The organism is Streptomyces sp. TRM68367 (assembly GCF_014495685.1).
Taxonomy (GTDB): domain Bacteria; phylum Actinomycetota; class Actinomycetes; order Streptomycetales; family Streptomycetaceae; genus Streptomyces.
This window is the reverse complement of the sequence record NZ_JACTVI010000057.1, coordinates 1-54039: the sequence shown is the minus strand read 5'-3', so window position 1 is coordinate 54039 and position 54039 is coordinate 1. Positions and strand designations below refer to the sequence as shown.

The 54039-nt window shown below is 71.2% G+C and carries 47 protein-coding genes, 2 rRNA genes and 1 pseudogene; 14 read left to right on the top strand and 36 right to left on the bottom strand.

Features of this window, described 5'->3' with window-relative positions; translation table 11 throughout:
- The coding region (locus H8R17_RS45870) for a hypothetical protein (RefSeq protein ID WP_223125616.1) at positions 1–236 on the bottom strand (236 nt) is incomplete at its 3' end.
- Positions 237–304: 68 nt separating this feature from the next.
- Here H8R17_RS45870 and H8R17_RS29375 point away from each other — a divergent pair.
- Complete coding sequence (locus H8R17_RS29375) at positions 305–1324, top strand: phosphatase PAP2 family protein (RefSeq protein ID WP_187826251.1); 1020 nt, start codon at positions 305–307, stop codon at positions 1322–1324.
- A gap of 123 nt (positions 1325–1447) precedes the next feature.
- Here H8R17_RS29375 and H8R17_RS29370 read toward each other — a convergent pair whose 3' ends face one another.
- On the bottom strand, positions 1448–1663 hold the full coding sequence (locus H8R17_RS29370; RefSeq protein ID WP_187826250.1) for an I78 family peptidase inhibitor: 216 nt from the start codon (positions 1661–1663) through the stop codon (positions 1448–1450).
- Between the two features lie 470 nt (positions 1664–2133).
- On the opposite strand from H8R17_RS29370, the gene ctaD reads away from it, so the two are divergent.
- Entirely contained in the window at positions 2134–3822 is a 1689-nt protein-coding gene (ctaD, locus tag H8R17_RS29365) for a cytochrome c oxidase subunit I (protein WP_187826249.1), read from the top strand.
- Here ctaD and H8R17_RS29360 read toward each other — a convergent pair.
- Together H8R17_RS29360 and H8R17_RS29355 are read right to left on the bottom strand one after the other, a co-directional pair.
- Positions 3810–5108, bottom strand: coding sequence for an ABC transporter substrate-binding protein (locus H8R17_RS29360; protein ID WP_187826248.1), 1299 nt, complete (start codon positions 5106–5108; stop codon positions 3810–3812). The genes ctaD and H8R17_RS29360 overlap by 13 nt on opposite strands.
- Positions 5077–5649: a hypothetical protein gene (locus tag H8R17_RS29355; protein ID WP_187826247.1), complete on the bottom strand. Its 573-nt coding sequence runs from the start codon at positions 5647–5649 to the stop codon at positions 5077–5079. The genes H8R17_RS29360 and H8R17_RS29355 overlap by 32 nt, the downstream gene beginning before the upstream one ends.
- Before the next feature lie 135 nt (positions 5650–5784).
- Here H8R17_RS29355 and H8R17_RS29350 point away from each other — a divergent pair, with 135 nt between their 5' ends.
- The 3 genes from H8R17_RS29350 to H8R17_RS29340 are packed head-to-tail and all read left to right on the top strand — an operon-like array spanning position 5785 to position 9721.
- The gene (locus H8R17_RS29350; protein WP_187826246.1) at positions 5785–6261 is read left to right on the top strand and encodes a hypothetical protein; all 477 of its coding nucleotides are present in this window, start codon (positions 5785–5787) and stop codon (positions 6259–6261) included.
- Entirely contained in the window at positions 6261–9068 is a 2808-nt protein-coding gene (locus tag H8R17_RS29345; protein WP_187826245.1) for an ABC transporter permease subunit, read from the top strand. The genes H8R17_RS29350 and H8R17_RS29345 overlap by 1 nt, the downstream gene beginning before the upstream one ends.
- Positions 9065–9721: an ATP-binding cassette domain-containing protein gene (locus tag H8R17_RS29340; RefSeq protein WP_187826244.1), complete on the top strand. Its 657-nt coding sequence runs from the start codon at positions 9065–9067 to the stop codon at positions 9719–9721. Before H8R17_RS29345 ends, H8R17_RS29340 begins: the two co-directional genes overlap by 4 nt.
- Before the next feature lie 79 nt (positions 9722–9800).
- On the opposite strand, the gene H8R17_RS29335 is transcribed toward H8R17_RS29340, so the two are convergent.
- Positions 9801–10481 carry a transglycosylase family protein gene (locus H8R17_RS29335; protein WP_187826243.1) on the bottom strand — a complete coding sequence of 227 codons (681 nt, stop codon included), beginning with the start codon at positions 10479–10481 and terminating at the stop codon, positions 9801–9803.
- Between the two features lie 541 nt (positions 10482–11022).
- Between H8R17_RS29335 and H8R17_RS29330 the strand changes: the two genes are divergently transcribed.
- Together H8R17_RS29330 and H8R17_RS29325 are read left to right on the top strand one after the other, a co-directional pair.
- Positions 11023–11805, top strand: coding sequence for a hypothetical protein (locus tag H8R17_RS29330; RefSeq protein WP_187826242.1), 783 nt, complete (start codon positions 11023–11025; stop codon positions 11803–11805).
- Between the two features lie 165 nt (positions 11806–11970).
- The gene (locus H8R17_RS29325; RefSeq protein WP_187826241.1) at positions 11971–12357 is read left to right on the top strand and encodes a hypothetical protein; all 387 of its coding nucleotides are present in this window, start codon (positions 11971–11973) and stop codon (positions 12355–12357) included.
- A 50-nt stretch (positions 12358–12407) separates the two neighbouring features.
- Here H8R17_RS29325 and der read toward each other — a convergent pair whose 3' ends face one another.
- From der to aroH, 5 genes are all read right to left on the bottom strand, one after another.
- Positions 12408–13904, bottom strand: a complete 1497-nt coding sequence (gene der / locus H8R17_RS29320) for a ribosome biogenesis GTPase Der (RefSeq protein WP_187826240.1) — start codon at positions 13902–13904, stop codon at positions 12408–12410.
- A gap of 117 nt (positions 13905–14021) precedes the next feature.
- Positions 14022–14798 (bottom strand): lysophospholipid acyltransferase family protein, encoded by a 777-nt coding sequence (locus H8R17_RS29315; protein WP_399477428.1) that lies wholly within the window; start codon positions 14796–14798, stop codon positions 14022–14024.
- On the bottom strand, positions 14756–15436 hold the full coding sequence (gene cmk / locus H8R17_RS29310) for a (d)CMP kinase (RefSeq protein ID WP_187826239.1): 681 nt from the start codon (positions 15434–15436) through the stop codon (positions 14756–14758). Before cmk ends, H8R17_RS29315 begins: the two co-directional genes overlap by 43 nt.
- A gap of 208 nt (positions 15437–15644) precedes the next feature.
- Positions 15645–16730 (bottom strand): prephenate dehydrogenase, encoded by a 1086-nt coding sequence (locus H8R17_RS29305; RefSeq protein WP_187826238.1) that lies wholly within the window; start codon positions 16728–16730, stop codon positions 15645–15647.
- Complete coding sequence (gene aroH, locus H8R17_RS29300) at positions 16727–17095, bottom strand: chorismate mutase (protein ID WP_187826237.1); 369 nt, start codon at positions 17093–17095, stop codon at positions 16727–16729. The genes H8R17_RS29305 and aroH overlap by 4 nt, the downstream gene beginning before the upstream one ends.
- 203 nt (positions 17096–17298) lie before the next feature.
- On the opposite strand from aroH, the gene H8R17_RS29295 reads away from it, so the two are divergent.
- Positions 17299–17700 carry a Rieske (2Fe-2S) protein gene (locus H8R17_RS29295; protein WP_187826236.1) on the top strand — a complete coding sequence of 134 codons (402 nt, stop codon included), beginning with the start codon at positions 17299–17301 and terminating at the stop codon, positions 17698–17700.
- A 22-nt stretch (positions 17701–17722) separates the two neighbouring features.
- On the top strand, positions 17723–18466 hold the full coding sequence (locus tag H8R17_RS29290) for a DNA polymerase beta superfamily protein (RefSeq protein ID WP_187826235.1): 744 nt from the start codon (positions 17723–17725) through the stop codon (positions 18464–18466).
- On the opposite strand, the pseudogene H8R17_RS29285 reads toward H8R17_RS29290, so the two are convergent.
- The 12 genes and pseudogenes from H8R17_RS29285 to H8R17_RS29230 form a co-directional block, all read right to left on the bottom strand.
- Positions 18392–18858, bottom strand: a pseudogene (locus tag H8R17_RS29285) (DNA polymerase beta superfamily protein); the annotation flags it as partial. The gene H8R17_RS29290 and the pseudogene H8R17_RS29285 overlap by 75 nt on opposite strands.
- A gap of 66 nt (positions 18859–18924) precedes the next feature.
- Positions 18925–19941, bottom strand: a complete 1017-nt coding sequence (locus H8R17_RS29280; RefSeq protein ID WP_187826234.1) for an ADP-ribosylglycohydrolase family protein — start codon at positions 19939–19941, stop codon at positions 18925–18927.
- Complete coding sequence (locus tag H8R17_RS29275; RefSeq protein ID WP_187826233.1) at positions 19938–20666, bottom strand: NUDIX domain-containing protein; 729 nt, start codon at positions 20664–20666, stop codon at positions 19938–19940. The genes H8R17_RS29280 and H8R17_RS29275 overlap by 4 nt, the downstream gene beginning before the upstream one ends.
- A 238-nt stretch (positions 20667–20904) precedes the next feature.
- Entirely contained in the window at positions 20905–21969 is a 1065-nt protein-coding gene (locus H8R17_RS29270) for a pseudouridine synthase (protein WP_187826232.1), read from the bottom strand.
- Positions 21969–22655: an SMC-Scp complex subunit ScpB gene (gene scpB, locus H8R17_RS29265; protein ID WP_187826231.1), complete on the bottom strand. Its 687-nt coding sequence runs from the start codon at positions 22653–22655 to the stop codon at positions 21969–21971. Before scpB ends, H8R17_RS29270 begins: the two co-directional genes overlap by 1 nt.
- Entirely contained in the window at positions 22652–23740 is a 1089-nt protein-coding gene (locus tag H8R17_RS29260; RefSeq protein ID WP_187826230.1) for a ScpA family protein, read from the bottom strand. The genes scpB and H8R17_RS29260 overlap by 4 nt, the downstream gene beginning before the upstream one ends.
- An 18-nt stretch (positions 23741–23758) precedes the next feature.
- Positions 23759–24322, bottom strand: a complete 564-nt coding sequence (locus H8R17_RS29255; RefSeq protein WP_187826229.1) for a hypothetical protein — start codon at positions 24320–24322, stop codon at positions 23759–23761.
- Entirely contained in the window at positions 24307–25443 is a 1137-nt protein-coding gene (locus tag H8R17_RS29250; protein WP_187826228.1) for a ParA family protein, read from the bottom strand. The genes H8R17_RS29255 and H8R17_RS29250 overlap by 16 nt, the downstream gene beginning before the upstream one ends.
- 413 nt (positions 25444–25856) lie before the next feature.
- Complete coding sequence (ald, locus tag H8R17_RS29245; RefSeq protein ID WP_187826227.1) at positions 25857–26981, bottom strand: alanine dehydrogenase; 1125 nt, start codon at positions 26979–26981, stop codon at positions 25857–25859.
- Positions 26982–27114: 133 nt separating this feature from the next.
- Positions 27115–29211 carry a tetratricopeptide repeat protein gene (locus H8R17_RS29240; protein ID WP_187826226.1) on the bottom strand — a complete coding sequence of 699 codons (2097 nt, stop codon included), beginning with the start codon at positions 29209–29211 and terminating at the stop codon, positions 27115–27117.
- A 201-nt stretch (positions 29212–29412) separates the two neighbouring features.
- Entirely contained in the window at positions 29413–30039 is a 627-nt protein-coding gene (locus H8R17_RS29235; protein WP_187826225.1) for an NUDIX hydrolase, read from the bottom strand.
- A 104-nt stretch (positions 30040–30143) separates the two neighbouring features.
- The gene (locus tag H8R17_RS29230; protein WP_187826224.1) at positions 30144–31808 is read right to left on the bottom strand and encodes a CTP synthase; all 1665 of its coding nucleotides are present in this window, start codon (positions 31806–31808) and stop codon (positions 30144–30146) included.
- Between the two features lie 499 nt (positions 31809–32307).
- Here H8R17_RS29230 and H8R17_RS29225 point away from each other — a divergent pair, with 499 nt between their 5' ends.
- The gene (locus H8R17_RS29225; RefSeq protein ID WP_187826253.1) at positions 32308–34110 is read left to right on the top strand and encodes a glycoside hydrolase family 15 protein; all 1803 of its coding nucleotides are present in this window, start codon (positions 32308–32310) and stop codon (positions 34108–34110) included.
- 105 nt (positions 34111–34215) lie between these two features.
- Here the strand turns inward: H8R17_RS29225 and H8R17_RS29220 are convergent, their stop codons facing one another.
- Positions 34216–35172 carry an LLM class F420-dependent oxidoreductase gene (locus tag H8R17_RS29220; protein ID WP_187826223.1) on the bottom strand — a complete coding sequence of 319 codons (957 nt, stop codon included), beginning with the start codon at positions 35170–35172 and terminating at the stop codon, positions 34216–34218.
- Positions 35173–35275: 103 nt separating this feature from the next.
- On the opposite strand from H8R17_RS29220, the gene H8R17_RS29215 reads away from it, so the two are divergent.
- Positions 35276–36961 (top strand): PucR family transcriptional regulator, encoded by a 1686-nt coding sequence (locus H8R17_RS29215; protein ID WP_223125611.1) that lies wholly within the window; start codon positions 35276–35278, stop codon positions 36959–36961.
- Positions 36962–36967: 6 nt separating this feature from the next.
- On the opposite strand, the gene H8R17_RS29210 is transcribed toward H8R17_RS29215, so the two are convergent.
- From H8R17_RS29210 to H8R17_RS29185, 6 genes are all read right to left on the bottom strand, one after another.
- A complete protein-coding gene (locus tag H8R17_RS29210; RefSeq protein WP_187826222.1) occupies positions 36968–38110 on the bottom strand; it encodes a glycosyltransferase family 4 protein in 1143 nt (380 codons plus the stop codon).
- Positions 38111–38287: 177 nt separating this feature from the next.
- On the bottom strand, positions 38288–39088 hold the full coding sequence (locus H8R17_RS29205; RefSeq protein WP_187826221.1) for a hypothetical protein: 801 nt from the start codon (positions 39086–39088) through the stop codon (positions 38288–38290).
- A gap of 265 nt (positions 39089–39353) precedes the next feature.
- Complete coding sequence (gene recN, locus H8R17_RS29200; protein ID WP_187826220.1) at positions 39354–41123, bottom strand: DNA repair protein RecN; 1770 nt, start codon at positions 41121–41123, stop codon at positions 39354–39356.
- A gap of 163 nt (positions 41124–41286) precedes the next feature.
- Positions 41287–42192, bottom strand: a complete 906-nt coding sequence (locus H8R17_RS29195) for an NAD kinase (protein WP_187826219.1) — start codon at positions 42190–42192, stop codon at positions 41287–41289.
- Positions 42189–43004, bottom strand: coding sequence for a TlyA family RNA methyltransferase (locus H8R17_RS29190; RefSeq protein ID WP_187826218.1), 816 nt, complete (start codon positions 43002–43004; stop codon positions 42189–42191). The genes H8R17_RS29195 and H8R17_RS29190 overlap by 4 nt, the downstream gene beginning before the upstream one ends.
- Before the next feature lie 7 nt (positions 43005–43011).
- On the bottom strand, positions 43012–43356 hold the full coding sequence (locus H8R17_RS29185) for a hypothetical protein (RefSeq protein WP_187826217.1): 345 nt from the start codon (positions 43354–43356) through the stop codon (positions 43012–43014).
- 42 nt (positions 43357–43398) lie between these two features.
- Here H8R17_RS29185 and H8R17_RS29180 point away from each other — a divergent pair, with 42 nt between their 5' ends.
- Entirely contained in the window at positions 43399–43746 is a 348-nt protein-coding gene (locus tag H8R17_RS29180) for a sterol-binding protein (protein ID WP_187826216.1), read from the top strand.
- 9 nt (positions 43747–43755) lie between these two features.
- Here the strand turns inward: H8R17_RS29180 and H8R17_RS29175 are convergent, their stop codons facing one another.
- The 4 genes from H8R17_RS29175 to H8R17_RS29160 all read right to left on the bottom strand — a co-directional run bounded on the left by H8R17_RS29175 (position 43756) and on the right by H8R17_RS29160 (position 48033).
- Positions 43756–44592 (bottom strand): ABC transporter ATP-binding protein, encoded by an 837-nt coding sequence (locus H8R17_RS29175; RefSeq protein WP_187826215.1) that lies wholly within the window; start codon positions 44590–44592, stop codon positions 43756–43758.
- 34 nt (positions 44593–44626) lie between these two features.
- Positions 44627–45673, bottom strand: coding sequence for an iron chelate uptake ABC transporter family permease subunit (locus H8R17_RS29170; protein ID WP_187826214.1), 1047 nt, complete (start codon positions 45671–45673; stop codon positions 44627–44629).
- Positions 45670–46710 (bottom strand): iron ABC transporter permease, encoded by a 1041-nt coding sequence (locus tag H8R17_RS29165; RefSeq protein ID WP_187826213.1) that lies wholly within the window; start codon positions 46708–46710, stop codon positions 45670–45672. Before H8R17_RS29165 ends, H8R17_RS29170 begins: the two co-directional genes overlap by 4 nt.
- Positions 46711–47001: 291 nt before the next feature.
- Positions 47002–48033 carry an HAD hydrolase-like protein gene (locus H8R17_RS29160; protein WP_187826212.1) on the bottom strand — a complete coding sequence of 344 codons (1032 nt, stop codon included), beginning with the start codon at positions 48031–48033 and terminating at the stop codon, positions 47002–47004.
- A 72-nt stretch (positions 48034–48105) separates the two neighbouring features.
- Here H8R17_RS29160 and H8R17_RS29155 point away from each other — a divergent pair, with 72 nt between their 5' ends.
- On the top strand, positions 48106–49398 hold the full coding sequence (locus H8R17_RS29155) for a DUF1015 domain-containing protein (RefSeq protein WP_187826211.1): 1293 nt from the start codon (positions 48106–48108) through the stop codon (positions 49396–49398).
- A gap of 70 nt (positions 49399–49468) precedes the next feature.
- Here H8R17_RS29155 and H8R17_RS45865 read toward each other — a convergent pair whose 3' ends face one another.
- Positions 49469–50200, bottom strand: coding sequence for a tetratricopeptide repeat protein (locus H8R17_RS45865; protein WP_223125617.1), 732 nt, complete (start codon positions 50198–50200; stop codon positions 49469–49471).
- A gap of 252 nt (positions 50201–50452) precedes the next feature.
- On the opposite strand from H8R17_RS45865, the gene H8R17_RS45860 reads away from it, so the two are divergent.
- The gene (locus H8R17_RS45860; protein ID WP_223125628.1) at positions 50453–51235 is read left to right on the top strand and encodes a hypothetical protein; all 783 of its coding nucleotides are present in this window, start codon (positions 50453–50455) and stop codon (positions 51233–51235) included.
- 22 nt (positions 51236–51257) lie between these two features.
- Here H8R17_RS45860 and rrf read toward each other — a convergent pair.
- Together rrf and H8R17_RS29140 are read right to left on the bottom strand one after the other, a co-directional pair.
- Positions 51258–51374, bottom strand: a 5S ribosomal RNA gene (gene rrf / locus H8R17_RS29145).
- A gap of 194 nt (positions 51375–51568) precedes the next feature.
- Positions 51569–54039: ribosomal RNA gene (locus H8R17_RS29140) — 23S ribosomal RNA — on the bottom strand; the annotation flags it as partial.

Sequence of the window (54039 nt, the reverse complement as noted above, 5' to 3'; positions counted from 1 at the left end):
ACCACCACCCGAAGGACGAACCAGGACGAATCCTCAACCCCGACCGACCACCCCAGGCCGGCGCGCGCACGTGAATGATCGAGGTGAGCACCGGGATAATTCCACACCATGATCCGGTGAACGAATTCAAAAGCACGATAAAACCGCTCCCCGGAATGATCAAAGGAATTGAAGGCCGCCGTCCGGCGCGATTGCGGAATCCCCGGGAATAAACCTCCCGTTGAGAGGAACCCCACATCACATCGTCATCACAAAGCCGTTGATTCGCACGGCAACTGACCTCACTCGCTGTAACGTCGATTGGGTGCGTACCGAACGGAAGCTCACCCGTCTGGACCGGGTGTTCGCCAGGCTGGATCGTGAGCCGGAACGACCGGCCCACATCGACGTGCCGAAGATGAGCCGACACCGCATCGTGCTCTTCGCCGGCACCCTGGCTTTCTACCTGGCCATCGTGTGGGCCGTCGTCATCACCTCCTGGCTGGTCCGGCTGGACTGGCAGGTCATGTTCTTCCGGCCGTACCAGCAGTGGTCGGGGATCCACTGGTTCGTGGACTACTACGTGGTGCTCGGCCAGCGCGGCCCGACCGCCGTGATGGTCGCGGCCTGGCTGGGCTGGCGCTCCTGGCGGCAGCACACGCTGCGCCCGCTGCTCGCGCTCGGCGTCTCGCTGCTGCTGCTGAACATCACGGTCGGGGCCGCCAAGTACGGCATGGGCCGCCTGGGACCGCACTACGCGACCGAGATCGGCTCGAACGAGATGTGGCTCGGCGGCGATATATTTCCGAGCGGTCACACCGCCAACGCCGTGGTGACCTGGGGAATCCTGGCCTACCTGGCATCCACCCCGTGGGCGCGCCGCTGGTTGTCCGCGGTGTCCGCTGTGACCTCGCTCGGCGTCGGCATGGCCACCGTCTACCTCGGTACGCACTGGCTAAGCGATGTGCTCCTGGGCTGGGCCGCGGGCCTGCTGATCCTGCTGGCGCTGCCCTGGTTCGAGCCGCTCATCGCCCACGCCGAGAACCGGATCTTCGACCTGCGCGACCGGTGGCGCGCCCGTCACAGCCGTCCGGCACCGGCGTCCGTCCAGGTCACCAGACCCGTGGCGGTCAACTCGAGTCTTTCGGACCGGGACGATGTCGCCGCGCGCGAGCCGGTCTCTGCGGGCCGCTCGGCCCGGGCGCCCGGCGCGCCCGTCTACCTGGCGCCGGGCCCGCACACCACCCGCTCGGAGCGCGCGCCGGTCACTCCGGCGGGCAGCCGCCGCCCGCCGCACCCCCCGGAGCGCCAGCCGCGCGGCACGGCCTCGTCGAGCCGCCCCTGACAGTCGGCGGGGCCGGTACGCACGCCCTTCCCCCGCCGCCCTTCCCGCCCGGAAAGCGGCTTCGGCCCCGCTCTGCGCAGAGCGGGGCCGAAGCCGCTTTCCCGGCCCTCTCAGGGCCGTCACTCAGCCTTTCCAAGCCCGCGCGACGCGGCCGTCCTTCACCTCGAAGTTCAGCCGGCCGCTCATGTATTCCATCGTGATGATCGCTCCCGGCGGCAGGGAACGCACCGTCGACCAGCCCCGCTCACGCGCGAGCTGCTCGGCCCGGTCGGCCGCGAGACCGACGTACGCGTCCGGGCTGTCGTGGGGTTCCGCGGGGGGTGTCGGAATGGGTGCCATGCCGCCACGCTATGCCCTGGACCACGGTGCGTGAAGGCCGTTCAGATAAACCGGATCACCTAAACGCAGCACAGTAATACATGTCACATGTCCGTCTCGGGTCACACTTCTGTCACAGGATCACGACACGCGTTTCGGTCGCCGGGCGTCACACGGACGGGCGGTTCCGTAGGCCTTCCGTACGCCTTCCGCAGCCATTCGAACGTAATTTCCGCGTGTCACACCGGCGGCACGAAAAACGCGGCGGAAAGTGCCGGGAGAAGTGCCCCCGGACCCCATTCCATTCCGACACCGCGCCGGGCCACGGACAGCCGGTGCCGCACAGGAATTGCACGGCTGCCGCACAGAACTTCCGGTACGCCCCCGGTCGAAGCGCGCGGCGACGCGAGCATCATGGCGTGAGCTCGCGGGCACCCGTGGCGCGGGCTTCGGCGGGCCCGGTACGCGATGAGCGAAGGGGCGAGCGAACGATGGGGACGCAGACCGTTAAGGCGGCGGTACAGCCCGAGGAGACCAGCCTGGGCCGGGTGATCGTCGACTGGCTGACCACCACCGACCACAAGAAGATCGGCCACCTCTATCTGATCACGTCGTTCGCGTTCTTCCTGATCGCCGGTGCCATGGCGCTGATGATGCGCGCCGAATTGGCCCGGCCGGGACTGCAGATCGTCGACAACGAGCAGTTCAACCAGCTGTTCACGATGCACGGCACGATCATGCTGCTGCTGTTCGCGACGCCGACCTTCGCGGGCTTCGCCAACGAGCTGATGCCGCTGCAGATCGGCGCCCCGGACGTGGCGTTCCCGCGGCTGAACATGCTCTCGTACTGGCTGTTCCTGTTCGGCGGCCTGATCGTGCTCGGCTCGCTGGCGGTGCCCTCGGGACCGGCCGACTTCGGCTGGTTCGCCTACGCCCCGCTCAACAGCCTGGAGCGCTCGCCGGGTATCGGCGCCGACCTGTGGATCATGGGGCTCGCCCTGGCCGGCTTCGGCACGATCCTCGGCGCGGTCAACTTCATCACCACCATCGTCGGGATGCGCGCCCCCGGCATGACGATGTTCCGGATGCCGATCTTCACCTGGAACACGCTGTTCACGTCGATCCTGATCCTGATGGCGTTCCCGGTGCTGGCGGCGGCGCTGCTGTGCCTGGAGGCGGACCGGCGGTTCGGCTCGCACATCTTCGACGCGGCGAACGGCGGGGCGCTGCTGTGGCAGCACCTGTTCTGGTTCTTCGGGCATCCCGAGGTGTACATCATCGCGCTGCCGTTCTTCGGGATCATCAGCGAGATCATCCCGGTGTTCAGCCGCAAGCCGATCTTCGGCTATCTGACGCTGGTCGCGGCAACGATGGCGATCACCGGTCTGTCGGTGGTGGTGTGGGCACACCACATGTTCGCCACCGGCGCGGTGCTGCTGCCGTTCTTCTCCTTCATGAGTTTCCTGATCGCGGTGCCGACGGGGGTGAAGTTCTTCAACTGGACCGGCACCATGCTCAAGGGCTCGTTGTCGTTCGAGACGCCAATGCTGTGGGCGACCGGGTTCCTGGTGACGTTCCTGTTCGGCGGGCTGACCGGGGTGATCCTGGCGTCGCCGCCGCTGGACTTCCACGTCACGGACACGTACTTCGTCGTCGCGCACTTCCACTACGTGGTCTTCGGCACCGTGGTCTTCGCGATCTTCGCCGGGTTCTACTTCTGGTGGCCGAAGTTCACCGGGAAGATGCTCGACGAGCGGCTCGGCAAGATCCAGTTCTGGACGCTCTTCGTGGGCTTCCACACCACGTTCCTGGTCCAGCACTGGCTGGGCGCCGAGGGCATGCCACGCCGGTACGCCGACTATCTCGCCGCCGACGGCTTCACCGCGCTGAACACCGTCTCGACGATCGGCGCGTTCCTGCTCGGCATCTCGACGCTGCCGTTCCTCTACAACGTCTGGAAGACGGCCAGGTACGGCGAGAAGGTCGGGGTCGACGACCCGTGGGGCTACGGCCGCTCCCTGGAGTGGGCGACCTCCTGCCCGCCGCCCCGGCACAACTTCACCTCGCTGCCCCGGATCCGCTCCGAGTCGCCGGCGTTCGACCTGCACCATCCGGCGTACGCGGCGATCGACGAGCGGGAGAACCGCGCCGCCGGAGGCCGGGAGCCTCAGGGCTCGTAGGCCACCTGCGGCACGTCGAAGCAGGTGCGGTTCATGTCGCCCTGGCTGACCCACCCCTTCCCGTCCTGCCACCGGGCCACGGACAGACAGGTCCGGCTGGTCTTCGGCGGCTCCGCGAGCGGCCCGAAGTCCACGGGCAGGAGCAGGCCGCCCGCGGTGTAGCCGTCGCTGCGGTTGACGAAGGCATCCACGCACGCGCGCGTGATGCCGGTCTTCGCGCAGGACGTGGCCGCGTCCGTGAACCACCGCGCCGCCGCCCAGCCCTCCAGCTGCCACTGGGAGTGCGTCTCCAGATCCTCCGTGGCGTCGCGGAACTCGCGTACGGCCGGATGGCCGGTGTCCTCGTAGTTGCGGCTGGATCCGGTCGCCCACAGGGCGTTGCGGCAGCGCGGGGAGTCCTTGTAGTCCTCGGGGACGGTGGACGTCCAGTTCTGTACGTTCGTCACCTTGGCGGTGACGTTCGCGCCGACGTCGTCCATCGCCCGGCACAGCCGGGCGTTGCCGTGCGTGTCGACGGCGTCGAAGACCAGGTCGGCGCCCTGCTCCTTCAGATCGGCCGCGACGGCGCGGAAGTTGGGCAGCGCGAAATCGACCTGCTCGGTGATCACCCGGTAGCCCTCGGCCTTCAGGCCGCGCTCGATGAGGCGGGCGTAACCGGCGGACGCGGACTGGTTGTAGGAGACGACGGCGGCCGTGCGGGCGCCGTGCTCGCGCTTGAAGTACCGGTAGACCTCGGTGCCGCCGTACAGCTTGCCGTCCCAGCCGACGCGTCCGTTCCGCGGCGCGTTGCTGCCGTAGATGCTGTACAGGTGCGGGTAGGTGTCGTAGGCGGCCCCGATGGGCTGGCCGCCGATGTCGGGCACGCGCGCGCGGGAGACCCGGGAGGCGCCCGCGTAGTCCAGGGCGGTGGTGGCGACCAGGGCGAGGACCTTCTGCTCGTCGACCAGCTTGTGCACGCACTCGTTGTTGCCGACGCCGCTGCCGCCGTCGTCGCACAGCCGCACCTCGACTTGGCGGCCGTCGATGCCCCCGCGCGCGTTGAGGCGGTCGAAGTACGCCTTGGCGCCGTCGCGCGGGCCGGTGAAGGCGTTGCCGCCGACCGGGCTGGTGGCGCTGGTGATGATGCCCACCCGGATCGGCGTGCCCTCTTCGCGCGCGGGTGTCCTCGCCCGGTCGTCGCGCTCGAAGTCGCTCTCCGGCAGCCTGCTGCCGCAGCCCGCGCTCAGCGCGAGCAGCAATGCGGCGGCGACGGCCTCAGCAGCCCGGGATCGGCGAGGCCGTGCCATTGCCGCTCAGTTGCACCAGTGCGCACAGCGTCTTGGCGGACACCTTCCAGGTGCCGTCCTGTTCGACCGCCGTACCGGAGGCGTCCGGCAGGGCGGTGGCGCCCTTCAGGGTCAGCGAGTACGTCACGTTCGCTGCGGTCGGCGAGGTGAACTCCACCTTGGTGACGTGCGCCTGGACCTGCCCCATGCGCGGGTCACCGCTGAAGGCCTGCAGCACGGGGGCCAGCCGGTCGCCGTTCTCCAGGTAGGTGCCCTTCTCCTCGACAGGAGTCCTCGGGTCGAAGAACTTCTGCCAGTTCTGCCTGATCTCCCGTTCGGCCGCCGCCGTGTCCGCGGGCGCGGTGGCCGGTGCGTTCGTCGTCCGCTCCACGGTCGGAGTGGGGGCCGGACTCTGGCCGCCGCCGCTCTCGTCGGTGCAGGCCGCGAGGCCCGGGGCGAGGATCAGGATCAGGGCGGCGGCCAGCGCCGTACCCCGTCCCGCCGCCCTTGGGCCGTGTCCCCTGCGCGTGTTCCCCCGCCTGAGGTCGCTCCCCAGAACCATCTGGCTCACCACCGGGTGTCGGTCCGGGCCACGTGCGCCCGGTGCTTTCAGGGTCAGCTCACAGAGGGCATAGTGCAAGCGATTCGCTGACATGGACAGGCACATGCACAGACACCCGACACATGGGAGCCAGCGATGCGGACAGCGCGACTGCGGACCGTGCATCCCGTCCTCTGGGCCGGCTGGGCCGCCCTCGCCGCCGGCGCGGTGCTGTGCGTCGTCGGCTGGTACGGCGTCTCCGGCGAACGGTTCGCCGTGCGGCAGCTGCCCTATCTGGCCTCCTGCACGGCGCCCGGCGCCGCGCTGATCATCGCCGGGTCGGTGCTGCTCACACACGGGCGCGGTGCGCTGGCCGCCGCGCGCGTGGAGGAGCTGTACGGGCTGCTGGTGTCCGCCGGGACGGGCGACGCCGAGGAGTCCGGGCCGGTGGCCGCCGCGCCGGTGGCGGTCAGCTCTCAGATGCTGATGGTGCCGGGCGGCACCCTGTGGCACCGCGCGGACTGCCCGCTGGTCGCGGGGAAGGCGGAGGCGGTGCCGGTGGACTCCAAGCTGGTGGCGAGCGGCGAGCTGGGCCCGTGCCCGATCTGTGAGCCCGCCGAAGAAACCGACTGATGTCCTCGCTGACGTACGACCTCACGCTCGCCGGTCTGTCGGTGGGCAGCGCCGCAGCGTTGACCGGAATCGGCCTGATCGTGACGTACCGCGCGACCGGTGTGCTCAACTTCGCGCACGGCGCGATCGCGATGGTGTGCGCGTATGTGCTGCGGCAGTGCGTGGTCGAGTGGGACTGGCCGCTGTGGCTCGCGGCGACGGTGACGCTGCTGGTGCTGGCGCCGGGCCTCGGCGTGCTGCTGGAACGGTTCGTCTTCCGGCCCCTGTCGGTGCTGGGCAGCGACCCCGCGCAGACGCTGGTGGCGTCCATCGGGGTGTTCGTGCTGCTGGTGGGCGGGGCCGCGCTGCTGTGGGGGCAGGGGGCGCGGGAGGACGCGCCGGAGCTGGTGTCGGACGAGCCGTGGGGCCAGCTGGGCGTGGTGCTGGTGCTGGCCGCGGGGGTGACCGCGGTGATCCGGTGGACGCGGTTCGGCCGAGAACTGCGGGCCGTCGTCGACGACCGGCAGCTGGCCGTGCTCGGCGGCATCGACGCGGACCGGGTGGCCGCGGCGGGCTGGGCGTTCGGCGCGTTCACGGCGGGCCTGACGGGCGTGCTGCTGGCGCCGTACGTACGCCTGGACCCGTACGGCCTCCCCCTCCTCGTCATGGAGGTGGTGGCGGTCGCGGTCGCCGCGCGGATGCGCAGCCTGCCCGTGGCGGTGGTCGTCGCGCTGGGCGTCGGGGTCGCGCAGAGCCAGCTGACCCGGCTGCACCCGTCGGGCTGGGGCGAGCCGCTGCTCCAGGCGGTCGGCGCGAACCTGTTCGTCGTGGCCCTGCTGGTCGCGGCCCTGGCGCTGCCCCGGGTCGGCACGCGCGACGCGCTGCCGCGCTCGGCCACCGCGCGTGTGCCGACCCCGCCGGGCGCGTGGATCGTGGCCGTGGTGCTGTTCCTGCTGCCGCTCGGCTTCGCGGGCCGGGACCTGCACACGTCGGTCCAGGTGCCGGCGCTGGGAGTGGTCCTGCTGTCGCTGGTGGTGGTCACCGGCCGTGGCGGCCAGATCTCCCTCGGACAGGCGGCGTACGCGGGCCTGGGCGCCCTGTTCACGGCCCTGCTGGCGGCCGGACGCTTCCCGGGCCTGCCACAGTTGCCGGAACTGGCCGCCCTGCTGGTGGCGGTCCTCCTGGTGGCCCCGCTCGGCGTGCTCACGGGCTGGCCGGCGATCAGCCGCCAGGGCCTCGCGCTCGCGCTGGCGACGTTCGCGGTCGGCGTCGGCGTGAGCCGCTTCGTCTTCGCCCAGCCGTACGCCACGGCCGGGCTGTCCCTGGGCCGCCCGGCGAGCTTCGACGGCGACCGCGCCTACTACCTCCTGGAGCTGCTCCTGCTGGCCGGCGCCTTGCTGGCCACGCACGCGCTGCGCCGGGGCCGCACGGGGCGGGCCCTGGCCGCCATGCGGGACCACGAGTCGGGCGCCCAGGCGGCCGGCGTCCGCGTCCCGTCCCTGAAGCTCCTGGCCTTCGTCTCCGGCGCCGCGCTGGCCGCCCTCGGCGGCGGCATGCTCGGCATGGGCCTGCGCGCCTTCGACCCGGCGGCGTACGACCCGGTCCGCAGCCTGCTGTGGTTCGCCGCGGTCGTGGTCCTGGGCGCCGACAGCACCCTGGGCGCGCTCGCTGCCGCGGCCCTCCTGGTCGGCCTCGACGCGGGGACACGCGGCGGAGTGGCAGCGGCCCTGATCGGCGTCCTGGCGGTGCTGGTCGGGCGTTTCCCCGGCGGCCCGTACGAGGCACTGCGCACGGCGACGACCCGACTGCGCCTGCACCACCGGGCGGCACTCACGCCATTGGGGGCGAGGGCGCGCCGCAGGTTGCGCCCGGTGCAGCAACGGCCGGCGCACCGGCCGGCGCTGGCGGGCGTGACGGCGATGAGGCACGCGACAGCGACACGCCAAGCCAAGCAGGACGGGTTCCCGGGGCCGCCGGCGCAACGGGACGGCGCGGAGGGGCGATGGCGGACGGTCGGCGGGAAGGCACGCCCGGGGCCACCCGCACCCGACAACGAGAGCAGCACAGGTGGTGCGGGTGGGAGCACACACCCGGCCGGAGGCCCGGTTCACCACCCCGAACCCGCACCGACACTCACGGCCCGCCACCTACAGGCCCGCTACGGCGGCTTCACGGCTCTCCACGGCGTGGACCTCACCGTCCCACCCGGCACAATCACCGCCGTAGTCGGCCCCAACGGCGCCGGAAAGAGCACCCTGTTCCACTGCCTCGCCGGCACCCACCACCCCGTACGCGGCCAGATCCTCCTCGGCGGCCAGGACATCACCCACCGGCCCGCCCACACCCGCACCCGCCTGGGAATCGCCCGCACCTTCCAGCAACTGGCCGTCTTCCCCTCCCTGACCGTCGTCGAAAACGTCCGAGTCGGCGCCGAACAGGGCCGCCTGCGCGACCCGCACGCCGTGGAACGCGCCCTGCGCCTGTTCGCCCTCGACGGCCCCCTCCGCTCCCTCCCCGCCGCCGGCCTCCCCACCGGCACGCTGCGGCGTGTCGAACTGGCCCGAGCTCTCGCGGGCAGCCCCCGCGTGCTGCTCCTCGACGAACCCGCCGCCGGCCTCGACACCGCCGAGGTCGCCGCGCTGTCCCGCATCCTGAAGGCCCTCGCCGCCGACGGCACCGCCCTCCTCGTCGTCGAGCACGACCTCGACCTCGTCGCCGACCTCGCGGACGTCGTGCACGTGATGACGGCGGGCCGGATCATCGCCTCCGGCCCGCCCGACAGCGTCCTCGACACCCTCGACGCCCCCGGAACGGGGGCCGGCCCATGACGACCAGCGTGCCGACCATCTCCCTGCGCCACGCGCGCGTGCGCTACGGCCCCCTGGAGGCCCTGCACGACGTCACCCTCACCGCCCCGGGCCCCGGCCTGACCGTCCTGCTGGGCCGCAACGGCTCCGGCCGTACGACCGCCCTGCGCGCCCTGGCCGGCACGGTGCCGCTGTCCGCCGGCGCGGTGGTGTGGGACGGCACCGACGTGAGCCGGGTACCCGCGTACGAACGGGCCCGGCGCGGACTGTGCCTGGTCCCGGAGCGGCAGGCGGTGTTCGGCTCACTCACCGTCCACGAGAACCTCGAACTCACGGCACCGGCGTACGACTCCGCCCTCGATGCCTACCCGCAGCTGCGCCCCCTGCTGGACCGCCGCGCCGGCACCCTCTCCGGCGGCGAGCAGCGCATGCTCGCCCTGTCCCGGGCCCTGCTGGCACGCGCGCGCGTGGTGCTGGTCGACGAACCCGCGCAGGGCATGTCGCCCACGGTCGCGGCCCGGACGTACGAACTGCTGGGCGGCCTCGACGCGTGCGTGGTCGTAGCCGAACAGCGCCTGCCGCCCGCCCCGCACGCGCGCACCGCGATCGTGTACGAACTGCGCCGCGGCTCGGTCGTGTTCAGCGGCGAGGCGGGCGAACTCACGCCCCGGTGAGACGAGGCAGGAACGCCGAGGGGCCCCACCCGGGCCGTGGACCGGGTGGGGCCCCGTGCCCCGGGCGAAGGGGGACGGCTCAGACGGCGAGCCGCTGCCCGGGCACGATCGCGTCGGGGTCACCGCCGATGACGGCCTTGTTGGCGGCGTACAGGCGCTCCCAGCTGGTCCCGAACCGCGCGGCGATGACACTCAGGGTGTCGCCCTCGCGGACGGTGTAGTCGCCGCGGGAGGAGCCGCGGTCGGTGTGGCCCGTCGAACGCGCCGGCGCCTTCGACGGCTCCGGGGCGTCCGTCCGGCTCTCGGACGGGGCCGAGCCGGCCGCGGCTGCGGCGGGGGCGTCGCCGTACGCCCCGGCACGACCCGAGCAGGTCGGCCACGCGTTCCAGCCCTGGGCGCGCTGCACCTTCGTGGCCACGGCGATCTGCTGGCCCTTGGTCGCCCGGTCGGCGGCGGGCGCGTAGGCGGTGCCGCCGTAGGCGCGCCAGGTGGAGGCGGAGAACTGGAGTCCGCCGTAGTAACCGTTGCCGGTGTTGATGTGCCAGTTGCCGCCGCTCTCGCACTGGGCGATGCGGTCCCACACTCCGCCGTCCGCTGCCGCGGCGTTGCCGGCCGCGGCCAGCAGTCCGAGGGGGGCGAGCAGTGCCGCCCCCGCGAGGACCGCCGTCGTACGAGCCTGCGTACGCGTCTGCGTCTGCTTCTGCTTCTGCTTCTGCGCCTTACGAACGTTGTCACGAGTGGTATCGGCACATTCGGACATGAAGATCCCTCTCTAAGGACTCGGGGTCCCCCAAGGCGAAACGCCCCTCGCCGCGCATCGGCACGTGAGTCGCGCTCGCCCCGTCCGCCGGAGGTCGCGCTCCGAGCCGGCTGTGGTGCGGCCGGCGGACGTACCCGAGCGGTGCTCGTTGCACACGGCCGAGGAATCTAGGGAGCGGGTCAGGCCGGGATCAACCAACGGCCCGTCGTGCCAGGCCACTTGGTCGTTACCACAGGTATCGACGATTTTCGGACACCCACTTCATTCGTGGATTTCCTGATTTGTCGACCAGCACCGTTGTCGATCTGTGACTCACTTCACCCCTTCAACCCCCTTGAATTCCCATGCACTTGACCCTGAGTGCCCGAATCCGCCTCGCATGTGACCGTGTGCGCAGGATGGTTCGATTCCGTTCGCTGTAGGGCGTGACTCCCGCCACAGATCGTCCGTTGTCTTCTTCATGAGCCGGGGGCCCACCCCGACCACGGGCCGGGAGCCACCCGGTCTCGCCACGCACCACCGCATCCCGAGGGAGCCACCCGTGCCGCGCATGCTCGACGTCAGCGACGAGGTACGCGCCGAGATCGGCGACGAAGAAGCCGACCGCCTGCTCGCCGGAGAGACCGCCCCGGGCAGTTACGACTGCACGTCCTGCCGCACTCCGGGCGATTCCGAGCAGGAGCGCACCAGCACCGTCCTGTTCATCGGGGACGAGACCGCCGTCCTCGCCTTCGCCCACGCCAGCTGCCTGCCCTCGCAGGTCGTTCAGGTCACCGAGGAGCAGCTCCAGGGGGCCGTGAAGTCCATCACCGGCGACACCGTCGACCTCGAACCGGAGAAGGTCGTGCCCGAGCAGGCCGTGCTCGGGGTGACCAGCGGACTGGTTCTGATCGCCGGGGAGTTGCACCCGGCCCTGGTCGTGGAGCCGACCGCGCCGATCGTGCGGCCGGGCACGACCGGGGCCGGCGACGACTTCCTGCCGCTGCTCATCGAGCAGGGGTTCATGCCGCTGACCGAGCTGTCCGCGGTGCCGTCGGTGCTGCACGGCTGGTCGGTGCTGTTGGCCATGGGCCAGCTGCATGCCGTGCTGCAGCCCAGGCCGGACGGGACGCAGGCGGTTGCCTGGTGGCAGGCACATCAGCCGTTGCAGGTCACGGAGGGGTGGCGGACCGCTGCGAACAAGCATCAGCAGGTGCTGTTGTTTGCTGCGCCGGTGGGGACCATCGGGCGGCAGCCGCGGGAGGATCTGCTGCGGGAGGCGTTGGACAAGGCTGCGGCCAACGGGAAGTTGGTGGGGGCGGCGTTGCCTCTTGCTGGTACGTGAGGGCTTGTTCGCCTCACGGGCGGGGACTGCGCGTCGTGTGGCGGATGCGGGTGGTCCCTGGCTGGTCGCGCTCACGCGGCGGAGCCGCACATGTCACAGCCCCGCGCCCCTAACAGGGCGCTCTCCTGACCGCATCTCTTCAGGTGCCGGGTCGTTTGGACATACGTGCACGCATACGACGTTCCCCGCCGCCAGTCCTGTCAGCCGGTTCCGTCCCTGTGGTCGGCTCAGGATCTTTCGGCCGGCCCATCGGCCACGCCGATCTACGACGCGCTCTACGCCGAGTACGTCAAGTCCCTCCGCTCGCTGCCGGGTGACCGCAGCGGCGAGGAGGAGTTGGGGTTCACCGCCTTCGGGAACATCGCGCACAGTACGGGCTCGTACGGCGGTTCCTACGCCGGCTCGTACAGCGCCTACAGCGCGGGCGCACACAGCGCACGCCAGGGTGCGGGGCACGTGTCGCAGTGGCAGCGCGTCGGCCCCGTCGGCCAGCAGAGCACCGGGATGCTTCACGTCCCCGCACTGCCACCCGGCCCGCGGCGGGGCATCTGACACATGGGTGAGGGGCGGTCCCGGTCGGGACCGCCCCTCAGCCACGTCTGCTACTTCTTCTTCGCGCCGCGCTTCTCCCGCACCCGCACCGAGATATGGATCGGCGTCCCCTCGAAGCCGAACTCCTCGCGCAGCCGGCGCTCGATGAAGCGCCGGTACCCCGCCTCGATGAAGCCGGAGGCGAAGAAGACGAAGCGCGGGGGCTTGGTGCCGGCCTGGGTGCCGAAGAGGATGCGCGGCTGCTTGCCGCCGCGAATCGGGTGCGGGTGGGCGGCAACCAGCTCGCCGAGGAAGGCGTTCAGCCTGCCCGTCGGCACCCGGGTCTCCCAGCCGGCCAGTGCCGTCTCGATTGCCGGGACCAGCTTCTCCATGTGCCGCCCGGTGCGCGCCGAGACGTTGACCCGGGGCGCCCACGTCACCTGGCCGAGCTCGGTCTCGATCTCCCGCTCCAGGTAGTAGCGGCGCTCCTCGTCGAGGGTGTCCCACTTGTTGTACGCGATGACGAGCGCGCGGCCCGCCTCCACGGCCATGGTGATGATCCGCTGGTCCTGGACCGAGATGGATTCGGAGCCGTCGATCAGGACGACCGCCACCTCGGCCTTCTCCACCGCCGCCGCGGTGCGCAGCGAGGCGTAGTAGTCGGCACCCTGCTGGAGGTGGACGCGCTTGCGGATGCCCGCCGTGTCGACGAACTTCCAGGTCTTGCCACCGAGTTCGATCAGCTCATCGACCGGGTCGCGGGTGGTGCCCGCGACTTCGTTGACGACGACGCGCTCCTCGCCCGCCACCTTGTTCAGCAGCGAGGACTTGCCGACGTTCGGACGGCCGATCAGGGCGACGCGGCGTGGCCCGCCGATGCCGGCCCCGCCGAAGGTCTCGCGCGGCGCCTCCGGCAGTGCCTCCAGGACCTGGTCCAGCATGTCGCCGGTGCCGCGGCCGTGCAGCGCCGAGACCGGGTACGGCTCGCCGAGCCCCAGCGACCACAGGTACGCGGCGTCCGCCTCGCCGCTCGGGCCGTCCACCTTGTTTGCGCACAGCACCACGGGCTTGCCGGCCTTGCGCAGCAGTCGTACGACCGCCTCGTCGGTATCGGTCGCGCCGACCTTGGCGTCGACGACGAAGACGACCGCATCGGCGGCCTCGATGGCGTACTCGGCCTGCGCGGCCACGGAGGCGTCGATGCCGAGGACGTCCTGCTCCCAGCCGCCGGTGTCGACCACCTTGAAGCGGCGGCCCGCCCACTCGGCCTCGTACGTGACGCGGTCGCGGGTGACGCCGGGCTTGTCCTCGACGACCGCCTCGCGGCGGCCGATGATCCGGTTCACCAGGGTCGACTTGCCGACATTGGGGCGGCCGACGACGGCGAGCACGGGCAGCGGGCCGTGCCCGGCCGCCTCGATCGCGCCCTCGACGTCCTCCCGGTCGAAGCCCTCTTCCGCGGCGAGCTCCATGAACTCCGCGTACTCGGCGTCGCCGAGCGCCCCGTGATCGTGCTCGTGCGCGGCGTCGTACGCGTCCGAGCCGTCGGGCTGGATGTGGTCGTTCATGAAGATCCGTACCTCGTCGTTCATTCGTGGTGGTCGGTGGATCACCACGCCCGCGGTGATCCACTACTCAGTGTCGCCCAGCGCCCCGGCAGGCCGCCCGGCGTTTTCCGGGCGCCGTCAGACGCCCGGGTCCGGCCGGCGGCCGGTGATCCGTCTGGCCTGTTCCAGGTGCGAGGCGAGCTGCTTCTGGATGCGCTCGGTGGCCTCGTCCAGCACCTTGCGGGTACGCCGTCCGCTGCCGTCGCCCGCCTCGAAGGGGTCTCCGAAGACCACGTCGATGCGGGAGCGCAGCGGGGGCAGCCCTTTTATCAACCGTCCGCGTCGCGCTGTATTCCCCCGCCCATCCCGCCCGGTATTCCCCCGCCTGTCCCGCCCGGTATTCCCCCGCCCGTCCCGCCCAGCCGTCCCCAGCACCGCGACCGGAACGATCGGGGCGCCGCTGCGGACGGCGAAGTACGCGAGCCCGGCGCGCAGCGCGGCGAAGTCGCCCTCGCCGCGGGTGCCCTCGGGGAATATGCCGAGGACGCCGCCGGCCGACAGCACGTCGAGGGCCCGCGTGATGGCTGTCCGGTCGGTCGTGTCGCGGTCCACCTTCAGCTGGCCGATGCCGGTCAGGAACGGGTCGAGCGGGCCGACGAACGCCTCCTTCTTGACCAGGAAGTGCGTCGGCCGGGGCGCCACGCCCATGACCATCGGGCCGTCGATGTTGTGGGAGTGGTTCACGGCGAGGATCGCCGGACCGGCCGCGGGCACCCGCCAGGCACCGAGCACGCGCGGCTTCCACAGCCCGTACATCAGGCCGACGCCGATACGCCGGCCGACCTCGGCACCCCGCGCCGATGCAGCCCCGCTCACTTCCCGGCCCGCTTCTCCTCGACGAGGGTGACGACGCAATCGATGACCTGCGGCAGCGTGAGGTCGGTGGTGTCCACCTCGACCGCGTCGTCCGCCTTGGCGAGCGGCGAGGTCTTGCGGCTGGAGTCGGCCGCGTCCCGCTTGATCAGGGCCTCGCGGGTGGTGTGGATGTCGGCGCCCCTCAGCTCGCCGCTGCGGCGGGCGGCGCGCGCCTCCGGGGATGCGGTGAGGAAGACCTTCAGGTCGGCGTCGGGCAGCACGGTCGTACCGATGTCGCGGCCCTCGACGACGATGCCGCGCTCGGCGGTGGCAGCCAGCGAACGCTGCAACTCGGTGATCCGGGCCCGCACGTCCGGTACGGCGCTGACCGCGCTGACCTTGGAGGTGACTTCCTGGGTGCGGATCGGGCCGGACACGTCGACGCCGTCGACCGTGATCGTCGGGTTGAGCGGGTCGGTGCCGGAGACGATCTCCGGCTTGCCGGCCGCGGCGGCGATCGCGGCGCGGTCGCCGGTGTCGATGCCGTTGTGCACCATCCACCAGGTGATCGCCCGGTACTGGGCCCCGGTGTCCAGGTAGCTCAGGCCGAGCTGCGCCGCCACGGCCTTCGACGTGCTCGACTTACCCGTACCGGAGGGGCCGTCGATGGCGACAATCACTGGCGTGGCGCTTTCCACAGTGGGGACCTTCCTGGACCTGACTGGCGGGGGACGGGGGCGCGACCGCCCCGGACAAGGTTACTGGGTACGGATCCCTCGTCTGGCCGAGCCTGGGATGTGCCTGGCGGTGGCCTCTCGGCGCCGGTCAGGCACTCTCAGTCCGTCTGGGGGTGCCCCTCTGGGTCGGCAGCCCCCAGCGACGCCCACACCAGCACCGGGCAACCGACTACTGCCGGATCGCCCAGCCTCGCTCCCGCAACGCCGCCTTCAGCACCGCCACCGCCTTCGGCTCCACAATCAACTGCACCAGACCGGCCTGCTGCCCCGTCGCATGCTCGATGCGCACATCCTCGATGTTGACCCCGGCCGCCCCCGCGTCCGCGAAGATACGGGCCAGCTGCCCCGGCTGGTCGCTGATGAGCACCGCCACCGTCTCGTACACCCGCGGAGCGGACCCGTGCTTGCCGGGGACCCGCACCTGCCCCGCGTTGCCGCGGCGCAGCATGCCCTCGATGCCGATGGTGCCCTCGTGACGCTTGTCCTCGTCGGTGGACTGCAGCGCGCGCAGCGCCCGCACCGTCTCCTCCAGGTCGGCGGCGACATCGGTGAGCAGGTCGGCGACCGGCCCGGGGTTCGCGGAGAGGATGTCGATCCACATCCCGGGGTCGGAGGCGGCGATCCGGGTCACGTCCCGGATGCCCTGCCCGCACAGCCGTACGGCCGCCTCCTCAGCGTGCTCCAGGCGCGCGGCGACCATGCTGGAGACCAGGTGGGGCATGTGGGAGACGAGGGCCACGGCACGGTCGTGGGCGTCGGCGTCCATCACCACGGGCACCGCGCGGCAGTGCGAGACCAGTTCCAGGGCGAGGTTGAGGACCTCGGTGTCGGTGTCCCGGGTCGGGGTCAGCACCCAGGGGCGGCCCTCGAACAGGTCGGCGGTGGCGGCCAGCGGGCCGGACTTCTCGCGGCCCGACATGGGGTGCGTGCCGATGTAGGACGACAGGTCGAGGCCGCGGGCCTCCAGCTCGCGGCGCGGGCCACCCTTGACGCTGGCCACGTCGATGTAGCCGCGCGCCGCACCGCGCCGCACGGCGTCGGCGAGCACGTCGGCCACGTGCGCGGGCGGGGCGGCGACGATGGCCAGGTCGACGGGGCCGTCGGGCGCCTCGTCGGTGCCCGCGCCGAGAGCGGCGGCCGTACGCGCCTGCTCCGGGTCGTGGTCGGCGAGGTGGACGACGACGCCGCGCTGGGTGAGGGCGAGGGCGGCGGACGTGCCGATGAGCCCGGTGCCGATGACGAGTGCGGTTCTCACTGGGCGATGTCCTTGCGCAGGGCGGCCGCGGCACCGAGGTAGACGTGGACGATGTCGGAGCGGGGCCGGTCGGACTCGATGTGGGCGAGGACGCGGACGACGCGGGGCATGGCGCCCTCGATGTCCAGCTCCTGGGCGCAGATCAGGGGTACATCGACGAAGCCGATGCCGAGCTTGCGGGCGGCGGCGGCCGGGAAGTCGCTGTGCAGGTCGGGCGTGGCCGTGAACCAGATGCTGATCAGGTCGTCCGCGGTGAGCCCGTTGCGCTCCAGGATGGCGGTGAGCAGGGTCCCGACCTGCTCGTCCATGTGGCCGGCCTCGTCCCGATCGAGTTGGACGGCGCCCCGGACCGCTCGTACCGCCACGGCGATGCTCCTTTCTGACATGAGTGATCGGTTGTACGTCAGTGATCGGTTGTACGTCCGTCCAGCGTAGTCAGCCCGCGCCCGCCCGGCGCACCACGCCCGCCCGCTGAGACGACGGCTGCTGCGGCAGCAGAACGCGCGTTTTGCGGAACTTCCTCCCAGGTTGCTTCTTCTTCGGTGGCTTCAGTGCCAAGATGCATCACATGACCCAGAACGCGACCCGACGGACGGTTCTCTTCGCGACGGGCGCGGCGGCGCTCGCCGTGGGCTGCGGCGGCTCAGGCGACGGCGGCTCCCCGGCCGCGAGCCCCTCTCCGGGACAACGGCTGGCCGCCACCGGCGACGTCCCGGTCGGCGGCGGCACGGTCCTCAAGGACGAGAAGATCGTGGTGACCCAGCCCGAGCAGGGCCAGTTCAAGGCCTTCTCGGCGGTCTGCACCCACCAGGGCTGCACCGTGGCCAATGTCGCCGACGGCACGATCAACTGCACCTGCCACGGCAGCAAGTTCAAGATCGCGGACGGCTCGGTGACCCACGGCCCGGCGACGAAGCCGCTGCCCGCGGAGCAGATCACCGTGGAGGGAAATTCGATCCGCACGGCATGACCACCCGCGTACGCTCCCGGACATGCAGCCCGAGACCCTGGTACGCGATCACACGGTCTACGCCTGCGTGACGGGGTCGCGTGCCTTCGGTCTGGCGACGGAGGGCAGCGACGCCGACCGCCGCGGCGTGTTCCTCGCGCCCACGCCCCTGTACTGGCGCTTCGAGAAGCCGCCGACGCATGTGGAGGGCCCGCTGGAGGAGCAGTTCAGCTGGGAGCTGGAGCGCTTCTGCGAACTGGCCCTGAACGCGAACCCCAACATCCTGGAGTGTCTGCACTCCCCTCTCGTCGAGTACGTCGACGACACGGGCCGCGAGCTCCTCGCCCTGCGCGGCGCGTTCCTCTCCCGCGTGGCGCACCGGACGTTCGCCAGATACGCCCTCGGCCAGCGCAGGAAGCTGGACGCGGACGTCCGCAACCACGGCGCCCCGCGCTGGAAGCACGCCATGCACCTGCTGCGCCTGCTGATGAGCGCCGGTGACCTGCTGCGCACGGGCACGCTCACCGTCGACGTCGGCGACCGGCGCGAACGGCTGCTCGCGGTCAAGCGCGGCGAGGTCCCGTGGCCTGAGGTCGAGTCCTGGATGGCCCGGCTGGCGACCGAGACCGAGGAGGAGGTCGACCGCAGCCCCCTGCCCGCCGAGCCGGACCGGCGGCGCGTCGAGGACTTCCTCGTCCGCACCCGCCGTGCCTCAGCGCTCCAGCCTGCTCCGTACGACGAACTCGTGCAGGGCGTCGTGGACGGACGGGGCATCCGGCAGCGCTGACGCTCCCTGTGCCTCGTCCAGCGCGCCGTGCAGCCGCTCGATGTCCGCCTGCACGCGCGCGTGGTCGATGTCGGCGCACCCCCCTGCTCCCGCTCCGCCTTCGCCGCGATCAGCTCCGGCAGGTAGTCCGGGGCGTCGATCTCCCCGAGCAGCGTGGGCAGATGGGCCTGCACTTCGCCGCTGCGCATCAGATGGATGCCGGTGAGCAGCACCCGGAACGTGTACAGCAGCGGCTTCAGCTCGCCGGTCTGCTCGAACAGCCGCCACTGCGTGACCACGAAGCCCCGGTAGTGGTGAGCATGCTGGCTGGTGAGGACGCCGGGTGCGAGCGCGGCCAGTTCCCGGTGGGCGTCGGTGGTGTGCACGACCAGCGGAGAGAGCAGCTGCTCCAGAGGCACGGGGTCGGTCTGCTCGGCGACCACCGTGGCCAGGTCGATGTCCAGGGCGTCGGTCATCCGTCAGGCGTCCCAGAGCGCCCCGAGCGTCAGCAGGTCGCCCCGGTACTCGATGCGGTCCGCCCACTCGGTCGGCCAGACCTCGGCGCCGAGATACGCGCCCGCGAAGGCGCCGGTCAGGCAGGCGATCGAGTCGGAGTCGCCGGAGGTGCAGGCGGCGCGGCGCAGCGCGATGACCGGCTCGTCGACGAAGAGCAGGAAGCACAACAGGCCGGTCGCCAGGGCCTCTTCGGCGATCCAGCCTTCGCCGGTGGCCACGCACGGGTCGGTCTCCGCCGAGACGGTGCCCACGGCCTCCTGGAGGCGCCCCAGGATCGCCAGGCACTCGTCCCAGCCGCGCGCGATGAACTCCTCCGGCGTGGCGTCCTGAGCACGTGTCCACAGGTCACCGAGCCAGCGGTGGTGGTAGTGGCTGCGGTTCTCGTACGCGTGACTGCGCAGCAGGCCGAGAAGCCCCGTCGGCTCGGCGCCCTGCGCCAGCAGCCGTACGGCGTGCGCGGTGAGGTCGGAGGCGGCGAGCGCCGTGGGGTGCCCGTGGGTGAGCGCGGACTGCAACTGGGCGGCGCCCGCGCGCTGTTCGTCGCTCAGGCCGGGGATCAGCCCGAGGGGTGCGACGCGCATGTTGGCGCCGCATCCCTTGGAGTGGACCTGGCTGGCATCCTGCCAGGGGCCGGGGCGCTCCAGCAGGGTGCAGGCCCGGATGCAGGTGTTGCCCGGGGCGCGGTTGTTCTCCGGGGACCGGTTCCAGGCGATGAACTCCTGCCCTACGGCGTCGGCCATCCCCTCGGGCCCGAGCACGCCCCGGTCCATCGCGGTGCGCAGCCCCCGGCCGAGCGCCAGCGTCATCTGCGTGTCGTCGGTGACGATCGCGGGCGTCGGCAGCTCCATCCCCCGCCACGGCCCGCACTTGGCGAGGATCGACGGCACGTCGTTGAACTCGGTCGGGAAGCCGAGCGCGTCCCCGAGGGCGAGGCCCGTGAGTGCTCCGGTGGCGGCCTGCTTGTGGACGGTGGTGGTCATACGGGGCGTCCTTCCCGGGACGGTCGGAGCAGAGGGGGGTGCAGAGTGGTGGCGGTGCCCGCGCGGTACAGCGCGGCCGGTTTGCCGCGGCCGCCGGTCAGCCGCGCGGCGCCCGGGACCGGTTCGACGAAACCGGCCGTGGCGAGCACCTTGCGCCGGAAGTTGGGACGGTCGAGCGCGGTGCCCCACACGGTCTCGTAGACCTGCTGGAGTTCGCCGAGGGTGAACTCGGGCGGGCAGAAGGCGGTGGCGAGGCAGGTGTACTCCAGCTTGGCGCCGACGCGGTCGTGGGCGTCGGCCAGGATCCGGTCGTGGTCGAAGGCGAGGGATCCCGCGCCGTCGTACGGCACCCAGCGGGCCGCGGCCGCGTCGCTGCCGCCGTGCGCCTCGGGCGCGTGCGGCAGCAGCGCGGTGAACGCGACGGACACGACCCGCATCCGGGGGTCGCGGCCGGGCTCGCTGTAGGTGCGCAGCTGCTCCAAGTGCAGGCCCGTGACGTCCGCCAGGCCTGTCTCCTCGGCGAGTTCGCGCCGGGCAGCCGTCTCAGCGGACTCGTCCGGCTGCACGAACCCGCCGGGCAGCGCCCAGTGTCCGGCGTACGGGTCCTGCCCGCGCTCGACGAGCAGCACGTGCAGGGCGCCCGCGCGGAGGGTGAACACCGCGAGGTCGACGGTGACGGCGAAAGGTTCGTGGGCGTACTTGTCGTAGCCCTCGGGCACGGTCATGCCTCGCCGCCTCCCTCCAGAGCCCGACGACTAATAGTCGTTACGACTATAAAGAGGCCAGGGTGTGTCGCACAACCCCTTCAGCGGCCCAGGAAGGCCAGCAGCAGGGACCGGGGAGCCGTGCTGGACGCCGGTGGGAAGCCGAAAAAGCGTCGGCCGGTCCCGGATGTGTTCACCTGGGGACTCCAGGCGATCCGGAACCGGCCGCCACGCGCGCGTGGACCGTGGATCAGTGGACCTACAGGTCGACTTCCTTCATCAGCATCCCGACCTCGGTGTTCGACAACCGGCGCAGCCAGCCCGACTTCTGGTCACCCAGGGTGATCGGCCCGAACGCGGTGCGCACCAGCTTGTCGACGGGGAAGCCGGCCTCGGCGAGCATGCGGCGCACGATGTGCTTGCGGCCCTCGTGCAGGGTGACCTCGACGAGGTAGTTCTTGCCGGTCTGCTCGACGACCCGGAAGTGGTCCGCGCGCGCGTAGCCGTCGTCCAGCTGGATGCCGTCCTTCAGGCGCTTGCCCAGGTCGCGCGGGATGGGGCCGACGATGTGCGCGAGATAGGTCTTCTTCACGCCGTACTTGGGGTGGGTCAGCCGGTGCGCCAGCTCGCCGTGGTTGGTGAGCAGGATGACGCCCTCGGTCTCGGTGTCCAGGCGCCCGACGTGGAAGAGCCGGGTCTCGCGGTTGGTGACGTAGTCCCCGAGGCACTGGCGGCCCTCGGGGTCCTCCATCGTGGAGACGACACCGGCGGGCTTGTTGAGCGCGAAGAACTGGTAGCGCTGCGTGGCGACGGTCAGCCCGTCGACCTTGATCTCGTCCTTCTCCGGGTCGACCCGCTTGCCCTGCTCGACGACGATCTCGCCGTTGACCTCGACGCGGGCCTGGTCGATCAGCTCCTCGCAGGCGCGCCGGGAGCCATAGCCCGCGCGCGCGAGGACCTTCTGCAGCCGCTCGCCCTCCTGCTCGGCGCCGGGGAAGGTCTTCGGGAGCTTGACCTCCTTCTTGCCGGCGTACCGGTCGCGGTTGCGCTCCTCGGCCCGTGTCTCGTACTCACGTGAGGTCGCCGGGGCCGTACGCCCGCGCTGCTGGGGGTGCTTCGGCCCGCCCTTGGCGCCGCCGCGCGCCGCACCGCCGCGCCCGGCCTTGGGGCCGTCCTTGGTGGCGCCGGGGCCCACGTCGTAGCGGCGCTCCTCGGGGCGGGGCTTGCGGGGGCGGCCCTGCCCCTGCTTGTCGTCCCTGTTGTTGCCGGCGCCGCGGTGGTTGCCGCGCCCGCCGTGTCCGCCGTTCCTGCCGCTGCTTCGCATCAAAGTTCCGTCTGGTCGTCTTCGTCGTCGGTACCCGGGGTCACCCGGCTGCCCGGCGCATCGTCATCGGGCGCGTCCGGGTCGAACGACGGCACGCCCTCCTGGGTCTCGGCCTCGATCGCCTCCGCCTCCGGGAGGAAGGGCGCGAGCTCCGGGAGCTCGTCCAGACCGCGCAGGCCCATCCGCTCCAGGAAGTAGTTCGTCGTCCTGTACAGGATCGCACCTGTTTCGGGTTCCGTGCCCGCCTCCTCGACCAGACCCCGCTGCAGGAGGGTGCGCATGACGCCGTCGCAGTTCACTCCTCGCACGGCGGAGACCCGGCTGCGGCTGACCGGCTGGCGGTAGGCGACGACCGCGAGGGTCTCCAGCGCGGCCTGGGTGAGGCGGGCCGTCTGGCCGGCCAGGACGAGGCGCTCGACGGCGGCCGCGTACTCGGCGCGGGTGTAGAAGCGCCAGCCGCCCGCGACGAACCGCAGCTCGAAGCCGCGCCCCTGGACGGCGTACTCGTCGGCCAGCTCGCACAGCGCGTCCGAGATCTGCCGCTTCGGCCGCTCGAGGATCTTGGCGAGGTGCTCCTCGGTCGCGGGCTCGTCCACGACCATGAGGACCGCCTCCAGCGCGGGCTTGAGGTCGAGGTCGGCGACGGTGCGCAGCCCCGCGGGCAGCTCGGTGGTCTCCTCGCTCACGCCTTCTTCTCCTCCCTGGGCGGCTCGGGCGGCCGGTCGAACTCGTCGGTGACCCGCGGCGTCTCGTCGCCGTCCCCGCCGGTCCAGCGCACCAGCAGCTCGCCGAGCGCCGTCTCCTGCTCCAGGGCGACGGCCTTCTCGCGGTACAGCTCCAGCAGCGCCAGGAAGCGCGCCACGCGTGTCAGTGTGTCGTCGGTGTCCTCGACGAGCGCGCGGAAGCTGGCCTCGCCGAGCTCCCTGAGCCGCGCCACCACGATCCCGGCCTGCTCCTGCACGCTGACCAGCGGCGCGTGGATGTGGTCGACGTACACTTGCGGCTTGGGCTTGGGCTGCATCGCCTTCACGGCGAGCTTGGCGAACCCTTCCGCCCCGATGCTGATGACCACCTCGGGCAGCAGCTCGGCATGGTGGGGTTCGAGTCCCACGGTACGGGGGTAGCGCCGGGCCTCCTCGTCGAGCCGCCCGCTGAAGATGTCGGCGATCTGCTTGTACGCGCGGTACTGGAGCAGCCGCGCGAAGAGCAGGTCCCGCGCCTCCAGCAGCGCCAGGTCGGCCTCGTCCTCCACCTCGGCGGCGGGCAGCAGCCGCGCCGCCTTCAGATCCAGCAGCGTTGCGGCGACGACCAGAAACTCGGTCGTCTCGTCCAGATCCCAGTCCGGCCCCAGCGCCCTGATGTAAGCCATGAACTCATCGGTCACCTTCGACAGCGCGACCTCGGTGACGTCCAGCTTGTGCTTGGAAATCAGCTGAAGCAGCAGATCGAAGGGCCCCTCGAAGTTCGACAGCCGAACCTTGAAGACCCCGTCACCGGCTTCCTCGACCGCCTCGGGTTCTCCCGCCGGCGGCTCCTCGGCCGCTTCGGTTTGTGCAGCCGGCGGATCCTCTTCTGCGCCGCCGCGGTTGTAAGCGCCGGCGGAAGCCGACGCCTCGGCCTCAGCCACCGCATCGCTCTGCGCCGCAGGCGGAACGACCTCCGCCTCCGCAGGAGGCGGAACCGGCTCGACCGACGGAGCCCCCGGCCCTCGGCCAAGCGCACGCCGCCGACCGGCCGCACCGCCGGGAACTGGGGAACCGTTCGAGGTCATAGCCCCCGCAGGCTACCGCTACCGCCCACGCAGCCGTCGTACGAGGATGCTGGCGTCCCCGCGGGTCTCCAGGTCGGCGAGCACAACGGCAACCGCCTCGCGGACGATCCGGCCGCGGTCCACGGCCAGCCCGTGCTCCCCGCGGAGCACCAGCCGCGCGTGCTCCAGATCCATCAGCTCCTCTGCGGACACGTACACCGTGATCTTCTCGTCGTGCCGCTCACGCCCACTGGGCCGGCGCGCGGCGGCCCGCCCACGCTTGCGCGGAGCCGCGGCGGCGGCAGAACCTTCCTGCGCCCCCTGACGCCGTGCGGAGCGCTCCGCGCCGCGGCTGCGGGACTCCCCGGCCTCAGCCGGCTCCGCGTCCGCGGCGACGTGCTCCGCACCCTCGCCGTCGCCGCCCTGCGCGGGCACCGACTGCGGCGCGTCCTCCGGCGTCGCCGCCGCGTCGGCCTCCCCCGCGGGAGCCGGCACGCGCGCCTCGCCGTTGGCCTGGCGCCTGGGGCTGGACGCCTGGAGCGCCATACCCCCTGTCGTACGGAAGAGTTCGTCGGCCCCCGGCAGACTCACTCGGCGTGACACCGGGCGAGCACCTCCCTGGCGAGCTGGCGGTAGGCGGCGGCACCGACGGAGTTGGAGGCGTACGTGGTGATCGGCTCACCGGCGACCGTGGTCTCCGGGAAGCGGACCGTGCGCCCGATGACCGTGTGGTACACGTGGTCGTCGAAGGCCTCGACGACCCGCGCGAGCACCTCCCGGCTGTGCACCGTGCGCGAGTCGTACATCGTGGCGAGGATCCCGTCGAGCTCCAGCTCCGGGTTGAGCCGTTCCTGGACCTTCTCGATGGTCTCCGTCAGCAGGGCCACACCGCGCAGCGCGAAGAACTCGCACTCGAGCGGCACGATCACCTTGTGCGCGGCCGTCAGGGCGTTGACCGTGAGCAGGCCGAGCGAGGGCTGGCAGTCGATGACGATGAAGTCGTAGTCGGGCAGCAGCGGCTTCAGGGCGCGCTGCAGCGTCGACTCGCGTGCGACCTCGGAGACCAGCTGTACCTCCGCGGCCGACAGGTCGATGTTGCTGGGCAGCAGGTCCATGTTGGGAACCGCCGTCTTCAGCAGCACCTCGTCGGCCGCCATCCCCCGCTCCATGAGCAGGTTGTAGACGGTGAGGTCGAGTTCCATCGGGTTGACGCCGAGACCGACCGACAGCGCGCCCTGCGGGTCGAAGTCCACGAGCAGCACCCGGCGTCCGTACTCCGCCAGCGCGGCACCCAGGTTGATGGTCGACGTCGTCTTGCCGACGCCGCCCTTCTGGTTGCACATCGCGATGATCTTCGCGGGTCCGTGGTCGGTCAGCGGGCCCGGGATCGGGAAGTACGGCAGCGGACGCCCGGTCGGGCCGATGCGCTCCCGGCGCTGGCGGGCAGCGTCGGGCGCGAGCGTGGCCGCGTACTCGGGGTCTGGCTCGTACTCGGCGTCGGGGTCGTAGAAGTGCCCGTCGGGCAGTTCGTCGTAGTCGGCGAAATGGTTGTGGGGCGCGCCACTTCCGTCGCCGGCCATGGCGTTCACGTGATGGCCATCCATGCTTCGGTGTGCTGGGTGAGTCACCCCTGACATTTGGCGACTCTGGTGGGCTGCGAAGGTGCGCACAGCGACGGAGCCGACAGCAGCGAACCCCGCGGGGCCCTGGCCCCGTGCAGGCATTCCTGGTTGACCACCCCCGGGAGTAAATGTCGACTCATTCACAAGTCGTCTTACCTCCTTGGTGACCAGGAAACTTCTAGACAGGTCAGCGTGGCACCATGCCGACGGTTGGCGACTCTATGGCGTGTCGGGCGTCCGCAGCAACACAATCCGCCGGACCCGGCCCGATGTGTCGACAATGAAACATCCCGCTGTCAAGGGCGTACGGCCGTCGCACGGTAGGTTTCATCGGTGTGCGAATCGGTCGAAGCGTTACGTTCGAGGCGAGTTGACCGAGAGTCGCAAAGTGACCATACACACATCCGGCCGGACCCTGTCGGGCAAGGTCCGGCCGGATGTACGGCATTGACGAGGCGTGTTGACGTATCGCCTTTATCAGAAGGTGACTTAGCCGACTTGGCGGCCGGGCAGCCTCAGCCGAGCAGCGAAACCAGCTCAACGTGCTCCAGCCCGTGCGCCTCGGCGACCTCCCGGTAAACGACTTGGCCGTCATGGGTGTTGAGGCCCTTGGCCAGCGCGGGGTCGCGGCGCAGCGCCCCCACCCAGCCGAAGTCGGCGAGCTCGACGATGTACGGCAGCGTGGCGTTGGTCAGCGCGTAGGTGGAGGTGTTGGGCACCGCGCCGGGCATGTTGGCGACGCAGTAGAAGACCGATTCGTGGACCTTGAAGGCCGGCTCGGCGTGGGTCGTCGGGCGGGAGTCCTCGAAGCAGCCGCCCTGGTCGATCGCGATGTCGACAAGGACACTTCCCGGCTTCATGCGCGAGACGAGCTCGTTGGTGACCAGCTTCGGGGCCTTGGCGCCGGGGATCAGCACCGCGCCGATGACGAGGTCGGCCTCCAGGCATGCCTTCTCGAGCTCGAAGGCGTTGGAGACCACGGTCTGGATCTTCGTACCGAAGATCCGGTCGGCCTCCCGCAGCTTGTTGATGTCCTTGTCGAGCAGGGTGACGTGGAAGCCCATGCCGATGGCGATCTGCGCGGCGTTCCAGCCGGAGACGCCGCCGCCGATGACGACCGCGCGGCCGGCCGGCACGCCGGGGACACCGCCGGGCAGCACACCGCGGCCGCCGCCCGCGCGCATCAGGTGATAGGCGCCGACCTGCGGGGCGAGCCGGCCCGCGACCTCGGACATGGGCGCGAGCAGCGGCAGCGCGCGGCTGGGCAGCTCGACGGTTTCGTACGCGATCGCCGTGGTGCCCGACTCCAGGAGGGCGGAGGTGCACTCCTTGGAGGCGGCCAGGTGCAGGTAGGTGAAGAGCGTCTGGTCCTTGCGGAGGCGGTGGTACTCCTCGGCGATGGGCTCCTTGACCTTCAGCAGCAGGTCGGCGCTCGCCCACACCTCGTCGGCGGTGTCCAGGATCTGCGCACCGGCGGCGACGTACTCGCCGTCCGTGATCGAGGAGCCGACGCCGGCGCCACGCTCGATGACGACCTGGTGGCCGTGCCGCACCAGCTCGTGCACGCCGGCGGGGGTGATGGCCACCCGGAACTCGTTGTTCTTGACCTCGCGGGGGATGCCGACCTTCACGTCGATCACGGTCCTTGGCTCAGAGGATGGTGCACTACAAGACATACCCAGGCATGCGAGGGCACACCGGGATACACCGCAGGAGAACGTGCGGCAGAGCCAGTCTAATGAAGGCGTACCCGCTGTCTATCCTTTCATTGCATCAACCTTCAGCGGATGTACTGCGGATTTCGCAGGCGTTAGCTCTTTGTTCCGGCGCCGGAGCCTCCTGTTCCGCCTCGGCGCTGCCGTCGGCGCTCTCCGGGAGCTCCTCCCCCAGCAACCGCTCCGCCGCCGCCCGGTGCAGTTCGGCCGCGACCGGGTCGCCGAGGTGGTCCAGGGTGTCGGCGAGCCGCACGTGCAGCGCGGCCTGGAGCCGTGCGTCCTCGGCGCGGCGGGCCCACTCCACGGCCTCCTGGCAGGTGTACAGCGACTCCTCGAACCGGCCCGCGTACTCCTGGACACGGGCGAGTTCGCTCAACGCGCGCGCGTGGGCGGCGGTGTCCCCGCACCTGCGGTGCCCGGCGACCGCGGCACGCCAGTCGCGCAGCGCCTCGCCGTAGCGGCCCGCGTAGGTGTGGGCGGCGGCGATCCGGCCGTACAGCCGGGCGGCGTCCGCGCGCTCGTCCCGGGCGAGCCGCTGGGCGAGGGCGCGGCCGAACCAGTCGGCGGCCCGGTCGTAGTCCCCGAGCTCCAGATGGGCGCCGCCCACGGATTCCATCGCGCGGCCGGTCGCATACGGGTCGTTCGCCTCGCGTCCGGCATCCAGTGCGGCCCGGTAGCGGGCCAGCGCCTCGGCCGTGCGGCCGGTGCGGGCGTCCAGGTCGCCGAGGTTCAGCAGGGCCGCCGCCCGCTCGCGGGGCAGGTCGAGGCGCTCGGCCACGTCGAGGACCAGGCCGTGGATGCCGTACAGGTCGGGGGCCGCGGCCTGGGTGCCGAAGTGGGCGACCATGGCCCGCACCAGCTGGGACATCAGCCGCCTGGCCAGAGTGTCCAGCTCCCCGTCGGCGACCGCGAGGCGGGCCGCGGCGAGCAGGGCGGGGCGGCGGACGCGCAGCCAGTCGGCGGCGGCCCGGGGGTCGGGGAAGCGCAGCGAGCGCGGCATGCCGAGGAGCTTCTCGCGGGCCTGCGGGCTGTCGGTCTCGGTGATCGCCCGGCAGGACTGCAACAGCCGTACGTTCCGCTCCAGCATGCGGGCGCGGGCGAGCTGGAGCTCGGCCGGGCGGTCCTGGGTATCGGTGAGGGCCTTCAGCAGCGGGTGCAGACAGCCGGGCACCTCGTACTGCGGCAGCGGCGACTCCACCGCGTGCAGCAGGCCGAGGGCGACGAAGTCGTCCAGGGTGGTGCGGGCGCCGCTGACCGAGCAGCCGACGAGCGCGGAGGCGGTGTGCGGGTCGACCAGGCCGGCCGGGGCGAGGGAGAGCAGGCGCAGGATCCGGGCGGCGTGGGTGGGCAGCGAGGTGTAGGCGAGCCGGAAGACGCGGGCCAGCGGGGTGCCGGCGGTGCCCTCGTCGGCCTCGGCGTGCAGCTGCTTGGCGAGGTCGGCGACGGCCGCCTTGGGGCGGGCGGCGAGCCAGCCGCCGGCCAGCATCAGCGCGGTGGGCTGGGCCTGGCACTCCTCGACCAGGTCCTCGGCGGCGCGCGGGTCGACGGTGATGCGCACCGAGCCGGTGTGCCGGGACAGCAGCTCGACCGCCGACTTGGTGTCGAGGCCGCCCAGGGTGCACGGCCGGACGTCCGCGATGCCGGTCAGCGGGCCGCCGGAGACGGCGACGGCCAGGCAGTCCGGGGTATCCGGGAGCAGGGCGTCGACCTGTTCGGCGTCGGCCGCGTCATCGAGCAGGAGCAGGGCCCGGCGATCGGCCAGGGCGGTGCGCAGCGCCTCGGTGAGGTCATCCTCGTGAGCGCCGGGCGGGGCGGTCACCTCCAGGGCGGTGAGCAGCTCGCGGGCGGTGTGGGCCGTGGGCACGGGCGTGCCGTCGGACTCGCTGAGGCGGGCGCGCAGCACCCCGTCCGGGTAGCGGTCGGCGACCTGGCGTACCAGCTCCTCGGCGAGCGCGGTGCGGCCCGAGCCGGGGCGGCCCGCGATGAGCAGCACGCGTGCGCGTGGTGCCTTGTGGCCGGAGAGGGTGTCCAGACCCGCGCGCTCGATGTCGGCGCGCAACTCCTTCAGCTCTCTTGCACGGCCCAGGAACCGGCCCTCCGCAGCAGCGTGTCCCGACAGCTGCACGCCGCCTGTGTCCACCGCCTGTTCCGCCACGGGCCACACTCCCGTCCCACCGCGTACCCACGCCCGCCGGGACTCCGGATCGGGCGTTTCCAGAGCCTAGTTCACGCTCTGCTACGTTCCGCGCGGAGCGCGGCGGGGACGTCCCCTGATCGGATCAGCAGATCGTCACACCGGAGGAGGCGATGCTGTGGATGGTGGTCGGCGTACGACCGGTTCAGGCCCTACGGCCCTTCAGACCTCGAAGGGCCGCGCCGGCCACGGCGCCTCGGCCGGCCGCAGCGCGTCGAGGCCGTCGCCGGCGCGGGCGGCGGCCAGGGAGAGGACGCCCACGACGAGGCAGTTGTTGTGCAGCTCCCCGGCCAGCACCCCGCGCACGAGGTCCGCGGCGGGCACCCGGGCCAGCTCCATGTCGGCCTCCTCGTGCTCGACCTCGAACCGCTCGCCCTCGGCCTCCGCCAGATCGCGCGCGAGGAAGATCCGTACGGCCTCGTCGCAGCCGCCGGGCGTGGTGTACGCGTCGGTCAGCACCCGCCAGTCCTCGGCCTTGACGTGTGCCTCCTCGTACAGCTCGCGCTGGGCGGCGTGCAGCGGGTTCTCACCGGGCACGTCGAGCAGGCCGGCCGGGATCTCCCACAGCTTCTGGCGCACGGGGTGGCGGTACTGGCGCAATACCACGACCCGGTCGGCGTCGTCCAGGGCGAGGACGGCCACCGAGCCGGGGTGGACCTGGTAGTCGCGGGTGACGACCGTGCCGTCGGGCATGACCACGTCGTCCGTGCGGACCGAGGTCTTGTTGCCCACGAAGGGGGTGTCCGTCGTCCGGATCTCCCACTCCTCGGGGGTGTCCTTGATCGTCATGCCCTGCCCTTCCAGACGTACGAGCGAAGCTTCCGGACATGCACGGAAGCCGGGGTTCGCGCACCTTTGCATGCACGCGCCCCGGCCACCGTACAACTGTCGTGTCAGTTGGAAATCCGCCGCTCGACGGCGGCCTTGACGAGACCCGCGAACAGCGGGTGCGGCCGGGTCGGCCGGGAGCGCAGCTCGGGGTGCGCCTGCGTGGCGACGAGGTAGGGGTGCGCCTCGCGCGGGTACTCTACGTACTCCACGAGCTTGCCGTCGGGCGAGGTGCCGGAGAACACGATGCCGGCCTTCTTCTCCAGCTCCGCGCGGTAGGTGTTGTTCACCTCGTAGCGGTGCCGGTGCCGCTCCTCGACGTACTCCTTGCCGTCGTAGACCTCGCGGACGATCGAGTCCTCGGCCAGCTTGGCCGGGTACATGCCCAGCCGCATCGTGCCGCCCATGTCGCCCTCACCGGCGACGATGTCCAGCTGCTCGGCCATGGTCGAGATGACCGGGTGGCCGGTGGCCACGTCGAACTCGGTGGAGTTGGCGTCGGAGATGCCGGCGAGGTTGCGCGCGGCCTCGATCACGATGCACTGCAGGCCGAGGCAGAGGCCCAGCAGCGGGATCTTGTTCTCGCGGGCGTACTTGATCGCGCCGACCTTGCCGAGCACGCCGCGGTCGCCGAAGCCGCCCGGGATGCAGACGCCGTCCACGTCGGCCAGCTGCGCCTCGGCGCCGGCCGGGGTCTTGCAGTCGTCGGAGGTGACCCACTTGATCTTCACGCGGGCCCGGTTGGCGAAGCCGCCCGCGCGCAGCGCCTCGGTGACCGACAGGTAGGCGTCGGGCAGGTCGATGTACTTGCCGACCAGGGCGAGGGTGATCTCGTGGTCGGGGTTGTGGACGCGGTCGAGCAGGTCGTCCCAGGTCGTCCAGTCCACGTCGCGGAAGGGCAGGTCCAGCTTGCGGACCACGTAGGCGTCCAGGCCCTCGCCGTGCACGGTCTTCGGGATGTCGTAGATCGAGCGGGCGTCGGGGCAGGCGACCACGGCGGCCTCGTCGACGTCGCACATCAGGGAGATCTTGCGCTTGATCGCGGTGGGCACCTCGCGGTCGCAGCGCAGGACAATGGCATCAGGCTGAATACCGATGTTCCTGAGGGCCGCAACCGAGTGCTGGGTCGGCTTCGTCTTCAGTTCTCCCGAGGGTCCGATGTAGGGCAGGAGGGAGATGTGAACGACGAAGACGTTGTCACGGCCGACCTCGTGCCGAACCTGGCGCACGGTCTCCAGGAACGGCAGCGACTCGATGTCGCCGACCGTGCCGCCGACCTCGGTGATCACGACGTCGACCTCGTCCGTCGCCATGCGGCGGATGCGATGCTTGATCTCGTTGGTGATGTGCGGGATGACCTGGACGGTGTCGCCCAGGTACTCGCCGCGCCGCTCCTTCGCGATCACCGTCGAGTACACCTGGCCGGTGGTGACGTTGGCGGAGCCGTCGAGGTCGCGGTCGAGGAAGCGCTCGTAGTGGCCGATGTCCAGATCGGTCTCGGCGCCGTCGTTCGTGACGAACACCTCACCGTGCTGGAAGGGGTTCATCGTGCCCGGGTCGACATTGAGGTACGGGTCGAGCTTCTGCATCACGACGCGCAGGCCCCGCGCCTTGAGCAGCATGCCGAGGCTGGAGGCCGTCAGGCCCTTGCCCAGAGAGGAGGCGACACCACCGGTGACGAAGATGTGCTTGGTCGTCGAGGTGCCGTTTCGGAAAGCAGCGGGCGGCATGGCCAAGAGGGGGCTCCCGTGGTCGCGGTCTGGGGGTGCGGTACGGCTGCCTGCCGGAGTTTTCCGGGGGTGCCGTCGCTGCGGTTCGGGGGTTTTCTCCCACCGGTCCACGGGCTACCAGCGTATCAGCGCCGGGAGCCGATGGCGCCCGGCCACGCTCCGCACACACCCCGCGACACAGGAGCACAAATATGGCCGTTTCTCACCTGGTGCTCACCCGTTCTATGGGATCGCGTTACGCGGAGGGGCACACAGATCATCTAAGTGCGTCGTATCCTGCTCGGACATCGCTGCCGAGCCCGGCCGGCACCACGGCACCACCCCCGCCCGTCGTATCCGGAACAACGAGAGCTCGTCAGTTCGTTGAGCACCAGTTGTCGTTTTGCCTCACGGCCGAGCGGCAGATTTACTTCATCGCTCAACGACGCATTACAACAACCCCTTGACCGCACTAGCGACCGCCCCCTTGTGGGACGTGGCCGTTCGACTGGAGTTGCACGTGGCCGGGCGCATCGAAGACTACGCACTCATCGGAGACATGCAGACCGCCGCACTGGTCTGCCGGGACGGCACAGTCGACTGGCTGTGCCTGCCCCGCTTCGACTCGCATGCCATCTTCGCCGGTCTGCTCGGCACCGAGGAACACGGATTCTGGCGGCTCGGGCCCGCCCACGCCTCCGACCAGCAGCCACCCACCGCGGCCCGGCGCAGCTACCGCGGTGACTCGCTGATCCTGGAGTCCGAGTGGGACACCCCGCGCGGCACGGTCCGGGTGACCGACTTCATGCCCCCGCGTGACGGCGCCCCGCAGCTGATCCGGATCGTGGAGGGTGTCTCCGGCCGGGTGCCGATGCGCTCAGCGCTGCGGATGCGTTTCTCCTACGGGCGGGTCGTGCCGTGGGTGCACAGGCACGAGGGCCGGACGGTCGCGGTGGCGGGCCCGGACTCTGTGTGGTTCGACACAACGGCCGAGACGTACGGAAAGTCGCTGACGACCTACGCCGACTTCACGGTCGCTCCGGGTGACCGGATCGCGTTCACGATCTCGTGGCAGCCCTCGCACAAGGAGCAGCCGCCGCTGCCGGAGCCGGAGCAGTCGCTGGAGGCGACGGAGGAGTTCTGGCGGGAGTGGGTGGAGCACTGCACGTACCACGGACCGTACCGCGAAGCGGTGATCCGCTCCCTGATCACGCTGAAGGCGCTGACGTACGCCCCCACGGGCGGCATCGTCGCCGCGCCCACCACCTCCCTGCCCGAGGAGATCGGCGGCGTCCGCAACTGGGACTACCGGTACACCTGGCTGCGCGACGCGGCGATCACCCTGTCGTCGCTGCTGCGCACCGGCTACCGCGAGGAGGCGCGCGCCTGGCGCGAGTGGCTGCTGCGGGCGGTGGCCGGCGACCCGGAGAACCTGCAGATCATGTACGGCATCGCGGGCGAGCGCGAGCTGGGTGAGGCCGAGCTGGACTGGCTGCCCGGCTACGAGAACTCCGGGCCGGTCCGGGTCGGCAACGGCGCCGCGCACCAGCTCCAGCTGGACGTGTACGGCGAGGTCACCGAGGCCCTGCACCTGGCCCACATGACGGGTCTGTCCCGCAACGACTACGCGTCCCTGCTCCAGCTGAAGCTGATCCGGTACCTGGAGGAGCACTGGCAGGACCCGGACGAGGGCATCTGGGAGGTGCGCGGTCCGCGCCGCCACTTCGTGCACTCCAAGGTCATGGCATGGGTCGCGGTCGACCGCACCATCAAGCTGATCGAGTCCGGCGACGCGGACGGGCCGCTGGAGCGGTGGCGGGAGCTGCGGGACGACATCCACCGCGAGGTGTGTGAGAAGGGTTACGACAAGGAGCGCAACACCTTCACGCAGTCGTACGGCTCGAAGGAGCTGGACGCGTCGCTGCTGCTGATCCCGCAGATGGGCTTCCTGCCCCCCGACGACAAGCGGGTGATCGGCACGATCGAGGCGATCCAGCGCGAGCTGTCCACGCCGGACGGCTTCATCCTGCGTTACCCGACACAGGGCGAGGACGAGGGCGTGGACGGTCTGCCCGGCGACGAGGGCGCGTTCCTCGCGTGCTCGTTCTGGATGGCCGACGACCTGGCGATGATCGGCCGCGTGGACGAGGCGCGCAAGCTGTTCGAGAAGCTGCTGTCCCTGCGCAACGCCCTGGGCCTGCTGGCCGAGGAATGGGACCCCCGCCTGCAACGCCAGGTCGGCAACTTCCCCCAGGCCTTCAGCCACGTCCCCCTGATCGACACGGCCCTGCGCCTGACGGCCTCGGGCGCCTACGGAGGCTGACCCCAACGCCCTACCGGGCCTGCGCACACCCACACCCGCGAGGAAGCGGTTCCATCGCGGGGCGGGTGGGAACACAAACCGGCCGCAGGCCGGGTCGTACCCGACTCAGACCCCCGCCAACACCGTAAGCGTCCGCTCCCCATCCGGGTCCCCCACCGTGGCAGGCACAAGGGCGATCTCATCGAGCCCGGCCTCGGCATAGGCGGCGATACGAGCACGCACGGCTGAAAGGTCACCGACGAGCCCCACCGCACCGGCAGCCTCCGCAGGCAACGCCCGCAGCACGGCATCCCGGTCCGCACCACCGCGGGCCAACTCCGCCGCCTCACCGAGCCCCGCCGCAGCGAACATGTCCCGGTAGCCCGGTACAGCCATGTACCCGGCGATGCTGCCCAGCACCTGAGCCACCGACTCCGGCTCCGGATCAACCGCCGCCGGCAACCACGCCGCCAGCCGCGGCACCGCACGCCCCACTCGCTCAGCCGCCGCAACCAGCCGCTCCCGCAACAACCGCACCTGCTCCGGCGAGACAAGATCGAGCAGCATCCGGTCGGCATACCCGGCGGCCGTCGCGATCGCCCGCTCCCCGAACGCCGCCACGGTCAGCGCCCCACCGGGCGGCCGGTGCCGGCGCCGGAAGGTACTGCCGGGCACAACCGGCTCCCCCACTTCGCCGTGCAGCAGACGGCGTACGGCAGCCGCACTCTCCTCCAGCGCGGCGGCGGGCCGTACCCGGTCCCGTCCGTGCACCCCTTCGACCACCCGCTTGCTGGACGTCCCCAGCGCCACCCCCACCGGCCGCCCGACGACGGCCGCGGCCGACGCCGCACCCCGCGCGATCGTGTACGCGTCCCGCACGGACACCGGCACCGGCCCCGCGGTCAGCGCGACCTGCCCGGTGGCCCGCCCGATCGCCGTGGCCAGCACGAACGAATCCCACGTCGGCCCCTCGCCGGCCCACACCTCGCGATAGCCCAGCCGGTCGGCGAGCACCCCCATCCGCAACGGCTCGTCAACCGGACTGTCGTCCTCCCGCGCCACCGCAACCACACTGAACTCCATACGCCGCCCCTACCCCACCGATCACACGCCAACCCAGCCCGTGAGCGTCGCCGGGACCGCGCGAAGATGTCCCGCAGGCAGCCGCACGGGTAGCGTCCGGCCCATGGACACCGGCAGGCACGACGCACACGCCACACCGGACGACGCATACGACACCCAAGGCGGCGGATACGAGACCCACGGCGCCGGAATCACCGTGCAGCGGGCCCTGGAGCTGCCCGGACTGCGCGGCGGACTCCCGGAGGTCCTGGCCGGCGCCGACCGGCTGCACCGCACCGTGCGCTGGGTGCACGCGGGCGAGGTACCGCACATCGCCTCCCTCATGAAGGGCGGCGAGCTGCTGCTGACCACGGGCTACGGCCTCGGCACCCGCCCCGCCGAGCAGCGCGCGTTCGTCCGTACGCTGGCCGAGCGCGGCATCGCCGCCCTCGTCGTAGAACTCGGCCCCCGCTTCAAGCGCCTTCCCGCGGCCCTCGTCGACTCGGCACGCACGGCCGGTCTCCCGCTCGTCCAGCTGCACCGCGAAGTGCCTTTCGTGGCGGTCACGGAGGAGATCCACACCGAGATCGTCAACGGCCACTACGCGCTGCTCCAGCGGGCCGAGGAGATCCACCGCCGCTGCACCCAGGCCTTGCTGGGCGGCGGCGGAGTGCCCCAAGTCCTCGGCATCCTGGCCGACTTCAGCGGCAACCCGGTGTTCCTGGAGACGGCGGACGGACGGCTCCTGTACGCCGCCGGGTCCGGTCCTGAGGGCGCGGACCCGCTCCAGGTGTGGGAGGGGCTGCGCGGCCAGCACAAGGACGAACCGCCCTTGTCCGGCTCGGTTCTGGTGGACGTGCCGGGCGGCGGCCCCGGGACGGGGTCGGTACGGGCGCGCCTGGTCCTGCTCCCCGTCCGGACCGCCCTGGCGCCGGTGCACCGGATGGCGGCCGAGCGCGCGGCGGGCCTCCTGGCCGTGGTGCTGATGCAGGCCCGCCAGGAGGAGGAGCTGGCGGCGCGCGGGCGCGGCGACTTCCTCACCGACCTCGCGGAGGGCCGCATCACCGCGGAGGACGCCCCGGCACAGGCGCGCGTGCTGGGCTTCAAACCGGGCGCCGGCCCGCTGCTGCCGGTGGTGATGCGGCTCGGCGACACCGTGGCTCCGGGCGGCGGCTGGGCGGTGCTGGCGCGCGCGGTGTCGGAGGAGCTGACCTCGGTGGGCCTGCCGGTGCTGCTGGGCGTACGGCCGGTCGAGGGCCGTGTCCCGGTGCTGCTCGGTCTGCGCTCGGAGGCGGAGCGGCCGACGGTCGCGGACCGGGTCGCGGCGGCGCTGCGGGCCGGGGTGGAACGGGCCGGGATGCTGCGGCCCGGCGCACAGCCGCCGGTGGTGATCGTCGGCGTGGCCGGCGGCTGGGCGGCGGCGTCAGCGGGACTGCGGCACGCGGCGGAGACGGCGGCCGCGGCGCAGGGCCTGCCGGACCGGCCGTGGTACGACGCCCGCCGCCTCGACACCGACCTGCTGCTGTGGCGGCTGCGCGACCACCCGGACCTGGCGGCGTTCGTGGACCGCGCGATCGGCCCTCTCCTGGCCCACGACGACCGCTCCAAACCGCCGCTGCTCCCCACGCTGGAGACCTACCTGGCGCATGCCGGCCGCAAGGCGGAGACGGCCCGCGAACTGCACCTGAACCGGCAGACGTTGTACAACCGCCTCGCCCGCATCGGGGAGTTGCTCGGCACGGACCTCGACGACCCGCACACGGTCCTGGCACTGAGCCTGGCGCTACGGGCCCGACGGCACGTGCCGTAGAGACGCCTAGATCAGTGGCTGTGGCTGCGTCAGCTCGTCGTACACGCTGAGAACTTGGGCCAAGGTCTCGTCCTCGGTTGGCCAACTGGCCGCCTGCCGCGCTCCCTTCTCCTTGAGCAGCTCCCGGTGTCCGGGGTCGTCGAGGAGGCGTACGACGGTGTCGGCGAGGGCTTCGGCGTCGCCGTACGGGACCAGTTCGGCGGCATCGCCGACGAGTTCGGGGATGCCGCCGACGTCGGTCGCGACGAGCGGCACGCGCGCGTGGAGGGCCTCCTGGGCGAGCAGGGAGCGCGATTCCCAGCGGCTCGGCAGGAGCGCGAGGTCGGCGGCGGCGAGCAGGTCGGGGACGTCCTCGCGGCGCCCGATGAGCCGGACCGGCAGTTCCTCCTCCTCGATCCGGTGCTGGAGTTCGCCGCGCAGCGGGCCCTCGCCGGCGATCACCACCAGAGGCACCGGGTCGAGGCGGCGCCACGCGCGCGTGGCGTCGAGCAGGACGTCGTAGCCCCGGTGCCGGTCGAGGGAGCCGACGGCCATGAGCAACGGGCGTTCGGTGGCGCCGAGTTCGGCCCGGAGCTTGGGGCGCAGCCGGTCGGGATCGTCCGGCTCGACGGGCCGGCGCGGGCCGGGCAGGGCGACGGCGGCGAGCCGCGCGTCCCGCGCGCCGGTGCGCCTGGCCCGGTCGACGAGGTCCGAGGTGGCGCCGAGGACCACGGTGGCCGCCTTCAGGACCCGCCGCTCCAGCAGCCGCAGCATGTGGGCGCGCGCGCCGTCGGCCTGTGCCCGGTCGTGCCAGGTGACGACGAGCGGGGTGCGCACCCGCCGCCCGCCGAGGGCGAGCACGGTCCGGAAGGAGGCGTGCAGTCCGTGCGCGTGCACCAGGTCGGCGCCCGCGCAGATCGCCCGCAGCGCGGCCACCGAGACCGGGTCGCTGCTGCGCGGCACGTGCACATGGTCGGCGCCGACACCGGTGAAGTCGTAGGTGTGCTCGGCCTCTGCGGGGGCGCACACCGTGACTTTCACGCCCCGTGCGACGAGCCCCGCGGCCAGCGAGCGCACGTGGGCGCTGCTGGCGGCGTTGCCTCCGCCCAGCACCTGCACGGTGCGCAGCGGCGACTGGCCGTGCGGTGAGTGGCTGCTCACGGGGGTCACGCGGGCGGGGCTCCTGGTTCGGCGTCGGGCTGGTCACGACGAAAGTACAGAAGGATCGTGCACAGGGGGTGTACCGCGCGGTCTGCTACGCGTACACCGTCAAGGATGCCAGGACACAAGGCCGTTCCTGGAATGCCGGTGCGTACCGTGCCCGGCGGGACGAGCCGGGCGTTTCGCTCACACGAGTGAGCGGGCCGCCATCTCGCTGACCTTGTCGCCGTACACGGTCGCGGCCACGAGAGCGGCGGCGTGGGCGAGCAGCCCGGCGCGCCCTCCCCCACTCCCGGCTTCGCTCGAGCGGTTGGACCCCCATCCGGCGACGACGGCGGCGCCGAGGGCCGCGCCCAGCGCGTGTGCCCCGGTGTCGCCGATCATCGCGCGCTCGCCGAGGTCGTCGGGCAGTACGGCCGCGGCGGCGCCCGTCGCGGCGGCGGCCAACTCCGCCCCGGCGCCCGGCCGGAGCAGCCCCGGCACCCCGAGCGCGAGCACGGCACCGGCGGCTCTCCCTGGCCGTACGTCAACGAGGTTGACGGCGTGCGCGGCACCGGCGATCACGACCCCGGCGAGCACCTTGTCCAGCGGCCGCTCCTTGAGCAGCGCCCCGGCGGCGAGCCCGGCCGCGGAGATCCCGAACAGCTTGACCGCACCGCCGGTCACCTCGCCGTCCCGAAGCGCGGCGAGATGCGCCCGGAAGCCGCGCCGCGGATCCCCGGCCCCGGCGACGTCGTCGTAGGCCCCGCACATCCCGGCGACGAGGACGGCGAGCCCTGCGGCGGGCCGCACCCGCGCCGCCCCGGCCGCCACCGCCACGGCGGACGCCGGCCCCGCGTACAACTCGACGGTCCGCCCCGCGTAGTTCTTCCGCTCCCACCGCTCACGCCCGCCCGGCGCCACGGCGCGGAGAGCGGCCGTCCCGGCACGGGTGACGGCGGAGGCGAGTGCGAACGAGACGGTCCTGCGGGCGCGGCGATCGATCATCCGGCCAGCCTAGGCCCTCTCGCCTCCCGTCGTCCGCCCGAAGAGTCGTCCGATGCCGCCGTGGGCGCGTGCTCCCGAAGCGCCGGACGCGGAAGCTCGCCCTACGCCCCAGCCGCACCGTCGGCTGGCCAGTGCCCCGGCAGGCAACGTTCGCCCCGTCGCGACGCCCGGCACGCCCTCTCGCCGCACCGGACGAAAGCCCAAGTACATCCAGTACGAGGACTTCCGGCCGGCACGCCGAGAGCACGCACCGGACGCCGCTCCTTCACGGACAAACGTTGCCTGTCGCGGCACTAGCGTCCGCGCGAGCCGTCTCCAGCAGTTCCTCCGCGTGGGCCCGGGCCGTCTCCGAGTCCTCCTGCCCGGCGAGCATCCGGGACAACTCCCGGATCCGCTCCTCCCCTTCGAGCACCTTCACACCCGACCGGGTCACCGACCCTTCGTTGGTCTTCTCGACCAGCAGCTGCCGGTCGGCGAACGCGGCCACCTGCGGCAGATGCGTCACGACCACCACCTGCGCGGTCTTCGCCAGCCGCGCGAGCCGCCGCCCGATCTCCACGGCCGCCTTGCCGCCGACACCGGCGTCGACCTCGTCGAAGAGATACGTCGGCACGGGATCCGTCCCCGCGAACACGACTTCCACGGCCAGCATCACGCGCGACAGCTCACCACCGGACGCGCCCTTGGCGATGGGCCGCGGCGGCGCCCCCGGGTGCGGGGCCAGCAGCAGTTCCACCTCGTCTGCGCCCGACGGCCCGCACGCGACCGTACGCCCGCCGACCTCGATGCCCTCGGGGTCCTCGGTCTGCCGGATGTCGAACGACACGCGCGCGTGGGGCATGGCGAGCGAGGCCAGCTCGGCGGTCACGGCGGCGGCGAACCGCTCGGCGGCGTCGGTCCGCGCGTCCGTCAACGCCTGTGCGAGACCGCCCAGTTCGATCCGGAGCGCGTCCCGCTCGGAGGTGAGTTCCCCGATCCGCTCGTCGTCGCTGTCGAGTTCGGTCAGCCGTTGCGCACTGCTCTCCGACCAGGCCAGCACGGCGGCGACGTCCTCGCCGTACTTCCGGGTCAGCCCGGTGAGCGCGGCCCGCCGCTCCTCGACGGCCCCCAGCCGCAGCGGATCGGCGTCCAGGTCGTCGGCGTACCCCGCCAGCTCCCCGGCCACGTCGCGCAGCAGGATGCCGACCTCGCCGATCCGGTCGGCGAGCGAGGCCAGCGCCGGGTCGTGCGACCGTACGGCGTCCAGGGCGCGCTGGGCGCCCGCGACGAGCGTGGCCGCGTCGATGCCCTCGGGGTCCTCCGGATTGCCCGCGAGCGCCGCGTGCGCGGCCGTGGCGGCGGACGACAGGGCCTCCGCGTGCCCCAGCCGCTCCGCCTCCTCCGCCAGCTCCGTGTCCTCACCGGTACGCGGCTCGACGGCGGCGATCTCGTCGAGCCCGTAGCGCAGCATGTCGGCCTCCTGGGCCCGCTCACGCGCGCGCGTGGTGATCTCGTCCAGCTCGGCGGACACGGCCCGCAGCCGCCGGTACGCCTCGGTGTACTTGGCGAGCGGCACGGCGACAGCGTCTGAGGCGTACCGGTCGAGCGCCTGCCGCTGCCGGGACAGTTTCAGCAGCCCCTGCTGGTCGGTCTGCCCGTGCACGGCCACCAGCTCGTCGGCCAGCTCGGCGAGCATCCCCACGGGCACGCTGCGCCCGCCCAGATGCGCCCGCGAACGCCCCTCGGCGGACACGGTACGGCTGATCAGCAGCGCCCCGTCGTCCAGCTCGGCCCCGGCCTCCTCGGCGCGTACGGCGGCCGCGGCGTCGTCGGGCACGGTGATCCGCCCCTCGACGACCGCCTTGCCGGCACCGATCCGCACGAGCGCCGGATCCGCCCGCCCGCCCAGCAGCAGCCCGAGACTGGTGACCACCATGGTCTTGCCCGCACCCGTCTCACCGGTGACGGCGGTGAATCCGGGCGACAGCTCGACGACAGCGTCGTCGATCACTCCGAGCGACCGTATCCGCATCTCCTCCAACACGAACATGACCATACGAGGTCCGGCCACCCCAGTGCGAGGCACCCTGTCACCTAGGGGAGTGTCCCAACCTGAAAGGGGCGCGGGGGTGTATCAATATGCGGCTCCGCCGCGTGGGCGCGACCAGCCGCAGACCACCCGCACCCGCCGACGACGAGAAACCGCTCCTCACAGATGGCTAATGAGGCGCCCCCCGCCACCCCGAAACCGGCAACGCAAACTTCGCCACCAGCCGATCCGTGAACGACGCATGATGCAGCCGGGCCAACCGCACCGGCACAGCCCCCCGCCGCACCTCAACCCGCGCCCCAGGCGGCAACTCCACAGTCCGCCGCCCGTCACACCACAACACACCCGGCGAAATATGCGGCACCACCTCAACCGCGAGCACCGAATCCGGCGACGTCACCAGCGGCTTGGCAAAAAGCGCGTGCGCCGAGATCGGCACCATCAGCAGCGCCTCCACCTCCGGCCACACCACAGGCCCGCCCGCCGAGAACGCGTACGCCGTCGAACCCGTCGGCGTCGCACACACGATCCCGTCACAGCCGAACCCGGTCACCGGCCGCCCGTCGACCTCCAGGACCACCTCCAGGAGCTTCTCGACGGACCCCTTCTGCACGGCGGCCTCGTTGAGCGCCCAGTCGGTGTGCACGATCTCGCCGTTGCGGTGCACGACCACGTCGATGGTCATGCGCTCCTCGACCTCGTACGCCCTGGTCACCACCCGGTCGACGACCTTCTCCAGGTCGTCCCGCTCGGCCTCGGCGAGGAACCCGACCCGCCCGAGGTTGACCCCGAGCATGGGCACCCCGGACGCACGCGCGAACTCGGCACCGCGCAGCAGCGTGCCGTCGCCGCCCAGCACGATCAGCAGCTCGCACCCGTCGAGGCACTCCGCAGTCGCCTCCCTGACCAGCTCGACCTCTTCGGGCAGCGGCAGATCGTGTGCCTCCGCCTCCAGGCCGCGCACGCCGATACCGCACCGCAGCAGGCCCTTGACCAACAGCTCGGCGCTGCGAATCGCCGCCGGCCGCCCCGTGTGGGCGAGCAGGAAAACAGTACGAGCTCGGTTCTGTGTCAACGCGGCCCCTCCGCCACTGCACGGTCAACGTCGGCCGGGTCCAGTGCGTCGGCCCCGGCCCGCAGCCACAGGAAGTATTCGACATTGCCCGAGGGCCCGGGCAGTGGACTGGCCGTCACGCCCCGTACCCCGAGGCCCATCCCCCAGGCCTTCTCGGCCACCCCCCGCACGGCCTCGGCGCGCAGCTGGGGGCTGCGCACGACTCCCCCGCTGCCCAGCCGTTCCCTGCCCACCTCGAACTGCGGTTTCACCATCATCACCAGGTCGGCGTCCGGCTTCGTGCACCGCGCCAGGGCGGGGAGCACCAGGCCGAGCGGGATGAAGGACAGATCCCCCACGACAAGATCCACTGGTTCCCCATCGATCGCTTCGAGCGTCAACTCGCGTACGTTCGTACGGTCCTTGACGGTGACTCGTTCATCATTCTGGAGAGACCAGGCGAGTTGTCCGTATCCGACGTCCACGGCGACGACGTGCGCGGCCCCGGCCCGCAGCAGGACGTCGGTGAAGCCGCCGGTGGACGCGCCGGCGTCCAGGGCCCGGCGCCCCTCGACGACCAGCCCCTGCGGCACGAAGGCCTTGAGCGCGCCGGCGAGCTTGTGGCCGCCGCGGGAGACGTAGTCGGGGTCGCTGTCGTCGGCGGTGACGACGATGGCCGCGGCGGTCTCCACCTGCGTGGCGGGCTTGGTCGCGACGGCCTTGGCGACGGTGACCCGCCCGGCGGCGATCAGCTGGCTGGCGTGCTCGCGCGAGCGCGCGAGCTTCCGGCGGACCAGCTCCGCGTCGAGACGGCGGCGTGCGACTCCTGCCACGGTCGGTTCAGCTCCTGTGTCCGTACGACGAATCTGACTCGTGGCCCGAAGGGCCTCGTTGAGGGGTGGTGGTCGGGTGACGGGTGGGAGCCGGCGGTCCCGGGCGGGCGTCGAGCGCGGTGAGCGCGTCGCGCAGCCCCCGGTGCACATCCTCGTACACCTCGACGTGCCCGTCCGTGGCGAGGTGGTCGGCGTCGCCCAGCCGCTCCAGCTGGACGTCCACCTCGGCGTTGCCGGTGGGCGTGCGGGGGACGTTCAGCGGGGCGGGGGCGGCGGGGTCGTACACGGAGTCGTACTCGGGCTGCTCCTCCGCCGCCACCTGGGCGTCGGTCTCGGGCAGAGAGTCGTTCATGCCCTGACGCTACCGCGAATTCCTGGGGTACCGTCGATCGCGATGGCCACGATCGAGGAGTGCCGCGCCGCACTCGACAAGCTCTCCGACAACATGCAGCACGCCGAAGGGGACGTCCGCACGGCCGCGGCCCTGGACCGCTCCGTGAGCTGCCACATCACCGACCTGGACGTCACGTTCGCCGGCCGCATGGCCGGCGGGCGGATCGAGGTCCGGGAGACGCTCCAGGGGCCGCCCCGCGAGAAGGCCCAGATCAGACTGGCCCTGTCCGGCGACGACCTGGTGGCCCTGGTCGACGGCGAGCTGCACTTCGCCAAGGCCTGGGGCTCGGGCCGCGTGAAACTGCATGCGGGCCTGCGCGATCTGCTCCTGCTCAGGAAGCTCCTGTAGCGGGCACCCTCAGGAAGCTTCTGTAGCGGCCACCTTCGTCACGTCCGTCTTCGCCCCGGCCCGGGCCTTCCGCGCGGCCGGCACCACCAGCGGCGTCCCCGTCTCCGGATCGTCGATGACCTGACACCGCAACCCGAACACGTGCTCGACCAGCTCGGCCGTGACGATGTCGCCGGGCGCGCCCTCGGCGATGACCTCGCCGCCGCGCAGGGCGATGAGGTGGGTGGCGTACCGGGCGGCGTGGTTCAGGTCGTGCAGCACGGCGACGAGCGTGCGCCCCTGCTCCTCGTGCAGCTCCGCGCACAGGTCGAGCACGTCGATCTGGTGCTGGATGTCCAGATACGTCGTCGGCTCGTCGAGCAGCAGCAGCGGCGTCTGCTGGGCGAGCGCCATGGCGATCCACACACGCTGCCGCTGGCCGCCGGAGAGCTCGCCGACGTACCGGCCGGCGAGTTCGGCGACCCCGGTCTGCCGCATGGACTCCTGGACGACCCGCTCGTCCTCGGTCGACCACTGGCGCAGGACGCCCTGGTGCGGGTACCGGCCCCGGCCCACCAGGTCGGCGACGGTGATCCCGTCGGGCGCGATCGACGACTGGGGCAGCAGGCCGAGGGTCCGGGCTACCTTCTTCGCCGGCATCGACTGGATGACCTGCCCGTCCAGCAGCACCCGGCCCTGACTGGGCCTGAGCATCCGCGACAGCGCCCGCAGGAGCGTCGACTTGCCGCACGCGTTCGGGCCGACGATCACGGTGAACGAGTTGTCGGGTATCTCCACCGACAGCTGCTCGGCGATGACGCGCTGGTCGTAGGCGAGGGTGACGGTCTCGGCGGACAGGCGGTTCACGGTGCTCCTTCGGTGTTCTTGTTCGCTGAGCCACTCATATCCGGCCGGCCCTGCGCTCGGTGACCAGCAGCCACAGCAGGTAGACGCCGCCGAGCACGCCGGTGACCACACCCACGGGCAGCTGGTCCGCGCCGAACGCCCGCTGCGAGGCCCAGTCGGCGGTGACCAGCAGGGCGGCGCCCATGCACAGGGACGGCAGCAGGTTCGGCCCGGGCGAGCGGGTCAGGCGCCGGGCGAGCTGCGGCGCAGTGAGCGCGACGAAGCTGACGGGACCGGCGGCGGCGGTCGCGGCCGCGGTGAACAGGACGGCGGCCACCATCAGCAGCAGCCGTACGCGTTCGGCCCGCACCCCGAGGGCGTACGACACGTCGTCGCCCATCTCCATCATTCGCAGCCCGCGCGCGCCCGCGAGGACGAGCGGCACGAGCACGGCGCACAGCGCGAGCAGCGGCCAGACCTGGGCCCAGTCACGGCCGCCCAGGGATCCGGTCATCCACACGACCGCGCGGGCGGCGTCGACGATGTCGGACTTGGTGAGCAGATAGCCGTTGACCGCCGTCATGATTGCGGAGACGCCGATGCCGACCAGGACCAGCCGGTAGCCGTGCACGCCCCGCTTCCAGGCGAGCAGATAGATGGCCATGCCGGTCACGAGGCCGCCGATGAGCGCGCCGACGGCCACCTGGTTGGCGCTGCCGGAGAACACCACGATCATCACGAGCGCGCCGGCCGTGGCGCCCTGTCCGAGGCCGAGCACATCCGGACTGCCCAGCGGATTGCGGGAGATGGACTGGAACAGCGCGCCGCCGAGGCCCAGCGAGGCGCCGACCAGCAGCCCCACCAGGACGCGCGGCAGCCGCAGCTCGTTGACGATGAACTCCTGCCCGGGGTTGCCGTCGCCGACCAGCGTCTTCAGCACGTCGCCGGCCGGGATCGGGAAGTCGCCGGTGCCGATCAGCACGACGCTCGCGGCCAGCGCGGCGGCCAGCAGCAGGACGACGACGGTCAGGGCCCGGACGTCCAGCCGGAGGGACAGCCCGCCCGGTGTCCTTACGGCTCGGTTGGCACGGGTGGTCTTCACAGCTGCGTCGTCCTCCGCCGTCGTACGAGAAAGATGAACACCGGGCCGCCGAGGATCGCGGTGACGATGCCGACCTGGACCTCCGCGGGCCGGGCGGCGATCCGGCCGAGGACGTCGGCGCCGAGCAGCAGCACGGGCGACAGGATCGCCGCGTACGGCAGGATCCAGCGCAGGTCGGGCCCGGTGAAGGAGCGGACGACATGCGGGACCATCAGCCCGACGAACACGATCGGCCCGCAGGCGGCGGTCGCGGCCCCGCACAGCACGGTGGCGGCGAGCATGGACAGCGCCCGGGTGCGGTTCAGGTTGGCACCGAGGGCCTTCGCGGTGTCGTCGCCCATGGCCATGGCGTTGAGCGGCCGTGCGAGGGCGAGCGCCAGAACCATGCCGACCGCGAGGAACGGCAGCACCTGCCGGATGATCCCGTTGTCCGCCGAGGCCAGCGAACCGACCGTCCAGAAGCGCATCTTGCCGAGCGCCGCGTCGTCCATGATCATCACGGCCTGGAGGTAGCCGTACAGGGCGGCGGTGAGCGCCGTACCGGCGAGCGCGAGCCGCACCGGCGTCGCGCCCCGGCCGCCGCCGAGGAACCACACCAGCGCTCCGACCACGGCCGCACCGGCGAACGCGAACCACACATAGCCGGTCAGTGAGGTGACGCCGAAGTAGGTGATGGCGGTGACGACCGCAGCCGACGCGCCCGCGTTGATGCCGAGCAGTCCGGGGTCGGCCAGCGGATTGCGGGTCAGCGCCTGGAGCACCGCCCCGGCCAGGCCGAGCGCGGCGCCGGCGAGCAGCCCGAGGATCGTCCGCGACAGCCGGTCGGCGACGACCACGTCACCGTACGTGCCCGAGTCCTCGAACAGCCCGTGCCACACCTCCCCGAGGGACAGCCCCTTCGCACCGACCGCGATGCTCGCCAGCGCGACGAGCCCCAGAATCCCGGCGGAGAGGAGCAGACCGAGGGCGCGTATCGCCCGGCGGTTGGGGGGCGCGGCGGCTTCCGCGCGCTGTTCGGGAGGACTCTCAGCCAGCACGCAGTTAGGTTAGCCTACCCTCGCAAAAACCCACGAAGCCGATCCCTGGAGCACGGCCGCAGGTGCCAGTGGCGTCCGCAGCCTCCCCCAGTGCCTCAAAGGGCCTGGGAGGTACCCCCAGGGCGGCACGGGTGGGCGATGGGGGTGCCCCCCGCGCGAACTCGTTCGAGCGTGGGGGAGGCACCCCGCCAGCGCGGGCGAGCGCACCCACCCCGACCCCAACGCCGGGCAACCGGCGAACCCACCCCGGCCCAGCCCTCGCACCGGTGCCCTCCCGGCCGGTGACGCCTGTCACCACCCCAGCCGCGCCAGCGCCTTCCCCGCATCCAGCTCACTCACACCGTCCCCGGCCACCGTCCAGGCCGCCGCGCACAACGCCCGCAGCCCGTCCAGGCTCTCCCCGTCACCCTCCAGCTCCAGCCGATCCTCGCGGGCGGCCGCCGTCCAGCCACCGCACCGGAACCCACCGTCACCCGCCTCGGTGACCTCCGGCTGCCCCGTGAGCAGCCCCCGCAGATCCGCGTCGACATACGTCGGCCGATGCCGCGCCGGCGCAGCGAGCAGCCGCGCCGCGTCGGTCACCCCGGTCAGGACGAGCAGCGAGTCGACGTCCCCGTTGAACGCGCCCTCGATGTCCGTGTCCAGCCGGTCCCCGACCACCAGGGGCCGCCGCGCCCCCGTGCGCAGGATCGTCTCCCGGTGCATCGGCGGCAGCGGCTTGCCCGCCACCTGCGGCTCGGCACCGGTGGCTATGCGTACGACCTCCACCGCCGCACCGTTGCCCGGCGCGATCCCCCGCGCACTCGGGATCGTCAGGTCGGTGTTGGACGCGAACCACGGCACCCCGCGCGCGATCGCGTAACAGGCCTCCGCGAAGCGCCCCCACGGCAGTTCGGGCCCGCCGTACCCCTGCACCACCGCCGCCGGGCCGTCCTCCGCCGACTCGACAGGCACGAGCCCGCGCTCGCGCAGCGCCACCCGCAGCCCCTCCCCACCGATCACCAGCACACGGGAGCCCTCCGACACCTGCTCGGCGATCAGCCGGGCCACCGCCTGCGCCGAGGTGATCACATCCCCGGCCCCTGTCGGTATGCCCAGCTCGGTCAGATGCGCGGCGACGGTGTCCGGAGTCCTGAGGGCGTTGTTCGTGACGTACGCGAGATGCATTCCGCCTGCGCGGGCGGTGGCGAGCGACTCCACGGCGTGCGCGATCGCGTTCCCGCCCGCGTACACCACCCCGTCCAGGTCGAGCAGGGCCGTGTCGTACGCCTCGCTCAGGGCCTGCCCACTGCCCTCGGGCCTCGTCCTGACGCCCTGGCTCATTCCGCATCGCTCCCTGGTGTGCTCGTTTCCCCCGATCATCCCCCATGCCACTGACACCCGTACGATGCCGGGATGAACACAGCAGGTCACTCGGAAGCAACGGCGCGTCGGGGCCTGGAACTCACCCCGTTCCGAGGCCTGCGCTACGACCCCGACCGGGTCGGCAGCCTCGCCGCCGTGACCTCCCCGCCGTACGACGTCGTGGTCCGCCCCGACGGCGTGCTCCAGCTCCAGTCCGCGGACCCTTACAACATCGTCCGCCTGATCCTGCCGCAGGCCGCCACACCCAGCACCCGCAACGAACAGGCCGCAGACACCCTGCGCCGCTGGCTGTCCGAGGGCGTCCTGACCGCCGACCCGGAACCGGGCCTGTACGTCTACGAGCAGCGCGACGGCGGCGGCATGCTGCAACGCGGCATCATCGGGGCCCTGCGCGTGTCCGACCCGGCGGAGGGCGTGGTGCTGCCTCACGAGGACGTCATGCCGCACATCGTGGCCGACCGCGCCGCCCTCATGCGGGCCACCTCGGCCAACCTCGAACCTCTCCTGCTGACCTACCGCGGCAACGGCCCGGCGTCCGCCGCGGCCGAGGCCGTCGAGCGGACCGCCGAGAAGCCGCCGCTGCTGTCGACGACCACGGAGGACGGTTTCAGCCACCGCCTGTGGTCGGTCACCGACCCCACCGAGGTGGCGAAGATCCAGGCCGACCTCGCCCAGCACCAGGCCCTCATCGCCGACGGACACCACCGCTGGGCGACCTACCGCACGCTGTGCGCCGAGCATCCCTCGCCCAGCCCCTGGGACCACGGCCTGGTCCTGCTGGTCGACACGGCCCGCTACCCGCTCCGCGTCCGCGCCATCCACCGCCTCCTGCACGCCCTGCCGGTGCGGGACGCCCTGGCCGCCCTGGACGGCCTGTTCCAAGTACGGCGCCTGGACGCACCCCTGGAGGAGGCGCTGGAGACGCTCGCGGACGCGGCCTGCGCCGGCAACGCGTTCCTGCTCGCCGGCGGCGGAGCCTTCCACCTCGTCGACCGCCCGGACCCGGAGCTCCTCGCCCGTACGGTCCCCACCGGCCACCCCGCGGCCTGGCGCACCCTGGACGCGACGGTCCTGCACGCCACCCTCCTCGACCACGTCTGGCGCATACCCGAGGACTCCCCCGCCCACATCGCCTACATCCACGACACGGCGGCCACGGTCAGGAAGGCGGAACGCGACGGCGGTACGGCCGTCCTGATGCACCCGGTCCGCGAGGAGGTCGTCCGCGACCTCGCCCGCCAGGGCGTCACCATGCCCCGCAAGTCGACGTCCTTCGGCCCGAAACCGGCGTCGGGCCTGGTCCTGCGTGCGCTGGACCTGTGACGCGGCGGGAGGACCTGAAATACGGGAAGGGGCGGGACCCACCAGGGATCCCGCCCCTTCCCCAGGCACGTCAGTCCTTGTCGCCGCCGCCTTCCTCCACGACGTCCACGTCGCCCTCGTGCTCGTCCAGGGCATCGACGAACTCCACCCCGTCCAGCTCGGCGAGCCGGTCGGAGGCGTCCGTGCTGCCGTCCCGGTCGGACTCCACCGCCTTCGCGAACCACTCCCGCGCCTCGCCATCCCGCCCGGCGGCGAGCAGCGCGTCCGCGTACGCGTACCGCAGCCGCGCGTTCCACGGCTGTACGGCGTTGGAGGCCAGCTCGGGACTCTGCAGCGTCACAATCGCCGCGTCCAGCTGCCCCATGTCACGCCGGGCGCCGGCCACGACGAGCCGCATCTCGACCTGCCCGGCCTTGTCGAGCTTGTGCACCTCCGGCGCCCCGGCCATGTCCAGCGCTTTCTCCGGCCGCCCGAGCCCACGCTCACAGTCGGCCATCACGGGCCACAGGTCCACGTTGCCGGTCATGCGCCGCGCAGCCCGGAACTCGGCGAGCGCCTCCCCGTACTTCTGGTTGGCGTACGCGGCGAACCCGGCCGCCTCCCGTACTGCGGCGACGCGTGATGCCAGCCGCAGGGCCACCTTGGAGTAGCCGTACGCGGCCCCAGGCTCCTCGTCCAGGAGCCGGGCGACCATCACCAGGTTCTTGGCGACGTCTTCGGCGAGCGTCTTCGGCAGGCTCTGCAACTCCTGCCGCACGTCCTTGTCGATCTCGTCGCCCGTGACGTCCTCCGGGATCGGCAGCCGCTTGATTGGCTCACGATCCCGCTCCTCGCGGAAACGGCCACCGCCGCGCCGGTCGTCACGGTCCCGGGACCCACCGCCGGGACGGCCCCGGTCGTCGCGCCGGGGGCCACGGCCGCCTCGGTCGTCCCGTCCACGGAAGCCGCCTCGGTCATCCCTGCCACGGGAACCACCTCGGTCGTCCCGGCGCCGGAAGCCACCGCGCTCGCCGCGGAGACCGCCACGATCGCCGCGGCTGTCCTCGCGGCGTCCGTGGCCGCCGCGGTCGTCCCGGTGGTCGTCCCGGCGATCGTCCCGACGGTCATCAACACGACGCTCGTCGCGGCGGAAGCCACCCCGGCCGCCCCGCTCGCCGCGATCGCCACGGTCGTCCCGGCGGAAACCGCGGTCACGGTCGTCCCGACGCGGGCCGCGATCACGGTCGTCGCGACGGAAACCGCCACGGTCGCCGTCACGGCGGTCGTCCCTGCGGTCATCACGCCGATCGTCGCGGCGCTCACCCCTGCGGTCATCCCTGCGATCATCGCGGCGGAAACCACCCCGCTCACCACGGTCGTCCCGGCGGAAACCGCGGTCACGGTCGTCCCGACGCGGGCCGCCGTCACGGTCGCGGTCACCGCGCTGGAACGATGGACGAGGGGCGCGGTCGCCTTCCCGCCGATCGTCCCGCCGATCGTCCCGCCGATCGTCCCGCCGATCGTCCCGCCGATCGTCCCGCCGATCGTCCCGCCGATCGTCCCGTCGGCCAGGCCCGCCACGGCTGTCATCACGCCGGAAGCCACCCCGGTCACCGTCGCGACGGCCGGAGCCACCCCGCGAGTTGCCACGGCGGTCGTTGTCACGGCGGAAACCGCCACGGTCGCCGCGGTCACCACTGTCCCGTCGCCGCTGATCGCGCTCCGGTCGGTCGTCGGGAGAGTTGGTGGACATCGGTGGACTCCTGTCTTCGGTACCGCAAGTCATTCTCGCGCAGCCGAGTACCCGGCGCGCTCTGGAAATACGAAAGGACCCCTGGCCCCAGCTGAACGCTGGTGACCAGGGGTCCTTCCCAAAGATTGTTCGGCGGCGTCCTACTCTCCCACAGGGTCCCCCCTGCAGTACCATCGGCGCTATAGGGCTTAGCTTCCGGGTTCGAAATGTAACCGGGCGTTTCCCCTACGCTATGACCACCGAAACCCTAATGGTTTCGAGCGAACAAGCACACTCTTCAATTGTCTGTTCTGCTCAAAGCCGACAACTGTTCGTTGCCTCAGAACTGACACAGTGGACGCGAGCCTCTATGGACAAGCCCTCGGCCTATTAGTACCAGTCACCTCCACACCTCACGGTGCTTCCAGATCTGGCCTNACACAGTGGACGCGAGCCTCTATGGACAAGCCCTCGGCCTATTAGTACCAGTCACCTCCACACCTCACGGTGCTTCCAGATCTGGCCTATCAACCCAGTCGTCTCCTGGGAGCCTTAACCCCTCAAGGGGGTGGGAGTCCTCATCTCGAAGCAGGCTTCCCGCTTAGATGCTTTCAGCGGTTATCCCTCCCGAACGTAGCCAACCAGCCATGCCCTTGGCAGAACAACTGGCACACCAGAGGTTCGTCCGTCCCGGTCCTCTCGTACTAGGGACAGCCCTTCTCAAGACTCCTACGCGCACAGCGGATAGGGACCGAACTGTCTCACGACGTTCTAAACCCAGCTCGCGTACCGCTTTAATGGGCGAACAGCCCAACCCTTGGGACCGACTCCAGCCCCAGGATGCGACGAGCCGACATCGAGGTGCCAAACCATCCCGTCGATATGGACTCTTGGGGAAGATCAGCCTGTTATCCCCGGGGTACCTTTTATCCGTTGAGCGACGGCGCTTCCACAAGCCACCGCCGGATCACTAGTCCCGACTTTCGTCCCTGCTCGACCCGTCGGTCTCACAGTCAAGCTCCCTTGTGCACTTACACTCAACACCTGATTACCAACCAGGCTGAGGGAACCTTTGGGCGCCTCCGTTACCCTTTAGGAGGCAACCGCCCCAGTTAAACTACCCATCAGACACTGTCCCTGATCCGGATCACGGACCCAGGTTAGACATCCAGCACGACCAGACTGGTATTTCAACGACGACTCCACACTAACTGGCGTTAGCGCTTCACAGTCTCCCAGCTATCCTACACAAGCCGAACCGAACACCAATATCAAACTGTAGTAAAGGTCCCGGGGTCTTTCCGTCCTGCTGCGCGAAACGAGCATCTTTACTCGTAGTGCAATTTCACCGGGCCTATGGTTGAGACAGTCGAGAAGTCGTTACGCCATTCGTGCAGGTCGGAACTTACCCGACAAGGAATTTCGCTACCTTAGGATGGTTATAGTTACCACCGCCGTTTACTGGCGCTTAAGTTCTCAGCTTCGCCCCACCGAAATGGAGCTAACCGGTCCCCTTAACGTTCCAGCACCGGGCAGGCGTCAGTCCGTATACATCGCCTTACGGCTTCGCACGGACCTGTGTTTTTAGTAAACAGTCGCTTCTCGCTGGTCTCTGCGGCCACCCCCAGCTCCGAGTGCAAGACTCTTCACCAGGAATGGCCCCCCTTCTCCCGAAGTTACGGGGGCATTTTGCCGAGTTCCTTAACCATAGTTCACCCGAACGCCTCGGTATTCTCTACCTGACCACCTGAGTCGGTTTAGGGTACGGGCCGCCATAAAACTCGCTAGAGGCTTTTCTCGACAGCATAGGATCATCCACTTCACCACAATCGGCTCGGCATCAGGTCTCAGACACATGCCAGGCGGATTTACCTACCTGACGTCCTACACCCTTACCCCGGGACAACCACCGCCCGGGATGGACTACCTTCCTGCGTCACCCCATCACTCACCTACTACCAGCTCGGGCCACCGGCTCCACCACTTTCCATTCCCCGAAGGGTCCGGAACGGCTTCACGGGCTTAGCATCACTGGATTCAATGCTTGACGCTTCACAGCGGGTACCGGAATATCAACCGGTTATCCATCGACTACGCCTGTCGGCCTCGCCTTAGGTCCCGACTTACCCTGGGCAGATCAGCTTGACCCAGGAACCCTTAGTCAATCGGCGCACACGTTTCCCACGTGTGTATCGCTACTCATGCCTGCATTCTCACTCGTCAACCGTCCACAACTCGCTTACACGGCTGCTTCACCCGGCAGACGACGCTCCCCTACCCAACCCAGCCACCGTTAGATGCATATGCTGGATTGACACGACTTCGGCGGTACGCTTGAGCCCCGCTACATTGTCGGCGCGGAATCACTTGACCAGTGAGCTATTACGCACTCTTTCAAGGATGGCTGCTTCTAAGCCAACCTCCTGGTTGTCTCTGCGACTCCACATCCTTTCCCACTTAGCGTACGCTTAGGGGCCTTAGTCGATGCTCTGGGCTGTTTCCCTCTCGACCATGGAGCTTATCCCCCACAGTCTCACTGCCGCGCTCTCACTTACCGGCATTCGGAGTTTGGCTAAGGTCAGTAACCCGGTAGGGCCCATCGCCTATCCAGTGCTCTACCTCCGGCAAGAAACACACGACGCTGCACCTAAATGCATTTCGGGGAGAACCAGCTATCACGGAGTTTGATTGGCCTTTCACCCCTAACCACAGGTCATCCCCCAGGTTTTCAACCCTGGTGGGTTCGGTCCTCCACGACCTCTTACAGCCGCTTCAACCTGCCCATGGCTAGATCACTCCGCTTCGGGTCTTGAGCGTGCTACTGAAACGCCCTCTTCGGACTCGCTTTCGCTACGGCTACCCCACCCGGGTTAACCTCGCAACACACCGCAAACTCGCAGGCTCATTCTTCAAAAGGCACGCAGTCACGA

What these genes read in the sequence shown, in the direction of transcription:
- H8R17_RS29370 (WP_187826250.1), bottom strand. Translation starts at nt 1,663, where the DNA reads ATGGCACCCATTCCGACACCCCCCGCGGAACCCCACGACAGCCCGGAC.
- ctaD (WP_187826249.1), top strand. Translation starts at nt 2,134, where the DNA reads ATGGGGACGCAGACCGTTAAGGCGGCGGTACAGCCCGAGGAGACCAGC.
- H8R17_RS29360 (WP_187826248.1), bottom strand. Translation starts at nt 5,108, where the DNA reads ATGGCACGGCCTCGCCGATCCCGGGCTGCTGAGGCCGTCGCCGCCGCA.
- H8R17_RS29355 (WP_187826247.1), bottom strand. Translation starts at nt 5,649, where the DNA reads ATGGTTCTGGGGAGCGACCTCAGGCGGGGGAACACGCGCAGGGGACAC.
- H8R17_RS29350 (WP_187826246.1), top strand. Translation starts at nt 5,785, where the DNA reads ATGCGGACAGCGCGACTGCGGACCGTGCATCCCGTCCTCTGGGCCGGC.
- H8R17_RS29345 (WP_187826245.1), top strand. Translation starts at nt 6,261, where the DNA reads ATGTCCTCGCTGACGTACGACCTCACGCTCGCCGGTCTGTCGGTGGGC.
- H8R17_RS29340 (WP_187826244.1), top strand. Translation starts at nt 9,065, where the DNA reads ATGACGACCAGCGTGCCGACCATCTCCCTGCGCCACGCGCGCGTGCGC.
- H8R17_RS29335 (WP_187826243.1), bottom strand. Translation starts at nt 10,481, where the DNA reads ATGTCCGAATGTGCCGATACCACTCGTGACAACGTTCGTAAGGCGCAG.
- der (WP_187826240.1), bottom strand. Translation starts at nt 13,904, where the DNA reads ATGAACGACCACATCCAGCCCGACGGCTCGGACGCGTACGACGCCGCG.
- H8R17_RS29295 (WP_187826236.1), top strand. Translation starts at nt 17,299, where the DNA reads ATGACCCAGAACGCGACCCGACGGACGGTTCTCTTCGCGACGGGCGCG.
- H8R17_RS29290 (WP_187826235.1), top strand. Translation starts at nt 17,723, where the DNA reads ATGCAGCCCGAGACCCTGGTACGCGATCACACGGTCTACGCCTGCGTG.
- H8R17_RS29280 (WP_187826234.1), bottom strand. Translation starts at nt 19,941, where the DNA reads ATGACCACCACCGTCCACAAGCAGGCCGCCACCGGAGCACTCACGGGC.
- H8R17_RS29275 (WP_187826233.1), bottom strand. Translation starts at nt 20,666, where the DNA reads ATGACCGTGCCCGAGGGCTACGACAAGTACGCCCACGAACCTTTCGCC.
- H8R17_RS29270 (WP_187826232.1), bottom strand. Translation starts at nt 21,969, where the DNA reads ATGCGAAGCAGCGGCAGGAACGGCGGACACGGCGGGCGCGGCAACCAC.
- H8R17_RS29260 (WP_187826230.1), bottom strand. Translation starts at nt 23,740, where the DNA reads ATGACCTCGAACGGTTCCCCAGTTCCCGGCGGTGCGGCCGGTCGGCGG.
- H8R17_RS29250 (WP_187826228.1), bottom strand. Translation starts at nt 25,443, where the DNA reads ATGCCTGCACGGGGCCAGGGCCCCGCGGGGTTCGCTGCTGTCGGCTCC.
- H8R17_RS29235 (WP_187826225.1), bottom strand. Translation starts at nt 30,039, where the DNA reads ATGACGATCAAGGACACCCCCGAGGAGTGGGAGATCCGGACGACGGAC.
- H8R17_RS29230 (WP_187826224.1), bottom strand. Translation starts at nt 31,808, where the DNA reads ATGCCGCCCGCTGCTTTCCGAAACGGCACCTCGACGACCAAGCACATC.
- H8R17_RS29220 (WP_187826223.1), bottom strand. Translation starts at nt 35,172, where the DNA reads ATGGAGTTCAGTGTGGTTGCGGTGGCGCGGGAGGACGACAGTCCGGTT.
- H8R17_RS29215 (WP_223125611.1), top strand. Translation starts at nt 35,276, where the DNA reads ATGGACACCGGCAGGCACGACGCACACGCCACACCGGACGACGCATAC.
- H8R17_RS29205 (WP_187826221.1), bottom strand. Translation starts at nt 39,088, where the DNA reads ATGATCGATCGCCGCGCCCGCAGGACCGTCTCGTTCGCACTCGCCTCC.
- recN (WP_187826220.1), bottom strand. Translation starts at nt 41,123, where the DNA reads ATGGTCATGTTCGTGTTGGAGGAGATGCGGATACGGTCGCTCGGAGTG.
- H8R17_RS29185 (WP_187826217.1), bottom strand. Translation starts at nt 43,356, where the DNA reads ATGAACGACTCTCTGCCCGAGACCGACGCCCAGGTGGCGGCGGAGGAG.
- H8R17_RS29180 (WP_187826216.1), top strand. Translation starts at nt 43,399, where the DNA reads ATGGCCACGATCGAGGAGTGCCGCGCCGCACTCGACAAGCTCTCCGAC.
- H8R17_RS29160 (WP_187826212.1), bottom strand. Translation starts at nt 48,033, where the DNA reads ATGAGCCAGGGCGTCAGGACGAGGCCCGAGGGCAGTGGGCAGGCCCTG.
- H8R17_RS29155 (WP_187826211.1), top strand. Translation starts at nt 48,106, where the DNA reads ATGAACACAGCAGGTCACTCGGAAGCAACGGCGCGTCGGGGCCTGGAA.